The organism is Rhizobium sp. NLR16a (genome assembly GCF_017948245.1).
Classification (GTDB): Bacteria; Pseudomonadota; Alphaproteobacteria; order Rhizobiales; family Rhizobiaceae; genus Rhizobium.
On sequence record NZ_CP072865.1, the window covers coordinates 2,931,961 to 2,988,557 of the forward strand.

The following is a 56,597-nucleotide window of genomic DNA, read 5'->3' on the forward strand; positions in this document are numbered from 1 at the left end:
CCGTACCGATGATCAGAACGTCGGTGGTGATGTCAGCCATTTGGCCCTCCCTTTTCATCATGTAGCGTTGATCCGCCTCTCAGCAGGCGACGGACCGGAAAGAGTTCCCAACCGGTACGGCTGGATATGACACCCCACAGACCGCGTGGGGCGCACAGCATCGTGACGATAGCAAGCGCCCCGAGCGCCAGGAGATACCAGGAGCCGTAGCTCGAAAAGGCATTCTGCAGCAGGAAGAAGACGAGCACGCCGACGAGCGGCCCTTCGATGGTGCCGATGCCGCCTATGACGACAATGAACACGACATAGGCGGTCCAGTCGGTGAGCGAGAAGGCGGCATCCGGCGATATGCGCGCCTTCTGCAGGTAGATGAGCGCACCGACCATGCCGGTCACGGAAGCGGTTGCCAGATAGACAAGGATCTTCAGCCGCCGCGCATCGACGCCGAGCGCACGGGCCGCTGTCTCATTGTCGCGCACGGCGGCAAGGCCAAGGCCCTGCTTGCTGCGCAGCAGTCGATAGATGAAGCCGATCGTCAGCGCGACGAGAGCCAGCGCCAGCCAATAGGTGAGCGCATCGGCCGCTGCCGCGGAGCGCATGCCGAACCAGTTCTGCAGCACCGAGATACCGAGCATATCCTTGGTGGCTTCGCGCGGCAGCGAAGTTCCCGTTCCGCCGCCGAGCATCTTCCACTGGGCGAATAGCAACCGCCCGACTTCGGCGATGACCCAGGTGCCGATCGCAAAATAGGGGCCGTAGAGCCGGAAGGAAAAGAATGCGGCCGGCGCTGCGATCAGCATTGCGAAGAGGCCGGCGAGCGGAATGGCAAGGATCGGATCGACACCGGCAAGAATGACGAAGCCGAACAGCGCATAGGCGCCGGAGCCGACAAAGAGCTGCTGCCCGACCGAGATCAGTCCGGCATAGCCGGCAAGCAGGTTCCAACTCTGCGCCAGCGCCAGCATCGTCAGGATGAAGAACAGATCCTGCACGACCCCGCGCGACACCATGAAGGGTGCAGCGGCGAGCGCGGCCGCCGCGACAAGCGAGAGGATGATGAAGATGCTCGAAAGCCGCGTCCGCGTTTCCACCCGCCAGCCCGGCGGTGCAGCAATTTCGGTCGGCATTGTTTCGAAACCCGGAGTCATGGCGCCCTCAATCCACGGCGCGGGGGAAAAGACCGCGCGGCCGGAAGACCAGCACGAGCAGGAAGGCGATATGCCCGGCAAGAATCTGCCATTCGGGATCGACCGCAGCGCCGACCGTCTGGGCAACTCCCAGGATGACGCCGCCTGCAAGCGTGCCCCAGAGCGAGCCGAGACCACCGATGATGACGGCTTCGAAGGCGTAGATCAGCCGCGCCGGCCCAGCCGTCGGATCGAAGTTCGCCCGCATACCGAGATAAAGGGCAGCAACCGTCACGATCATCATCGCAAGGCCGGTCGCGACGGCGAAGATCGTATTCGGCCGAATGCCCATCAGGCTCGCCGTCACCACATCGTCCGAGGTGGCCCGGAAGGCGCAGCCGAGCTCGGTGCGGTAGATGAGCTGGTTGAGACCGACGATGACGAGGACTGCCGAGGCAAAGGTGATGAGCGGCATCAGGCCGGCGCCGACACCCCCGAATTGCAGTGAAGCCGTTTCGAGGGCGCCCGCGGAGATCCGCCGGCTATCGGCCGTGAAGCTCTCCAACAGACCGTTCTGAATGACGATCGACAGGCCGAAGGTGACGAGCAACGGTGGCAGGATGTCGTTGCCAAGGGTTCGGTTCAGCAGGTGATATTGCAACAGCCAACCGACGGCGAACATCAAGGGGGCGGCGATCAGCGCAGCCAGGAAGGGATTGAGCCCCAACAAAGAGACAAGTACCAGGATCAGGAAAGCCGCCAGGACGATGAGATCGCCATGGGCGAGATTGACCAGGCGCATGATGCCGAAGACGAGGCTGAGACCTGCCGCGAACAGCGCATAGAGCCCCCCGAGCAGAACACCTTGCAGAAGCGTATCAAGCCAGTTCATGGGTGTCCGTTCCAAAATAGGCCGCATGGATATCGGCGCGATCGAGTTCTGCGGGGCGGCCTGTCAGGGTGATGCGGCCCTCCATCATGCAGTAGATGCGATCGGCCACCTTCAGCGCCTGGGCGATATCCTGCTCGACGATGACGGTGGCCGCACCCGCAGCGCGGATATGGGAAAAGGCGGCATAAATGTCCTTGATGACCACGGGGGCGAGGCCGAGGCTCAGCTCGTCGCACAGAAGAACCTCCGGATTGGACATCAGCGCCCGGCCGATGGCGACCATCTGCTGTTGCCCGCCCGAGAGCGCCGTCGCCGGATTGCGGCGTCTCTCCTTCAGGACGGGAAATAGCGAATAGATGCTGTCGAGCGCCCAGGGTCCGGCGACGCGGCGGCCATAGCGGCCGATCTTCAGATTTTCCTCCACCGTCAGCGACGGGAACAGCTTCCGCCCCTCCGGCACGAGCGCGATGCCGCGCCGCACGACATCGGATGCAAGCATCGCCCCAATCGGCTCGCCATGGTGCAGGACCATATCGGGCTTGTTGGCGATGACACCGGCGATCGAGCGCATCAATGTCGATTTCCCCGCACCATTGGCGCCGATAATGGCGATGGTCTCGCCGGCCTCGAGCCTGAGATCAACGCCGAGCACGGCCTGGAAATCGCCGTAGGAGGCCGTGAGGCCGCGAGTTTCGATGAGGCTCATCGTCAGACCTCCATCCCGAGATAGATTTCGCGCACCTCGCTCGACGCCATGATCGCGTCGGACTTGCCGATGCCGATCACCCGGCCGAAATTGAGAACGAGGATGCGCTCGGCCACAGCTGTAAGAGCGTGCAGCACATGTTCGATCCAGATGATTGCGATGCCGCGCTGGTGAACCCGCTTGATCGTCGCGACGAGCTGGCGGCATTCGCCTTCCGTCAGACCGCCGGCGATCTCGTCGAGAAGCAACAGCTTCGGCTGGGTGGCGAGCGCACGCGCCAATTCCAGCCGCTTGCGTTCAAGCAGGGTCAACGATCCGGCAGGCACATTGGCTTTGGCGATCAAGCCGGTCTCGACAAGGATGTCCGCGCACGAAGCCGAGACGTCGCTTTCCCTCGCCTTGGCACCGAAAGCACCGGCAACCAGCAGGTTTTCATAGGCCGTCAGACGCGCGAAAGGCTGCGGGATCTGGAAGGTGCGGCCCATGCCGGCAAGGCAACGTTGCATCGGCGGCACATGGGTGACATCGCGGCCGTCGAACCGGATCGATCCTCCGGCAACGGAGAGATTGCCGTTGATAAGGTTGAACAGCGTCGATTTACCGGCGCCGTTCGGCCCGATGACTCCGAGCGCCTCGCCAGGCTCGACAGAGAAGCCGATATCCTCGGCGACGACGAGCGCGCCGAACGCCTTCGAGACTCCCTTCAATTCCAGTAGGGGCATTGTCGTTCTCCGTTGGAGGCCGCCCGACCGAGTGCCGGGCAACCCTGCTTTCACGCAAGGGCTTCGAGCTTGCCGCCAAGCGGTACGTTCGGCGCCAGGCCGTTTTCGACGACGACGAGATCATAGCCGCCGCCGGATTTCAGCCGCCATTGGCCGCCGACCAGCGGCGTCTTGGCGACATTCTTTTGCGCGAACGGCGGCAGCTTCTCATTGCCCCAGGCAACCGGCCCGACGAGCGTGTCGAGCTTGGTTTCGCCGATCGCCTTGGCGACGGCATCGGCATCGCCCGCATCCTCGCTCCGCGTCATGATATCGACGGCGAGCTCGAACAGTGCATGGGCAAAGCCGATCGGCTGGGTCCATGGGCGTCCGGTTGTCTTGGTGAAGGCAGCCGCCACGGCGGCAGCGGTCTCGCCCGTCAGCGACGATTTGAACGGATGCGTCGGGGTCCACCAAACCTCGGTCGAGAGATTGTGCCCGGCATTTCCCAACGCTTCGACGGTCTGCGGGAAGAGAAGCGCCTTGCCGATCGAGGCGACCTTCGGCTTCAGGCCTTGCTGCTTGGCCTGGTTCCAGAAAGTGGTGAGGTCGGGGGGGATCATCACCCCGGTCAGGATATCGGTGCCTGCCTGCTTGAAGGCATTGATCTGCGCCGAGAAATCATCCGTCAGATTCTGGTAGCGGCCGGTATCCGTCAGCCCGTAGCCGAGCTTTTCCAGGACCGGCGGGAAGCCGACGACCTTGTCGCCCCAGGCATTGCCGTCACCATCATTCGGGAACAGGCCACCGACCTTTTTATTCGTCTCGATTTGGCTCCACATGCCGGTAAAGACGGCGATGATATCCTCAAGGCCCCAGAAGAAATGATAGGCGTAATTGAAGGGCTTCCAGGAGGCCGGATCGCCGGGATTGCCCTGCTGGCCGATGAACCAGGGCTGCCACGGCGCGACCGTGGAAATGCAGGGCATCTCCTCGCCCTCGCAGGTCGTGGAAACCGGATTGGTCGTCTCCGGTGTCGAGGATACGAGCATCAGGTTGATCTGGCTGTCGACGATCAGCTCCTTAGCGACTTCGGCGGCGCGGTTCGGGTTCGACTGGCTGTCCTTGACCACGACCTCGTAGTTCAGGCCCTTTGCCTTCGTTGTCGCCAGGAAGGCATCGATGACGAACTTGTCGGCTTCGCCGAAAGCGGCGAGCGGCCCCGTCTGCGGGCTGACATAGCCGAGCTTGATTGCCGCATTCTTGGCAATCGCCGGCATGGGCAGGCCCGAGGTTGCAATCAATGCGCCGCCGGCCGCCGTCGTCTTCAGAAAATCGCGTCTTGTGAACATGTTTCCTCCTCCCATTGTCTCTCCTCCCAAAGAGTGCGCCCGCAGGCGCCTGTGTCTCATTCCATAGGCCGTCGGCCCTCCCAAGCGTCCTGCAGAAGCTGGCGGATCGCACTCCGTTCGATCGGCCGCGGATTCCAGTAGGGATTCTCGACAGCGATCGCAGCCGCGCGATCGAGATCGATTTCTGTCAGCCCGAATTCCTTGAGCGATAGGGGCGATCCGATCGCCCTGGCGAAATCCCAGAGCCCGCCACCGATGGCGCCGCCGAAAATCTCGGCCGCTCCTGCCAGCTCCGATGCCGCGGCTGCGGCATTGAAAGCGGCCGTATGCGGCAGCATCACCGCATGGGTTTCGGCATGCGGCGTATCGAAGGAACCGCCGAGCGTGTGACAAATCTTGTGATGCAACGCCATGCCGACCGTGCCGAGCACCGAGCCGCAGAGCCAGGCGCCGTAAAGGGCATCGCTGCGCGCCTCAGCGTTCTTCGGATCGTTGACGATAACCGGCAGGCTTCGGGCAAAGGCGCGCAGGCCTTCCAGCGCCATCAGGCTCGAAATCGGATTGCGGTCTTGCGCGTAAAGCCCTTCGACGGCATGGGCCATGGCGTTCAGCCCACTCGTCACGCTCATGGCGACCGGCAGGCCGAGCGTCAGCGCGGAATCGTAAATCACGATCTCCGGCAATATCCTGGCATCGCGCACCGTCGTCTTGCGGCCGCCTTCGGTCTGCCCGAGGATCGGCGTCACCTCCGACCCGGCATAGGTCGTGGGAATGACGATCTGGAGAAGATCGGTGCGATAGGCAATCGCCTTGCCGAGCCCCGTTGTCGATCCGCCGCCGAGGGAGACGACGCAGTCCGCCGCGGTTTCCTCGACCACCCGCATCGCCGCCTCCGTCACCTCGACGGGCGTGTGCATGGTCGCGCCTGAGAAGACGCCGCAGGCAAGCGGCTCGATCTCTTCGGCCAGCGCCTGTGCATCAGCCTTCTGCTGCGGCGTCGAGAGGATCAGGGCCCGCTTGCAGCCGGCTTTGGCGACCCATTGCGCGACCCGGTTGCGGCTGCCGGCACCGAAGACGATTTGGGCGGGACTGCCCGCATAGGAAAAATCCTGGGTCATGCCGCCCTCCCCGGCTTTGCTCGCACCATCACGAAGGTGAGGCTCAACGCCTTGGCGCGCTGTCCATCGATCTCGGACGGCTCGAAGCAGGCAATGAGCTCGGGCCGCACGCCGAAGAGGGCGTCTTCGCCAAGGTGTGGATCGCTCGCATCGTAAATCTGGGTGGTGATCGTCTCGAAGCCCTTGGCACGAACGACGAAATGCAGGTTCGCCGGGCGGCGCAGCGGACAGCCCGCCTCGGCGAGCAGCCGCCCGACCGGGCCATCGTCCGGCACGCCATAACCCGACGGCATGACGGAGCGGTAATGGAACCGTCCGTTGATATCGGTATGGAAGAGGCCGCGCAGATTATGTTCCGGCTGCAAATCCGGCTGCTGGTTCTCGTAAAAGCCCTCGGCATTCGCCTGCCAGGTTACGACCTCGGCGCCTGCGATCGGCAGGCCATCGAGATCCTGCACCCGCACGGACACCGCCAGCGGCTCGCCGATCCCGTCGAGCGAGATCGAAGAACCCGATACCCTTTCTGGGGCATCATTGCGGAAAAACGGTCCGCGAATGGTATTCGGCGTCGCCGCTTTCGGCCGCCGCGAATTGATTTCCTCGACCAGGGCCGACGCGCCGATGAGATCCGACAGAAGCACCCATTCCTGTCGCCGCTCGTCCGAGGCATGGCCGACATCGGTCAGGAAGGCAATGACCTTGCGCCACTCGTCCTGGGTCGGGCGAAACTGCTTGATGAGATCATGAACATGGATGACGGCGGCAGCGATCAGCCGTGACAGATTGCCGTCACTGCCAGCGGAGAAGCGTTCCGAGAAAACCTCCGCCGACGTCGCCTCGCTGAATGTGAGCGCCTTTGCCCGCTCCGCCATGCTCATCCTCCACGATCTCACGTGTACCCGAGATTGATACTAGCAGTCGGAATTGCATGGATTGATGATTTTGTTGCAAAACAATATAACGGATCGTTATGAAGTTCGATGAACGTCACCTGATCCAGCTTGCCGCCGTTGTCAAAACAGGCGGCGTAACCGAAGGCGCGGCCTTGCTGGGCCTCGCTCAGCCTGCCGTTTCGCGCACCTTGTCCATGCTGGAGAAGCGCGTGGCCGAGCCGCTCTTCGTCAAGGGTCGCCGGCCATTGCAGCCGACGCCGTTTGGTCTTTCGCTCGCCGAACACGGCCTCGTCATGCTCGCAGCCTCACGCAAGGCCTCCGATCTCGTCGAAAGCTTCCGCGTCGGCAAGAGCGGCGTCGTACGGATCGGCGGCACGCCCTTCTTCATGGATGCGCTGATTGCCGGGCTGTGCGCGGAGTTTCAGACAAGCCGTCCGGACGTGCGGATCGATCAAAGCTACGGTTATTTCCCGGATCTGCGCGCAGCGCTGAAGGCAGATCAGATCGACCTCGCCATATGCCCGATCGACATACTCGACGAGGGTTCCGGGCTCGAATTCCAGCAGATTCTCCCAGGCCGCAATGTCGTGGCCTGTCGGGTAACCCATCCGCTGCTTCTGAAACGGCGGCCGCAGCCGAGCCAACTGCTCGACTATCCGTGGATTGCGCCGCCACCGGGAAGCCCGCTGCTGGCGGACCTGCGCGCGCTGCTGCTCTCCTTCGGCGCCACCGAGATCAAGATCCGCTATACCGGCGGCTCGCTGATGAGTGTAATCAACTACCTGAAATCGGCGGATGCGCTGACCGTCATGCCGCACAGCGTCGTCTTCGCGCAGCGCAAGGAAAAGACGATCACCGCACTGCCAATCACCATCCCTCATCCAGAGCGCGCCCTTGCGATCCTCAAGCGCGTCGATGCTCCACGAGCTCCCGCAGTCGATCAATTTGCCGAATTCGTCCGCCTGGGTTTCCAAGATCTTCGGCATCTGATCAAACGTCATGAGGAGTCGGTGATTTGGGGCGTTTGAGAGCCCCCATGGGATACGAACCGGGACCGCGTCCTTGGCTAGAAGTCCCATATCTCCGATGTTCCAGCAGCAGGCTCGGCTGAGGCCGAGAAGGAATGACCGATTTGGGGCCGGTGGCCGACCGTCCGCTACGAGACACCCAACACCAAAAGCGGACATCAGAATTCTTGCCGCCGAGGCCTGAGATTGACCCCTTTTGCTGCCGCTCGAGATCGATCCGAGGACGTGCGGTATGTGCTAGTATGCGGCCGGCGGAATGCGACAGACGCACTGCGACGGGCTTGTGATCGATCCGAAATACGCGCGACGGAGAGCCGACGTTGTACTTTTGGAGGGGAGACGAGGACGATGGCGACACCACAGCAACCCAGTCTAATAGTTCGACAGAAATCCCCACCGAACATCGAGTTTCCGTTTGCGTCGCTCTCCGATTGGCTGATCCCAGCCGAGTTGTTCTTCGTGCGAAACCATTTCCCGTCGCCGGAGCTCGATGCGCGAGACTGGAGACTGCGCGTTGGCGGGGCGGTAGAGCGGCCGATCGAACTTGACCTCGACAGCATCAAGGCGATGCGGAGCACGACTTTCACTGCCGTCGTGGAGTGCGCAGGGAACGGGCGCGTCTACTATGTGCCGCCGAAGGAGGGGTTACAGTGGCAGAACGGAGCCGTCGGCAACGCCGCCTGGACAGGTGTTCTTCTGCGCGAGGTTTTGGAAATGGCCGGCGTTAAGCGAACCGCACGTGAGGTTCTGCTGACAGGCGCCGACAGCGGCGTCGTCGACACGAACAAGAAAACGGCTTCTCCTGGCCCCATCGCTTTTGCGCGCAGTTTACCGCTTGAGAAGGCCATCGCTGACAGCACGATCCTTGCCTATTCGATGAACGAGGAGCCGTTGACGCGCGATCACGGCTACCCACTACGAGCGGTGGTGGGTGGCTGGTTCGGCATGGCTTGGATCAAGTGGATTACGGATATCACGGTTGTGGAACAACCGTTCCTCGGCTACTGGCAGGCGCGCGACTATTTCCGTTGGGAACGCAGCCTCGGGGAACCCACGCTGGTTCCCCTTGCGGAGATGGAGGTCAAAGCGCAGATCGCGCGTCCCGTAGAGGGGGCGCACCTCATTGCCGGCCAACCCTACCGGATTTTCGGAGCCGCTTGGAGCGGGGAGGCTGCTATCCGGCAGGTGCAGGTCTGCACGGGAGATGGCAGGGGCTGGCGCGAGGGAAGGCTCCTCGAAACAGAACGTCCCTTTGCATGGCGCTTGTGGGAGTACATATGGACCCCTGAAGAAGTGGGGCGATATACACTGCGATGTCGCGCGATCGATGGGGCGGGGTGCGTGCAGCCCGACCTTCCGCGTTCCGACTGCGAGAGCTACGCGGCCAATTGGATCGTTCCGGTGGAGGTTACCGTCGTTCCCGAGCAACGAAAATACGAGGAGGAATTCGTGATCTAATCACCCGCATGGTGCGGAATGGGGCTCTTGGCGCAAGTGTGACCCGCGTTGTCACTGCGTCATGTCGCTTTGCAGCAATAGCGCCCCTTTGGCTGAATGACCATGAGAAAGGCGCAAAGCTGATCGAATCTCGTTAGAGCCTCTCAGAGCAAAGAGGAACGGCCCCACGACGTGCAGGGCGGTCTCTATTCAGATCTCAGTCCGCTCGGCCAGTTCCAGTGCATCCTCAATGTCGACGCCAAGATACCTGACCGTGTTCTCGATCTTGGTATGGCCAAGCAGGATCTGGATCGCCGGTTGCCGGGCCTTAGAGTTCGTGGCGGCCTTCGTTCGCCGCAGGGAATGCGGCCCGTAATCCTCCCGACGGAGGCCGATCGCCGTCACCCACTCATCTACCAGTCAGGCGTACTGCCGAGTACTGAGATGATTACCGTGGTCGATCCGACTGGGAAAGGCATAGTCATCGACTGTTCCTCCCCTTCGTTGAAGCCAGGCAAGCAGACTAGCTCTAACCTCGGTCGTGATTTCGAACTGCACGGGCCGTCCAGTCTTCTGCTGGACGACCATTGCGCGAGTTCGAATTTCGTGCCCCGTGACGAGAGTCCCGATTTTCAGTTTTACCAGATCGCGGCCGCGGAGCTTGCTGTCGATGGCGAGATCGAAAAGCGCGCGATCTCTCATCCTTCCTCCTCGGTCGAGGAAGAAACGGACTGCCCAGATCTGGCGCTGCTTGAGGGGCTTCTTGACGCCAACTTCCTTGCCTGCGTTCCAAGCCGGTCGACCCAGTGCGGCAGGATCATATTGCGAGACACCCATTCCAGTTCTCCTATGGCCACCGTTGGCCAGAGGGAGAACGCGCACCTTCTGGTTATATGACGGGGCCGGTGGCCGACCGTCCGCTCCTTGGACACTCAACACGCGGACATAAAGTACTTGCCGCGAAAGTCTGGGATTGACCCGAAGCTGCCGTTTGGATTGCAATACCGGAACGGCACAAAGGAGGGATTCATGACCTTCGATGAAGTTTGTGGATCTCGGTGAAGACCTCGGTTGAGCCGGTCCAGTCAGCCTTCGGGCAAGCCGGCGTCACGCAGACCCGATAAGATCCGCGCCATAAAAGCAGAGGGCCACCATGTATCCCTGACTTTGGCAAGCGTAAGGTCGGGATGGCTCTCTCGCAGTCGAAGGCAGGCACGTCGTGCCTCATCCAATCTGCCGGCGTGCACATAGGCGCTGACGAGCCACCGCAGAGCCCAACTCGCGTCAGGCTGCTGGCTAAGGCCTCTTTGGATCCAGGTAATCGCATCGTCGTATCGCCCGTCGACGAAATGGGCGGCGCCGACGCCGACGTCCGCCCACGCACGCGCTCAGCATGGGTTCGAATCAGAGCGTCACCGCCTCGAACAGGCCTCTAAGTTTAGAAGCGCTTCGTTGAAGCGCAGCGCGCTCATGTGTGTCAAGGTCAGGAAGCAATTCAGTGGAAATGCCTTCGCGGCCCACAACGCGGGGAACCGATAAAGCTACATCGCGCACACCTTCGATCAGCGCGGTGACGCTCGAGACTGAAAGCACCGCCTGTTCATCCTGCCTTACCGCGCCGACGATCCGGGCAAGACCTGCTCCAATCCCGTAGTAGGTAGAGCCTTTGCCCTTGATGATGGTATAGGCGGCGTTGCGAGTCTTGCTGTCGATATCTGTCCGGACAGCTTCGGTAATGGGAGCGCCAATCTGTGCACCGAAGAGAGCAATCGGAACTGTACCTGCCCTGGCGCCGGACCACGCCAAGACTTGGCTGTCGCCGTGTTCGCCCAGCACATAGGCATGAATGGATCGCGGCGACACACGAAGGTGAGCCCCCAGCAGGCTACGAAACCGCGCGGTATCGAGAATTGTCCCCGATCCGATCACGCGATGGTTTGGCAGTCCGGAGTACGCTTCGGCGATCTGTGTCATGATGTCGACCGGGTTGGATGCAACCAGCAAAATCGCGTCGGGACAGACACGCATGATCTCGCCTACAACTATTCGGAAGACCGCGGCGTTGCGGCTCAGCAGATCGGTTCGCGTCTCCCCGGATCGTTGCGCGACCCCTGCGGCTATTACGACAACACCAGCATTCCGAAGATGATCGTAGTCTCCATGAGAAATCGAGGTTCCTGAGGCAAACGGCATCGCATGTGCGATATCAAGGGCTTGTGCTTCGGCCAGAGCTGGATCGAGATCGACCAGCACAACCTCGCTCGCGACACCACGTAAGCCAAGGGCGTACGCAGTCGCGCTGCCAACCATGCCGGCTCCAACAATGCCGACCTTCATCCCGTTTGCCTCCCTGTCGGAGTTAAGTAAGACTTAGCGCGGAAGCTCGCCATTAACAGGCCGTCAGCGGAGTTCCCGCAATTCACCGCGTGACGACGCCCTCCTTGGTCATGGGAGTCGTCTTGCCCACTATTCCGCCAGGATCAAGGATGGACGAAGCATTTCTTTCTTCCCACGCCGACCACTCTTTTATACCGACGGCGTCGACTGCATCCTGCTCGGCTTTGGACAGGTTTCGAAAGGACGCCAAGTCCTCGGGCTTCTGGTGTAAACGGCAAGAAAGCGGAGCATCGGTACATCCTCCATTCATCTTGAAGGTTGCCAATTTATGCGCCTCGCTTCGGAAATCACCTGCCGACAAATAGCGCGGGACGTGGAACGGCGGCTTTGGGGCGCAAAGCTGCCATAACTGTCACAGCGCTATTATTCGAAACGGCAACACGCGCTTAGTCAAGGTGCGAAGCAAACAGCGCTAGCGATGATTGCGCCAAAGCCGATCATTGTGGCGATTTGCGAGACGCCGCGCCGCTGGCGAGTTGGATGGAAGCGCACCTCCGGCCTCCGTCATTCCGGGCCTTGAGCCTGGATATCCGAGTATGCGCGCTGAAGAAGCGCGCACTTTTCACTCCCATCTCAGCGGAAACCGCCGCTCGCCACCAGCCGCCTGGGCGCCCATCACCGGACGTTCAAGAACCGTCCGCTTTCCGTGGATACTCATTACTTCGACGTCCTCGGTCACAAAGAGGGATGACGGCCTGATGGAGGTGGAGGTCGCCCGGGCATTACCTCTTACCATTTGTTGACTCACCCGCGCCTGAACAATACGTTAAGAACCCGGTCGTTGGGCTTGTCCTCAAATGACGAACCATTCTCTTCAGCGTCGCCTTGCCGCCATCGTCGTTGCCGATGTGGTGGGATATTCACGCCTGATGGAGGCTGATGAAGCCGCAACGCTTGAGAACCTCAGGGAACTCCGTTCCGGCGTTATCGAGCCGGCTGTGATGCGTCACAACGGTCGCATCTTCAAGGTCGCGGGCGACGGCTTCCTGATCGAATTCGGCAGCGCGGTGGACGCGGTCGCAGCAGCTTTGGAAATGCAGCGGGCCGCCACTGCTGTTGAGGCTTCCGAAGACCGGCGCCTGCTTTTGCGCGTGGGCGTCAATCTGGGAGATGTCATTGACGACGGTTCGGACGTCCTCGGCGACGGCGTCAATGTCGCGGCGCGCCTCCAGACGCTGGCCGCGCCGGGAGGCATCTGCATTTCAGCCAGCGTTCACGGCGAGATCGTCGGCAAGATCGGCGACCGGTTCTTCGATGCAGGCGAACGCTACCTGAAGAACCTCACTCGCCCGGTCCACCTGTGGCATTGGCCGGATGCGCTGCAGAGCGTTTTGCCGCTGCCCGAATGTCCCTCGATCGCTGTATTGCCGTTCACGAACATGAGTGGGGATGAAGCGGACGCGCCTTTCGTCGACGGCTTGACCGAAGACCTGATCACCGACCTTTCCCGCACAACTGGCCTGTTCGTCATCGCGCGCAATTCCGTGTGGGGCTACAAGGGCAAGCCGGTCGACGTAAAGCTGGTCGCCCAGGAACTCGGCGTCCGTTACGTCCTAGAGGGGAGCGCCAGACGCGCAATGGGCCGTGTCCGCATCAATGCCCAATTGATCGACGCGCTTGGCGGCCAGCACTTGTGGGCGGAACGGTTCGACAGGACGGTGGAAGATGTTTTCGAATTACAGGATGAGGTCAACGCCAAGATTGTTGAAGCCCTCGTCGGCCGGCTGACCATCCCGACGCCGCGCAATCGGCCGAAGAACTTCGAGGCCTACGATCTGTGTGTGCGCGCCCGTCTCCTGACGGAGGAGTCGCCGCAAACCGAGCGTGAGGCCTATATGCTGCTCCAACGCGCGGTCAAGCTCGAGCCATCCTATGCCGAGGCGCTCGGTCTGCTCGCCTATAACCGTTGGCTTGCCTGGACGCATTTCGGCGAGCCCGAAGATCCTAACCGCCGGATGGCGGTGACATCAGCGCAGAAGGCGGTCGACCTGGATCCCAACGATGCCGGCTGCCGCTACGTTCTGGGGACCATTTTGGCTTATGAGCGGCGATGGGAGGAATCGGATGCCGCTTTCGCCATGGCCCTGAAACTCGACCCCAATCACGCCGACACCTGGGCCGCCATGTCTGATATGTCCGTGCTGGACGGCAGGATTGCCGACGGACTGGCGCAGATCGAAAAAGCTCTGCGGCTCAATCCCTATCCGGCGTGCTGGTATCTTTGTCATCTTGGGCAGGCGCAATACGCCGCGGGTGACTACGAGGCGGCAACCGCTACACTCCGCAGGAAAGAAACCTATCGCACCAACTCACGCAAATTCCTGGCTGCTGCGCTTGCGCAGTTGGGCCACCGCGAGGAGGCGCGGCGAGAAGCAGAATTGTTCCTGATCGCCCACCCTCATTTCACGATCGCTCATTGGCTCAGTTCCCAGCCGCTGCGCGATGCATCTGTACGAGACCACTTTGTCGACGGCTTCCGAAAGGCTGGCCTGCCGGAGACGTGACAGCGGGCGGGGACAATCCCGACGGGTTGGTGACAATCGGTTCTTTCGACAGTCCAATTGCCGTGCAACATTGATCGTCGTGAATACGTCTAACGCGCCGAACGATCGAATCCCGGCACGGCGCCCACAGCACCTGCCGACAGCACCCTTCGCACACTTGACCTTAAGTCGTCACAGGAGAACGAAATGTCCAAATCCATCCTCGACATGTCGATGTCCCTCGATGGGTATATCGCCGACGATAACGATTATCTTGGAGGCGAGGATGGAGAGCGGCTGCACCACTGGGCGGACGCCGACGGGGGATCCGCTCAGGCCGGGCCCGTGCGTGAATTTGAAGCCGAATGGAAGGCGGCCGGTTCAGTCCTTGCCGGCCGGCGGACCGCCGAGCTCATGGATCACTGGGGAGGCAGTCATGGCGGCGCCCCGATCTTCGTGCCCAGTCACCGGCCTCCGCCGCCCGCCGCCCGTTGGGGTTATCCGTTGGTGACCTACGTGAATGACGGAATCGAGAGCGCGATGGCGCTGGCGAAGGCTGCGGCCGGCGATCGGGACGTACAACTGCGGGGTGGTTATACGGCGCAAGAAGCACTCCGGGCCGGGGTGCTGGACGAGATCCAGATCCATCTGATCCCGGTGCTGCTCGGTCGCGGCCGCCGGCTGTTCGATGTTTTGCCGTCAGAGATCGAACTGGAGCTTGTCAGGGTAATCGACACGCCGGCGGCGACACACATCCGCTATCGTGTCCGTCGCCAATCCAGTTCCTAGCGTCTGACGAGACCGCGGCGGCCTACTATTGCCTGAAGCTGGGCAGCCACGAACATCTGCTCGATGCAAAGGCGCATTTTCAGCTGGTCCGCCGACGGCCATTCGATCGGCTGCTCACGCCGGTCAGCCTCTGGCCATACATGGCCGTAAAAGGCCAGCACCATCGAAATGGGCCGTGGCGTCCTGGCGGACAATGCGCATCGAGATCAATGCCCGGCGAAAACCAGGGTCTGAACCGGCAGGAACATCGCCTGTATACGCAGGATCATGGCATGCACGAGACCGACCGTGTCGACCACATGCAGGAATAACCAGCGCGGGGTGCTGATGTTGGGATCAGCGAGCGCATCGTGATTGTTGGTATAGGCATTGGCGATGCAACTGCTGCCTGGCGGCACATCATCCAGGCCGCCGTCGAACAGCGGCTGCAGGAACACCGTCAGCGTGCCGGGTTTTGCCAGCTGCTGTACGTCGAGCAGCTGGTCGGTGGGGCGCAGCTGGCCGGCCGCGATCACGTCCTGCACCTCGGTCACCACGAGCGGGATGATGGTGAACGGCTTGCCGACGCAGACGGCCTCCGCGACCATTCCGGGTTTCATCACCTGCGCCTCGATCTGCCCAAAACCGGCGATCAGCGTTCCGCGGCCCGCTTCGCTCGGCACCAGGATGCCGGCAGGACGCAGCATGGTGTTCAGCACATCGCCGGGGCGCAATGTGAATTGCTGGACTGTGCCCGCTACCCCCGCCTTGACGACGGTCTTGTCGAGTTCCACCTGCGCCTCCGCCCGGGCGGCCTCGGCGCTCGCCTTCTGCGCCGGCAGGAGAACGCTGAGTTTGGTTTCCAGCGTCTGTTTCTTGGCAAGCGCAGCGCTGAGGGAGCCTTTGCGGCCTTCGACCGTATTGGTGAGGCGGACCACCTCCCGGCGGGCGACGGCATCGTTTTTCAGGAGCTGGGTCTTCATCTCCAACTCGTCCTCAGCCACTTTCAGGGCGCCGTCGGCCTCCTGAATCTGGCCGTCCATGCTCGCAAGCTCGGTCTGCGCGACCTTCGCTTCGGCTTCGACTTCGGCGATTTGCCGGCTGGCGGTTTCGAATGCCGCCTTCTGCTGTGAATCGTCGAGGCGGAAGAGCGGCGCGCCGGCGGCGACCTTTTCGTTGACGCCGACAAAGACCTCATCCACCCGGCCGGAGGCCTCCGGCAGGATCGTGACCGTGCGGAATATGGCCGTGACCGTTTTTGTCGAGGGATGGAAATAGAAGATCATGGTGATCAGCGAAACGGTCAGGATCAGGCAGGCGGAAATGCCCCAGCGCAGTTCGTACCACATGCTGTAAAGGGTGATCTCCTGGCCGATGCGCTTGCCCTGGACATAGCGTCGATAGAGATAGTCCGGGAAGATGGTCAGCATTGAGCAGAGCATTAATTCGAACATGATCAGATCCCCTCTTCGTGCAGTGTCTTGGCGGGCGTCCGGGCGGGTGGTGCCTCTGCCACTGCTTCTGGCGCTGGCGTCGGCGCGCGGACCGGTTCCGGGTGATCGGCTGCGACCGGCGCCTCATCCTCGAGCTCGTCCGGGTCGCGTCCGGCGAGCCTGGCGAGCGAGCGGGCGATCGAATAGAGCGGGGTCGTAAAATCGGGAAACCGAACGAAGGCCAGGAGCAGACCAAGGATCCAGTAAAGGTGATTGTGGGTGAAGAGCGAGATCAGCGCCAGAACCGCGACAATCTCCATCTGCACCTTGTTGGTGCGGTGGGCGATGCGTTCGGGGATGGCGTGAAGCTGGAAGTAGAGGTTGCCGACCACCAGAATCATCACGATCAGAAAGACGATGACGCCGACAAACAAATAGTCGGTCTGGCCCGGCTCGGTGATGAAGCCGGGCACGTGATCGGTGAGAGCGGAGTGATAGTCTTCCATCGAAATCTCCTTTCCTGAACGCGATAGTCGCCTGCCAGCCGGCAGGCCGCATGGATCATGTCAGCCGGCGCCTGCCGCCAGGGCCTGTTTGTGCGCCGTCAGAGCCTGCTGAGCAGCTGCGGCCGTATCGGCAACCTTGTCGCCGGCGACCTGGACGGTCGGCACGGCAAGGCGGATGCCGTTTTCATGGAAGGCCTCATAGATCATCCGCAGCGCCCGGCGCTTCAGCGTGAACTGCTCTCCGGGAAGCGTCATGAACTTCATGCGTAGCAGCAACCCGGAGTCGCCCAGGCTGTCGATGCCCTGCATTTTCAGCGGCTCAATCGTGATGGGCTTGAACTCGGGGTCGGCGAACAGTTCCTGGCCGATCTTCTTGATGATCTTGCGGGCCTTCTCGACATCGGCATCATAGGCCACGCTGACCGTCATCTTCTCGATCACCCAGTCGCGGCTCATGTTCTGGATCGCGCCCAATTCGCTGAAGGGCACGATGTAGACGGCGCCGCGGTGATGCCTGAGCTTCACCGATCGAAGGCTGAAGGATTCGACGCTTCCCTTGTAATTGCCGCTCTGGATGTATTCGCCGACGCGGAAAGCGTCGTCGAGCAGGTAGAATACGCCGCTGATGATGTCCTTGACGACGGTCTGGGCGCCGAAGCCGATCGCAACGCCGACGACGCCGGCGCCGGCGATCAGCGGCCCGATCTCGACGCCGAGCGAAGACAGCGCCATCATCACTGCAATTGCGGCAAAGAGGATCATCAGAACGTTGCGCAGGATCGGCAGCAGCGTTCGGATCCGCGCCCGGCGGCGGGCCGTGTCGCTGCCGGCCTCTTGGGGCGTATCGGTCTCGCCAAGCTTGCGGTCGATGACGACGCGCACCAGGCTCCAGGCGAGATCGATGACGAGAAGGATGATGCCGGCGCTGAGCATGCCCCTGACGATGCGCAGCATCGGGGTGTCCTGCATCGTCATGCGGGTCAACTCGACGTCGAGGGCACGGGCGAGCAGGAGGATGGCCCCGACGATGACCACTGCCCGCACACCGCGCTCCACCAGCACGGAGGCGATGCTTGCCCGCTCGGCCTTTTCCTCGCCGGCGGGAGAGGACAGAATGTTGGCGATGGAGACACGGGTGAGCGCGAGGACCGCCGGCAAGGCGGCGCACACCGCGACGATCCAGAAGAGCTTCGTCGCACCGACGACCCAGAGAGCCCAGAGACCGATGAAATAGGCGGTCCACAGCCAATTGCGGATCGTCCGGCCGATGCGGGGCGCCTGCCCCTCGACCGGCGCGTCCACCGGCCGGCGCCACAGGCTTTCGATCGCGATCGCCAACAGCACGACACCCAGCGTATAGGCGACGAGCAGCCGCGAGGCGGGGGGAAGGCCGAGCGTTGCAAGCAGCCGCACCGTCACCCAGCCGAAGGCGAACCAGCCGCAGAGATAGGCGAGGCGGCGCGCCCAATGGGCCGCGGCCGGATCGCTGACGGGGACCACGCGAAATCCTGGCTGCGCCGCGGCGGCGGGGGGCGCGAGCCAAACGCGCAGGAGCGCGGCGGCTAGGCGGAAGGCGACGAGGGCGAAGAGGTAGCCGACGACGATTTCGCGCACGAGCGGCGGCCAGTCGAAGATGAGGAAGAAGCCGATGCTGCCGAGCGCGAAAGCGAACACGTGGCATGCTTCCCAGAGAAGTTTGGCGCCGAGAAGGACAAGCCGCTCCCGGACGGTCGAAAAGGACGCCTGCTCCATCCAGGCGCGCCAGCCGCCGCTGATCCGCCGGAAAAACCACTGGGCGGCAAAACCTGCCGCCATGAAGGCGATCAAGAGCACCACCGGCCGGGTGCCGCCGTTCGCCTGGATATCACGCTCGAGCACCGCCGCGGCCGCCATCATCTGCGATGGAAACGAGGTCGCAGCATTCATCAGATCGGAGGAATGCCGGCGGAAGCGTGTGGCGAATTCGGAAAAAGAGGGATCGGTTGGCTTCGCCTCGCCTGGTTCGGCAGCGGCTTTTGCCGCTGCCTGCTGCTTCAGCCAGTCCTGCACCGCCGGATCGGTGGACAAGGCTATGAACTGCTCGATCCGTTCGGCCGGCAGTGCGGCCGGCGGTGTCTGCGACATCGCGGGCATGGCCGTCAGTGCGGCGGCGAGGGATGCGATCACCGCCAGGAGCAGCGTCCGAAGAACGTTCCTTGATGACACTATCGACATGATCACTCCCAATCCCGCGTATCGCGCACTGCGCGCCCTATGGCCGGCATTCCGTCCTGAAAGCATTGCCACAGGCCGGCTTCGACTTGCCGCCGGGCCCGGCAACCGCGCTGACCTCGGCGGCATAGGCGTCGCGTGTGTCCCGATCGACGACGGCGGCAGGCGCCGCCAACACCAGACCCGCAGCATTGCCCGCGGCGGCCGCCGTTTCCGTCGTCGCCGCAAGAATTCTCTCCCCGAGACCGACTCGGCTGTCAGTCAGCGTCTGTCCTTCCGAGATACGGGCGCCGATCAGCTGGACGATCGCGGGCGAAGCCGCGAACTTGGCGTGGTTGAGAGGGTCGCTGGTCTTCACCTTCGTCAAGTCGATGACATTGATGTCGTATTCCTCGAGTTCCTGCTTGTAAGGCGCCTGCTCCGGATCGATCGAGCCGAGACGGGCGACATCGCCCCAGACCCTTCGGGAGACGGCGAGCGCCTTATCGTCACGGGATACGAAGAGGGTGAATTGGGGGTGCTGCTTTCCCATGTCGGCGATCTGCTGGCGGAACACGTCGACATCGACGTCGGGAGCCGCGAGCATGACGTTCTTGAATTTCGCCGGCAGGCGGCCATTGCGGATCGCCATCTGCCGCAGGCCCTCCATAGCAAGCCAATTGCCCATCGAATGGGCGAGGATCGAGACTTCCTTGATCTCCGGATCATGGTAGAGATATTGAAAGAGCTTCTCCAGCGCGTTGCGGGTGTAATTGGTGCTCTCCCGATCATAGCCGTAGGCCAGCAGCCGTCCGCGCGAGGGCCACGTCACCAGCACCGGCGCGCTATGAACGCCGGAATCATGAACGATCTGGGCAAAACGGTAGACGGAGTCCTCGAAGCGGGTGTTGTAGCCGTGGATGAAGACGAAAACGCTCTTGTCGGGGCTCTTGCGCACGCTGGCGCTGAGCCAGGCCTTTGCGGCATCGACATCCAACTCGGTTGCCTTGAGCGTCGCAAAATCGGTCTTGGGATTGGACGGCAACTTCTTCGGCCAGGCGACTTCACCTTCCTTGCGCCCAGGCGGGATCGAGACGGTGATATCGGCGAAGGTGGGCTGGCGGGCGCGCTCGCCGCTGAACATCTCTCCGGGAACAGGCGAGCGGCTGCGCGTCGTGGCGACCAGCATGTCGACGCGATCGGCGCGGGGGGAGGTTTCGGCGACCGGGGTTAGCACGCCTTTCGGATGCCCGCCGCAGCCTGACAGGCACATCACCGTAACGCAGACCAGAAGCCCTCGAAGCGTCTGCCGAAAAGCGGCCTGACTGCCGCGCATGTTGCTTATGTTCACACTGCTCCCCACCCTGACGCATGCTGCCGGGACCGACCCCGGTCCTGCATGGAAGAGATTGGGCCAAAGACGAAGCCGCAGGCATGTATGATCCTGTATGTTACAGGTAACAGCACCCTGCGCGTCGTTCGGCCGAGGGCGAGGACAGCCGGTCGGACACACCGCCGTCAATTCGCCGGCTGGTCGTTTTGAACTGGCAGGCCGGCAGCCTCAAGCCCGGAGAAAAATCGTTCTTGGTCCTCGATTCTTGCCAGCCGCCGGACGACCTCCCGCCGGACATTCGGGATCAAGGCGGGCGATCGGGCCTCGATCCAGTCGATTTGCTCCTTTGCCTCCGCCGATTTTCCGAGGGTGCCGAGAATCGAAAGCAGGACGAGGCGATGCATCGGATTGTAGTTGAGGTCCGACATGCGCGACCATAATTCGGCAGCCTGGATATCGCCCCGCATGAAGGCGCAGAGCGCCATTCCTACCTCATAGTATCCCTGTGGTCCGGCATTCTTGCCGACCGCCTCCGAAATCAGCTCGCAGCCCCTGTCCCATTTTCCCGACATCGCCAGGCGCAGGCCGTATTCGCCCGCCACTTCGGTGTCGTTTGGATTGCTGGCATACGCAGCTTCGCCGGCCCGCAAGGCCTCGGTTGGGTCATTGCCGAAAAAGTTGGCAAGCATCAACGCCTGCAGAGCTCGGGCATTCTTCGGATCGAGACGCACGGCGCGTTCGGCAAGCTCCTTGGCAATCGCCAGCGTGGCGGCGGTTGGTTTCGTGTTCAGCTGATATGGAAAGCGGAATTCGTCGAGATAGGTGAGCGAAAGAAAGGCAGTGACATTGGAATCATCGGGCATCTTTTCCACAGCATGCTGCAGGCAGGATTTTGCCGCTTCCTGCGCCTGCGGGGTCATTTCGCTCCGATAGCTGTAGTAGGACAGAATGCAGGAAAACGCGTCCGCGTTTCCGGCGATGCTGGCGGTGTCCGCCTCGAATATAACGCCGAATGGGCGCGCGACCGCCGTCGCAATGTCCTCGGCAAGACCTGCCTGCGCCTGCAAGACGCCCTGGACCTTCATGTCCGCATCGTAATTGTTTGCCCAGATGACGGTGCCATCGGCTCGCCGCACAAGTCTGGCCGTCGAGCGCAGCGTTTCGCCTTCCAGCCTGATACTCCCCTGCAAGGCATAGATCGGTTGCGACGACCACTGGCCATCCCGATTGCGCGGCAAAGCGGCGGCGACGACGATGTCATTGAAGGGAACGAGCTTTTCGATGATGTCATCGGTGATGCCGCGGGAAATGTCGGATGCAACCCCGCTGCCGGAGGCGCTTTCGAAACGTTCGACGACAATGATGGGGTGGCCGACGGCTCCAGACGGCATGTCGTTTTCGGTTTTGAACGTCCCCCCGTGCTGAAGCATCGCGGCGGCGGCGACGAACACGACCGCCGCGCCTCCTGCGGAAAGCCAATATCGGGACCATGCCACACGCCGGTTCGCCTTGTCTCGGCCGTCCGTATCCGCTGCCCGGGCGCCTTGCTGCCCCTCATCTGCCGGAGGTGTCAGCGGAGCGGCCTGTCCGGTTTGCGGCATATCTGCAGGCTGGGCTCCTTGCCTCACCTCGAAGACAGGCGCATAGCCGCCTCTGGGAATTGTAATGACGACCCGGTCCGCGGCGCCGGCGGTCAGGTAATAATGTTCCAGTTCCCTGCGCAGTCGTCCTGCTTCGATACGGACACAGGGATCCTGCTGAGCATCGAAATTTGCATCTCGGCCGAAAACCGCCTGCGCGATGGTAAATGCCTTCAGGTAGTCGCGACGGCCGGCAAGCGTCTCGGTCACCACGAATTCGAGGAACCTCCCCGCTCGCTCTGGAAGACGAAACTCGGGACTGGACAGAATACGCTCAAGTTGCCGCTGCACCTCTTCGGGTGAAGAAATGTCGCTGCTCGCCCTGTCAACGTCTGCATTTGGCATCGGCTCCCCCAGACTCCGATTGCGAACAACCTGCAGCATGCAGTCATCGACGATAGACCTGCGTCGACACAACGGCAATGCTCTTCAGAAGAATAAGCTAATTAAGGATCGCTTTATTCAACGGTCGCCAGGGGCCAATACAGGCCTGTATAGCTCGTACCGGCGTAGGATACCGTATCCTACCGGGGCGGACATGTATTTTACTGCCTTCGTCTCTCCGTGCACTCTATCATCACCTGAACATTCCGGAGGAGGCGGCGATGACATCACCTGAAACGTCCACATCCCATGCTATGACGAGCGCCGAGGAGCTGCGCAAGCGCGCTTTGGAACTCCAGCTCGTGGAAATGGAGCGCAGCGACAAGATCAAGGCGCGTGAAGCGAAGAAACATGCTGATTTTGTCGAGGATTTCTTCCGCAAGCAGATTGGAGAAGCGGAACGCGCCGTCATCAAACGCCTGGTGATGAAAGCGGCCGCGGATGGCAAATACGAGGCGCTGATCTACAGCTTTCCATCGACCTTCTGCACGGACAGCGGCCGCGCGATCAACAATAACCTTGCCGGATGGCAGAAGACGCTGCAGGGGAAGGCGAAGGAGCTGTATGGACTGTTCGAGGAGGTCGCCAAGCCGCAAGGCTACGGTCTGAAGGCGATGATCATCAATTTCCCCGACGGGATGCCTGGAGACGTCGGCTTCTTCCTCACTTGGGAACCCCCTGTCGACTGACGCCAAAGAGCAGGCACGAGCGAGGGAATATCCTGTTGAAAGCGATAGAGATCGAGCGAAAGTTCCTGGTCCGGGACGACAGTTGGCGCGTTTACGCCGACGCGCCGCGCGTCCTGCAACAGGCCTATCTTGGCGTCGATCAGAACTGCGTGCGCGTCCGCCTGATCGACGGGCGTTCCGCGCGCCTGACAATCAAATTCCGCTCGCCAGGCCTGGCCCGCGAGGAATTTGAGTATGACATTCCGGTCGAGGAGGCACGCGATCTCCTTCTCCACGCAGGTCATGTCCTTGAAAAGACCCGATACCGCGTCCTGCATGACGGCCAAAGCTGGGAGGTGGACGTGTTCGCCGGCGCTTACCAGGGATTAACACTCGCCGAAATCGAAATGGCGAGTGAGGATGACCGGTTCAACCTGCCGCAATGGCTGGGGCGCGAGGTCACGGGCGAGCGGCGATACTCCAACCGCGCCATGGCAGCTGCCCCGCCCCCACAACAGCCGGCGGCGCAGGGCGGCGCCGGCTGAAACCTTAATCCTTTACGACGGTCCAATTTGCGTCCGGATTGAAATCCTTGATCGCCGCAGCCTGCTCTTCCGTCGTCGGGCCGAGATCACGCTGGTAGATGACGCTCATTCCGTTGACCATGAACGTCTGCACGCCGGTCACCCTATATTTGACCGGCCAGGCAATCAGCGCAAAACCGCCGGTCATATAGCCGTTGATGACATAACTTTGCTTGCCGCCAAGGACATTGTCTCCCTGGGATGTCAGGATACGGTAGCGATAGCCGTAGTAACCCTCGCCGCGTTTGGCGGCTCCGAACGCGGCCGTTTCGACCAGCGCGCTTGCCGGGCTTTCCTCGGGGTAGACGCTCGGATCCCAGTAAAGGCCATCGAGCTTGCCAGGGCTGCTGATCAATTTCTTCGCGAACTCATAGATGCCGTCGCCGTCACGATCCTCGGATGCGTACCAGTATTGGGCCGCCACATATTCGTGCATGGTATCGATGGTGGCGAGCTCGTTCTCGCCGACGCGGCGATTGATGATTTCTTCAAGGCCACGCTGCGTGTCGAAGAACCATTTGCCGTCCTTGTCTTCGGCCAGCGGAAACGGCAGCGGCCAAAGCCGATCGCCGATCGCGGCGACCTTCAGATTGCCGAGATCCTTCAGAACCACCTGGCGCTCTGCGCCCTCCCGGATCAATCCGTAGGCGATCATCGCCTCGTTGCTGGAACGGAGCTTGTCGGCGTTGAGGCCGAGCAAGGCGGCAAGATCGTCGATATTGTTGGAAGCCAGCACCGACTTCAGTTTGTCGATCGCAAGCTGCGCGCTGTCGAACTTCGGCGAAGACGTCGCCGCCTTGTACGCGGAGAGATCCGTCTGCGCCAGTAGGAGCGTCGGCGTTGCCGAAAACGTGCACAGCGCTGCTGCGAACATGAGCGAAATTACGGTCGATTGGCGTCTCATGATGTCACTCCCTGAGCTGGAAACAGGTCTTACCGCCGTCCACCGCCGCCACGGCCACCGCCGCCACGACCACCGCCACCGCGGCCACCGCCGCCGCCTGAAGGGCGGCTATACTGAGGTGGACGGGCCGAAGGACGCTGGCCCATGCTCTGCGCCCCCCGGTGCGAGGAGACGGCCTCCCGGCGACCGGATTGCGGGTTGCCGAGAGCGCTTGGCTGGCGTCCGCGATTATCAGGTCTCGAAGCCATTTGCGGCTTGTTGGCCTTCTTGACGGATTTCTGGGCAGGCTTGGCGGGGCGATTGGCGGCCTTCTGAGGACGCGCCTCAGGCCTCGACGCTCCCTGCCGATCGCTTGCTGCCGGTCTATTGGCGGCGGGCTTGGCCTTCAGACCTTGCGCCGTGTTCTTGCGGATATCTTCAGCGCGTGCGGCGTTACCGCGATTCCCAGGCCTCTGACTTGCCTGGATATCATTGGCTCTGTTGCGCAGCTGGTTGCGATTGTCGCTCTGGAGACTGGATTTGATCGACGACCGGTCCAGCTTCGCGAACTGGTCCTTGCCTATACTCAGTTTGCTGCGGTCGACATTGCTCCAGTCGACGTCGTTAAACTTAAGCTTCCCATTGAAATTGCGGTCGTTCAGGCAATTGTTGCAGTCGATATCAATATCGCCGTCCCAGCGGCCGCCCCAGACGCCCCAGTCGTCCCAGTTGACGATGGCTGCCCAGGTCAGACCCGTGACCGCAGCAGCAAAGAACCCCGCCCCTGGGTAATAATAGCTGTCGTAATAATCCGGATAGTAAGAGATGGGCTCCGAGGCATAACCCGGTTCATAAAGCATTTCCGGCGGGTATTGCGGGATGTAGATCTTCTCGGGATCGGTCGGTCGGATGATGATATTTTCGTTTTCGGTAACGACGGTCACCTTGTCATCCGTCTTGATGATGTTCTTTTCCACCGCTTCGTCGCGAAGCTGCTGAATGGCAATCAGAACATCCTTTTGCTGATTGGTGAGCGCATCCGCCAGCGATTGCGTCCAGTCGAGGTCTTCGCTCATCATCTTGACGACGTCGGGATAGTTGAGCAGCGAAATGACGCTCCCGTCCCAATCGCTCTTCGGCTTGAGATCGGAATTCTTCTTTTTTGCCTCGAGGAACCGCTGTGCCTCGACGATCTGCAGCGGGAAGAGCGAGGCAGCCGAAATCGCTGCAACCAATTCGTCCGGATAAAGGGCAATGCGCGCCACGAGCACTTCCAGCTCATCGTCTGACAGAAGCGCCGCAGCAGGCTGTTCGGCAGCCGTCTGGGTCGGCGCGGCCGCTGGTGCAGGCGCCTGGGCGCGCGCGGGCAAGGCCAGCTGCAATGTGATGATCGCAACCACCGACAATCCAGCAATGAGTTGGCCGGCGAAAAATTGAGCCCCAGACACTTTGTGGGGAATTGCTTTCATCGCACCGACCTCCCTTGGATCAAACTTTGACGGACGCCTTCATGAAGACTTCGGACCGATGAGAGGCGGTCGCCCCAGAACGACTACTTTCGATTGGGCGATTGCCTCTCCCATCTCCTGCAGCAGCGCCTCGACCAGACCCGCATATTCCAGCCGCCGCGCCTCTCGAACCGCTTCCGGCAGAGCCTCGACATGCGCCAGAGCCTGGGCGGCATCCGCGAGATCCTCGCACATGCTGTGAAAGGGCTCGTTTACGTAGAAAAGCCGCTGTACCAGCCGCGTCTGGTTGGGAAAATAAGTCTCGGCCGTCTCAAGGGCGGATAGATATGTCGAACTTTTATCTCCCGACGCCATCTCCGCCCCCGCCGCCGACTGCGCTCAGCAGATGTCGAAACTATACAACAGGCGCAGCGGCGGCTGACGTAAAATACGCGAACCTACGGTAGCCGGCCTTCCAAGCGCCGGACGAATTCGAAGCGTTGGCCGCAATGGCATGTATCAAGCCGGTCGCGTCCCTCCGCTCCTGAGCGCAGACGATCTCCTCGAGTATCTGGATGGCCGCGACCCGATAGAGATTACACGATGCTACGAGCCTCGACTCCGAAACGGGCCTAATATCGGCGGTTGATAGCGATCTAGCGGTAGTGCCAGACCGGCCGGAAGGGAGCGGCCGTGTTTCGATTAGCATCATGATCGCGATCGACGTTCCAGATCTGATCGCCAACGCACGAAACCACCCCATCAGCACGCCGCGCCCATCAGCACGCCGCTGAACACTGCCGAACGGGTGGTTGTGGCGATCTGGCCATCCCAGTTGACGCCAATCCCGACCGTGCGGCCAAGCAGCGTGATGACCTGGGAAGGACCAAGGGTGAGAGCATAGGAGCCAGCGGTGATAGGTAGCATTCCAATGTTGCGGGGCCTGAGCGGTTTCAGCCGGGATCGGCTTCGCAGCGATATCCCCGCCGGGCTGTCGATCGCTGCCGTCGGCCTGCCGAGCGCCATCGCCTACCCGGCAATCGCCGGCCTGCCGCCGGAGACCGGCATCTATGCCAGCATCCTCGCGCCGATCGCCTACGCGATTTTCGGTCCCTCGCGGCTCTTGATCGTCGGGCCTGACGCGGCGACGATGACGGTGCTTGCCGCTGCCATGGGCGCCATCATCGCGGTCGCGCCGCCCGGAACCGCTGTCGACCGGGTGGCGATCGCTTCGGCGCTTGCGATCGGCGTCGGCGTCTTCTACATCGCCGCGAAACTATTGAGGCTCGGCGTTCTCGCGAGCTTCCTGTCCCGGCCGATTCTGGTCGGGTTTTTCGCCGGGGTGTCGCTTTCAATTCTCGTCGGACAGATCGGCCGCTTTACGAGAGTGAAGATCGAATCCGACGGGCTCATCGCTCCGCTCCTCGAAATGCTCGCCAAGAGCGGCCTCATCCATTGGCCTTCCCTGATCCTCGGCCTTGCCATGTTTGCGCTGCTTTGGGTCGTCCGGGCTCTGCAGTTGAAGGTTCCAGGCCCGGTGCTGGTAGTGGTGGTCTCGGTCGTCCTGTCAGCCATCTTCGATTTCCGCGGCCGCGGCATCGCCGTGATCGGCGACCTGCCGAGTGGCCTGCCGGCCCTCTCCCTGCCAGCATTTCATCAGATGCCTCTCGACAAGACCGTGCTCGGTTCAGCCGCGATTTTTCTCGTCAGCTTCGGCGCCGGAATAGTGACGGCGCGCAGCTTCGGGTCACGCACCGGCGAGGAAGTCGACGCGAACCAGGAGTTGATCGGACTTGGCGCCGCCAATATCGCACCTGGCCTTTTCGGCTCGTTTCCGATCAGCATGTCCGATTCCCGCACGGCCATAAACCTGTCGACGGGAGGCGTCTCTCAGCTTGCAGGGCTGGTTTCGGCCGCCACCTTGATCGCGGCCCTGGTGTTCCTGAATGATGCGCTGAGCATTCTCCCGATCCCGGCGCTGGCGGCGATCCTGGCAACGGCTGCCATCAGCCTCATCGATATCGATGAGCTCAGGAAGATCTGGCGCATCAGCCGTATCGAATTCATCTTTGCGCTGATCGCCATGTGGGGAGCGATCAGCTTCGGCGTCCTTAACGGCGTGATTGTCGCGATCGCGGCGACCTTCGCCTATCTGCTGCGTCAGACGATGTTTCCGCGCGATGGCCTTCTTGGCCGCATCGAGGGGCGGCACGGCTTCTTCGATCTGCAGCGCTTTCCGGAAGCCCGTCCGATCGAGGGGGCGGCCGTCTTCGCGGTCCAGGGCAGCATCCTGTTTTACAACGCCGATTACGTGCGTTTGCGGATGATTTCGGTGATCAAGGCGCTTCCCGCCGAAACCAAATACCTGGTGCTCGATGCAAGCGCCATTACCTATATCGACAGCACCGGCGCGACCGCGCTCGAGGCCGTCGCTGACATGCTTGCGAAGCGCAACATCACCTTCGCGATCGCCGATCTCAGCGAGGAAAGCCGCGCGATTCTTGATCGTGCCGGCGTGATCAACGCGATCGGCGCCGACAATCTTTTCAATGGCAGGGAAGAAGCCTTGCGGACGCTGATCGGCGACATCGACCAGCCCGACCGCACCGTCCCGGCCGCCAATGTACCCTAGTTGAGAGAAGGAGGGAGAGCCATGGACGAAAACTACGAGCCGAGAGAGGCAGAAGCAGAGGCAACCCGCAACGGCAAAGATAAAAAGAAGAAGAAATCCTGGGATTATGACAAGGAAATCGGCCGGCTGCAGGTGGAGCTGGCTTACCTTCAGGCCTGGGTGAAGAAGTCAGGCGCAAGGATCGTCATCATCTTCGAAGGGCGCGACGCCGCCGGCAAGGGCGGCATGATCAAGCGGATCATGGAACGGCTCAGCCCGCGTGTTTTCCGCGTTGTGGCTCTGCCGGCTCCCACCGACCGGGAAAAGTCGCAGATCTACATGCAGCGTTACATCGCCCACCTGCCGGCAGCCGGCGAAGTCGTGATATTCGACCGCAGCTGGTATAACCGTGCCGGCGTCGATCGTGTCATGGGCTTCTGCAGTGACAAGAAGGCGCAGCGCTTTCTCGAACTCGCGCCCCGCTTCGAAGCCGCCATCGTCGAAAGCGGCGTCATCCTTCTCAAATATTTCCTGACGGTCACCGAGGAGGAACAGGAGCGCCGCTTCAGGCGCCGGATCCATGATCCGGTGCGGCAATGGAAGCTCAGTCCCATGGATGTCGAATCCTACCAGCGCTGGTGGGATTATACGCGCGCCTATGACGAGATGCTGCGGATGACCGACTCCAACCATGCACCGTGGTGGATCGTGCCTTCCGACGACAAGAAACGGGCACGGATCAACTGCATCTCTCACATCCTGCAGTCCATTCCGTATGAACGAGTGAAATTTGACGAGCCCGATCTGGGGAAACGGCAGAAACGACCGGCCGACTTCACTGAGGACCGCAGCATCCGCCATGTCGTGCCTGACACGACGTCATAGGCATGGTGGGTCCGGCCTGTAACCTCACGGATGTGACGATGGAGCAGACAGTTGATACGACAACGCCAGGGACCGGCGCGGGTCAGATTTCGATAGAGGCGAGAGTAAGCGATCTGGTCCGCTTGGGCATCATCGGATTGTTCGCTTACTGGACGATGACGCTGATTGCTCCTTTCGCGCTTATCCTCATCTGGGCCGCCATCCTTGCCGTTGCTCTCTACCCGATGTTTGCGACGCTCTCGCGGTTGATCGGAAACCGGCCGGTGATCGCTGCCATCGTTATAGTCGCCGGTTGCCTCGTGCTGATCATAGCACCGCTCGCCCTCGTCGCAGTCAATTTCGCCGACACCGTAGAGGCGTTGATCGGCAGGTTGCGGACCGGAGAATTTACCCTGCCGGCAGCGCCTGACGCCATCAGGAATTGGCCTGTCGTCGGCGAGCGGCTCCATGATATCTGGAATCGCGTCGCCAGCGATCTGGCTTCGACGATCATCAAGTTTCAGGCGCCGATTCGTGAGGTCATGGGCGCTGTTGTGGCAAAACTAGCCTCGATCGGCGGCGACGTGCTGAGTTTTGTCGTCTCCATCATGCTCTCCGGCCTGTTTCTCACCCAGTCAACGCGTTTGGCCGCGGCGATACAGGTTCTGGCAAGCCGGGTCGCCGGCGACAAGGGCGTCGGTTTCGCCCGGCTGTCGGGAAGCACGGTGCGGAATGTATCACGCGGTGTCATCGGCGTGGCTTTCCTGCAGACCCTGCTCTGCGGACTGTGCTTTGCCGTCTTCGACGTTCCAGCGCGTGGAGCGCTGACCTTCGTCGTCTTCTTACTGTGCGTCATGCAACTCGGGCCAGCGCTGGTCCTCCTGCCCCTCGTCATCTGGGCCTGGTTCTCCTGGCCGTTCGCCGGCGCCTTTGCCTTTACCTGCCTTGCGGTGCCGATCTCGATTGTCGACAACATCCTGAAGCCTATCCTGATGGCGAGAGGCCTCTCCACTCCCATGCCCGTCATCCTGATCGGCGTGATCGGCGGCACTCTGGCCCATGGGCTGCTGGGGCTTTTTCTGGGACCGGTCGTTCTCAGTGTCTTTTACGAGCTGCTGAGAGCCTGGGCCTGGCCTGCGGCAATGGCGGAAGGATCAGAACATGATGACGCACGGGCTCTCAGCGTGGAAACCGAGCGTGCCGGATAGGCCACGGCCGGTCTACCTGTTGGTACAGTAGACGACGACCTCCTGCTCTAGGTCGCGACAGAGCTCCTCATATTCCGCAACGAGCTTGTCTTCCCTCGGGTTCTGGGTCCGGAACCGAGCCAGCGCGTCGACTGCAAGATCGTAGGCCTCGAACAGTTCGCCGAGGGTCTCGTTGGTAACGTCCGCCAGCAGATGGCGGATATCTGGAAGCCGCAACATCAGTTTTCTGCGGCCGCGTTCTTGGCTCATGAACTAGCTCCGCATTGGTACCGCGTCTGCAATTGATAAGAAGACAGTAAGGTGCCGAATTGTTCCCGAGGTCACAATTACTGTATCAGACCGCAAGCCATTCTTGCCAACTTAGTTCGGTAGCGGACAATCGGTGTCGCTCATTCCCGTCAAGAACGGTCCGCGCCCAAATTTGTGGCCTTATGGGCGAACCCTAAAGCAAAGCTTGCAACCAGGGGCTCGCGCGCTATGATGTATTAGAAGTAGCTTAGATAATTGCGTGACTTATCGTGGGGCGATCATGAGGAACGCAAAGGTCAATGTTTTGGGCAGTCTTGAGCCGACGGTGGATGAAATCTGCCGTCAGGTCGAGCGAATTCTCGGAAGCGAGGAATTTCACGCGCCGAAGCGGGGGCGGGATTTCCTCGAGTTCGTCGTCAATGAGACGCTTGCCGGCCGCTCGGAGTTCCTGAAAGCCTTCACCATAGCGAATGTCGTTTTCGGCCGGGAAGCTTCATTTGACCCGCAGAATGACCCGGTCGTCCGGATCGAGGCCGGTCGGATCAGAAAGGCGCTCGAGCGCTATTATCTCGTCGCGGGGCGCACGGACGAGGTCATCATCACCGTGCCCAAAGGCGGATATGTACCGCATTTCGAATATGCTCAGGGATTGCCGCTTCCATCGGCGGGCGGCCTGGAGCAGGCCCAAGCCGCAGAGTTCAATGCGCAAGAAGGCTCTCCTCGGAAGATGCGTGCTCCGATGCTTTCGGCCGCTCACGGCTTCGGGATCGTCATAATCGTCGTGGTTGCTCTGTTTGCCTTAGCCCTTGCATATGCATTGTCTGTTCCGAATGGGCGACCGACTGCGTCAACGCCGCCGGCGACCGCTCATCCGAAGGTGATCGTCGAATTCTTTTCCGAAAGCGGTTCCACCGGCGCTGGTTCGGATATCGCTCGCGGCCTGAGGGACGACGTGATCGGCCAGCTTGCCCGCTTCGACGACATCGTCATTGTCGCCGATCCGCTGCGCGCCGGGCGTGCCGCCGGCGCCGACTATTCGCTCCAGAGCAATGTCCAGCTCGACAAAAGCAGGTTGCGCGCCGCGGTCAGACTGGTGCGTCAATCGGATGGCGCGGTCGTCTGGGCCAGGAACTTCGATGCCGATCTTCAAGCCGAGAGCAAGCTTGTCATCCAAGGCAACATCTCCCGGCAGATCTCCAGTGCGATCGCGCATCCTGATGGGGCGATCCTTCAAACCGGAACGAACCAGATCGTCGGACCGGCTCAAAATGGCGACCAGGATGCCTATGCCTGCACGCGCGCCTATTACAGCTACCGTCAGGCCATGACCGCGCAAAGCCACGGCTCGACGCTGGAATGCCTGCGGCAGGCGACACAGCGCTTCCCCGATAACGCTGAGTCCTGGACATTGCTGTCCATAGTCTATCTTGACGAGCTGCGATATCGCTACCAGCTCGGCACTTCCTCTTCGGTTCAACCGCTCGAACTGGCAACCGCTGCGGTGGAGCGGGCGGCATCTCTCGCGCCCGGCGATCCCCGCGTGCTGCAGGCGCTGATGTTGGTGAGCTTCTTCCGCGGAGACATCGACAAGGCCCTGGAGGCTGGCATGGCGGCCTATGCCGCCGATCCCGGTGACGTCGAACTCGCCGGCGAATATGGTTATCGACTGGCGCTTTCCGGGAAATGGCAATCAGGCTGCGAACTGCTCTCGATCGCCGTCAACAGGGGCGTCGGTCCTAGTGGCTACTACGAAGCCGGCATGGCGCTGTGTGCATTCATGAAGGGCGATCTCGAACAGGCGGAGCGCTGGTCGCGAAAGTCCGATCTCGGCTCGAACCCCGTCCATCGTCTCGTGCTGCTATCCATTCTGGGGGCCGCCGGGAAGACCGAGGAGGCCAAAGCGGAAGAGCATTGGCTTCATAGCCATGCGCCGGCATTGATGGCTAACATCCGCGAGGAAATTTCGCTGCGCTTGCAACGGCTTGACGATCAGGAGCGCGTCCTGAATGGATTGCGTGCCTCGGGACTTGATATCGACGCCACCCCGGCAAGATAAGGCCGCTATCGATTGGTCGGTGCGGCGCTCTGCTTGCGGTTCGAAATCTCCAGAGCGATTTGCATGGCGATCTCGTCCTCGACATCGAGAAAGTTCCGGCCGCGCAGTTGGCGATCATATTGATTTGCCCATATCACCGTGCCGTCGGCGCCATTGATCATTCGGACATGCAGATGAAGGACGGCGCCCTCGATAACCACGCTTCCCTGCAGACTGAACAGCGGAACGATCGGTTGGGTGTCCGATCTGTCGGGCGCGAGCACGACAAGATTTTCCGCTTTCATCAGCTTCGTCAGCAGCTGGTCGGCCAGGCCTTTCGCAAAATTCACGCCTTCGGAGCTGCCGCCGAGGGCCGCGAAGGGCTCGACCACAATGCTGACCTTGCTCGCGACCGTCGACGCGGCGGGCGCCGGCGGCGCTCTCGGCCTTGAAAAATAGGCTTCCAACGGGCGGATGAGAGCCAAAACCGCGATCACGCCGAACAGCGCCGGTACGCCGATCGGCAGCAGAAGATCGCGATAGGCGACAGAGCGCTCCAGGCCGACCCTCTTGTTTCCGCGGTTTTGCAAATCCCTCCCTTCGCCTGGATTCGCGCTGCCATTGCTGCTCGAAAATTGCGGCGAATAGCCTCCCTTGGGGATGGTAATCCCGATCGGGTCACTGCTTCCGCTGACGAGATAATATCGCTCAAGTGCGCGACGGATACGCCCCGCCTCGATGCGGACGACCGGATCATTCTGCGCATCGAAGGAGGCGCCCCGCGCGAAAACCGCCTGCGCAATCGTATAGGCCTTGAGTTGTTCGCTGCGTCCTTCCAGCGTCTCCTCAACGATATACCGCAGGAAACGCCGCCCACGCTCAGGAGCATGAAATTCGGGACTGGCGAGGATGCGCTCAAGCTGCGCGCGAACGGCTGCAGGGTCGTAGGGTTCGCGGCTGGTTTCCTCCTCATCCGATACCATCGAGCCCTCCCGCGACGCCACCTGTTGCCTTATACACCTGTCGATGGTTCAGGACTTCCGTAGCAATACGTAAATGAGAGCCTGGACCTGGCCGCCAGCGACATTGCCGGATCAGATGACGGTTCACAGCCGACTCGGACGCTTCACCGCCTAGAGCCTTTCCGGGTTAGATTGAAGCATTCTGCCGGAGCAGGTTTTCGTCAGGGCAAAGGCGATTGGCGAAGGGCATACCCCAAGGTACGTCCGAGCCAATCGCCTTTGATCCTGGCTAGAGATGCCCGGCCCACCGGCCGCACCGCTTCGCCGTGGCGAAGCGATGTGCGTCCGGCGATTCTGAAGTCTTGCAGATTTGCCAGCCAAATCTGCGGGAGGGTTGGCTGAAACAGGGCGGCTGATCGACCGGCCGGCTTGGCCGTAGGGCTGGGCTACGACGCGCGCCGGCCGGTCGACCATCCGACTCCGTTTGAGCCAACAGAATGCTTCAATCTAACCCGGAAAAGCTCCAGTGCAATAGACGACGACTTCCTGCTCTATTTCGCGGCAGAGCTGCTCATATTCGGTGATCAGCGTATCTTCTCTCGGACGCTCATTTCGGAACCGATCCAATGCATCGACGGCAAGGTCATAGGCTTCAAACATCTCCCCCAGTGTCTCGCTGGTCACGTCAGCGAGACGATGACGAACATCGGGCAGGCGGAGCATCAATTTCCTTCGTCCACGCTCTCGGCTCATAGTGTAACTCCGGATATTTGCACGCACCGGTAAACAATCCGAACTCGATGGAACCCCGTTCGTTCCCCCTCACCTGCTCCGATCATCCGTCCGGCGGTGCGCTCGCAGAACGGATGCGCATTTCCAGGTCAATGTGCAGCAGAACAGGATTCAAGGCTCCCGGTCGTCCGCATCCAGGGCTTTCACGGTGACTGCGGCGACGATGCCGGTCAGCACAATGCCCGCAAAGCCGATCATCAACGCCAATATCCGCGACGAGATATGTTTGGGGGTAAAATCGCCGTAGCCGATCGTCAAGCCGGTGACGAAAGTGAAATACATGGCTTCGTCAATGCGCCAGTTTTCGATACGCCAGATTGCGAGCCCGGATCCGACCATCAGGGAGACGATCGCTGAGACGATTGGCCAGATCACATGAAGCTGCCTTGCGAGCGCGACGAAAAACAGCCGCCGCATCTGTCTAGGGTTCGATATTCGGCCAGTTCTTACCGACACCTTTCGACCTCCCTGCAATTGGTTCAGGACATTCATAAGACTGACGCAGTCCATGGGGCTGGAATCCGCGCGCCCCACATTCATCCCGTGCACCATGCTTGCCAAGGCAACCGCTGCGGTGCCCTACCTCGATGCTCTCCAGACCCGCTTCATAAGCCCCGATCGGGCAGAACATATAAAGTCGTGGCGAAGATCATGTAAACCATCAGCACCAATATGCCGACGAACCACGCCGAACGCCCGCTGTTGGTAACGAACATCGCCGTCATGGTCGCCAGGAAAACCATGACGACAACGCCCGGCGAAAACTGCAGATCCATCGGTGTCGGACCGATGACGTAGCTCAACAGCACAAGCACGGGCGCCACGAACAAAGCTATCTGCGAGGCGCTTCCGAGCGCGATGCCGACGCTCAAGTCGAGGCGGTTCTTGCGCGCACCGGAAAATGCCGAAGCCATTTCGGCTGCGCCGCCGACCAGTGCGACGACGATGAAACCGACAAAGGCAGGCGTCATTCCAAAAACCTTGGCAGCCTCCTGCACGGACTCGACGAAGATCTCGCTGACCAGCGCGACCAGTATCGTGACACCGGCAAGCGTGGACAATGCCAGGCCAATCGGCCACGGGGTTTCGTCCGCCTCGGCGTGCTCGGCGGCGGCAAAGAGCTCGCGGTGCGTCTTCAGCGTGAACAGCAGTCCCAGCGCGTATCCGACAATAAGCAGGATGGCCAAGCCTAAGCTGAGCTTGTTAAGCACTTCCGTAGCCGAGGTCGAATCTGAAGCAACCGCCGACGGTATCAGCAGGGCGATGGTGGCGAGGAACAGCAGGCCGGCCTGAAGACGCGCATTGGCTCGGTTGAATTCCTGAGTGTGATGCTTCAGGCCGCCGAGCAAAAACGAGGCTCCAAGCATGAACAGCGTGTTGGTGACGATTGCACCGGCAACCGATGATTTTACCAGCGTATACTGTCCGGCACGCAGGGCGGCCAAGGCGATGACAAGCTCCGTCAGATTTCCCAGCGTGGCGTTGAGCAGTCCGCCAGCGGCGTCGCCGGTTTTTGCCGCAACGGACTCGGTGGCGTGACTGAGGAGGCCAGCCAGGGGTATCACGGCAAGGACCGACAAGATGAACAGCAACGTGTGAGCCTCGGGGGCAACGCGCGCCGCGACAAAGACCACCGGCACCGCAACGAGCAGCCAAAGCATGGGGTTGGCACGAATTTCTTTCCAAAGGAGGTTCACCCGTCACTCCCCGTTCAGTTGCTTCAGGCGTGCCGCGGGTTACGGGTCAATATGACCTGCTCCGGGCGCGCCAGTTGCTTGACGGTTGATGATCCGTCATGCAGGGCTACTCCGGCAGCGCTGTTTGCCGGAAGAATGTCACCGTCGCCTCATCCGGCGGCCCGAACCAGGTTGTGAAGAATGTCCGGAAATCCGGCCCGGCATAGGTTTGGCTGAGCGCACGATCGACGGCAAGGCGGAAGTCCTCATCGCCGCGCGCCAACTCAAGAGCGAGCGCTTCGTAGGTGAAGTGGCGCTGCAGGACGATCAGATTACCGGAATTGTCACTGCGGGCGGCGGCATCCATGAGGATCGGCATGTCGCCGAAGAGCACCGCCGAACTGCCGTCCATGACGCGCTCGATCCCCTGCTGGTAGCTGTCGACCGGCGCAGCCGTTGCCGCGAGTTGAAAAGTCTTGATCCTGTCGCTCAGCCAGCCTTCGCTCGTCGTGCCCGCGATCGAGGAGAAGGTCTTGTGCTCCAGGATCGTGCGGGCCGGTGAACCACGCCAGAGCGGACGGCTCGAGGGTTCGCCATATTGCAGCACTTCGCGCAAAGCCAGCGGCGAGCTGGTGCTCAAGAGCGCGCCGGTGCCGCTTGGGAAAATCGGGATGGAAAACGACACCTGCTGCCGCCGCGTCAATGTCACCGGCTCCGCAGCGCAGACAAGATCAGCCGTACTGCTTCCTATTGCCTGCATCTTGGCGTCGCCTGAAAGCGAAACCCATTCGACATCGAGCTTCGGCAGGTTCAGCTGTGCCCTAAGACTATCGGCAATCTTGTTGCAGAGGGCGACGGCATAGCCGTCCGGCCGTCCCTGTTCCCCGTTGAAGGAAAAGGGCCTTGCATCCGGATCGTAGCCGAGCTTCAGAGCGCTGCCCGCTTTGATACGGTCGAGCGTCTGAGCCTGCACGGGCATGCCGAAGGCCAACATGGCCGCCGCGGTGAGGACAGAGGCGGCGATACCCGCCCAGCGATCATTTGTTCCTGACATGTCTGATCCTCCTCTCTTACTCGGCCGGAAGCTGGTTCGTGTTGCTGGCGAAACGCGGGGCGATCAGGCCGTAGATGATGAAACCGATGCCTGTGACGATCATGCCGCCGAGAACCGCGTCCTTGCCGGAGGCATAGATGGCGAAGACGCTGTAGGCCATGCCGACCAAGGCGATGGTGGCGTTCAGCCGATATTTCGGCTGTGGCACGCGGGCGGCCTTCATCATGACGAAAAGGGCAGACAGCGCGATGATATAGGGCAGTACGTTGGTGACGACGGCGAGGTTGACGAGCGCCGAAAACTGTTCGCTCAACGTCGGCGAAATGGTCATCAAGGCAAGGCATGTCTGCACGATGCCGAGAATGATCATGCCGGCCACGGGCGCGCCCATCTCGTTCACCCGCGAGAATATGGATGGGAACATCCGCTCGTCGGCGGCGGTTTTCGCCGTCTGCGCGATCGTAAACTGCCATCCGAGCAGCGAGCCGAGGCAGGCCAGTACGGCAAGCGCCATGACGATGGAACCAACCGTGGAATTGAACATGGTGGCATAGGCGAGTGCAAAGGGCCCCGTGGAGCTGGCGAGATCCGGATTCGGCACGATGCCCTGAATGACCGTCGTCGACAGGATGTAGATGACGGCCGCACCCAGCGTGCCGAACATGCAGGCGAGCGGCACGTCACGCTTGGGATTTTCGACGGCATCGGAATTCTGAGCGGCTGATTCCATGCCGAGGAATGCCCAGAGGGTCAGTGAAATGCTCGATCCCATGCCTTGCCCAAGCGTCAGGCCTTGCGGATTCCAGGCGGCGGCGAAAGTGCTGGAGCTGAACCAGAGCCAGCCGATGATCGACAGCAGTCCAACGGGCAGGATGACGCCCCATACCGTGACCGAACCAATGCGGCCGGTGATGCGCGGTCCACCGAAATTGGCGGCCGTGGTCAGCCACAAGAGCACGATCAGCGCCAGGCAGGTCATGATCGGGGTCGAGGTCAGCACCGGAAAGAACCCGGCCAGGTACCCGACGGCCGAGATGCCGATCGCCACATTGCCGACGGCAAGCGACAGGAAATACAGGAAGAACACCATGAAATAGCCGTCCTTCCCATAGGCATCCTCCGCATAGGCGGACATGCCTCCGGGCCGCTGATTGAACAGTCCGGCCTGGGCGAAGCCATAGGCGATCGCCATCGAGCCGATGGCGGTCACAAGCCAGGAAAGCAGCGAGATCGCCCCGACCTGCGCCATATTGGCGGGCAGCATGATGATCCCCGACCCCATCATGTTGACGGCGACGATGAAGGTGAGTTGCACCAGGTTCATCTTTTTCTTGGCCGTGGCCTCGGCCGCAAGATGCATCGTGTTGTCGGTCATGACGAAGTCCTCCCTAAAGCGCGTCGCGTTCCTTCAGAATGGCTTGATCCACGCTTTCATTCTTTGTTTTCACTCATTGTCGCTACCGCAAAGCCGCTGCGCACTTTTCGTGACATGCTCCAGCCCTACTCGCGGACGACATATGTGTGGAACTTGATCCGCCCATCGATCCGCTCCTGGAACACGCCCTGGACCTCGTAATTGAAGCCGGGGAAGCGGTTGAAGGATTCTTCGAAGGCGAGGAAATAGTCCCGCATCGGCCGCGCCCTGTCGTCCCAGCGCTCTCCCGGCACGATCACGCCGATACCGGGCGGATAGATCAGCGCCAGCGTCGCAGAGATGCGGCCGGCGGCTTCCGTCAGCGGCACATAGTCGACATTGTTGGCGACCAGTGCCTCATAGGCCTGCTTGGGTGCCATCGCCGGTTCGGGGAAGCTCTCGGAGCGGAAGCAGAGGCGCTGCAACTCCTTGACCCCCGCCTCGCGGTAGAAGGAATGCATCTCATGGCAGACCTGGCGGACGCTATAGCCGGCATAACGCTCGCGATGGGCGGCGAAGACGGTCGGCAATACCTCCTGCAGCGGCGCATCGCGGTCCCACAGGTTCTTGAACTTGACGAGCTTGGCGACGAGCGTGTTCAGCTTGCTCTCGTCCTCCGCCGGTGTCAGGAGGAAGAGCAGGCTGTTCAGGTCGCATTTTTCAGGCACGACCCGCTGCTCGCGCAGATAGTTGGCGACAACGGTCGCTGGAATGCCGAAGTCGCGATAATCGCCGGTCTTCCGGTCGATGCCGGGCGTCAGCAGCGTAAGCTTGTTGGGATCGACCATGGTATAGCCGGGCGCATAGCCGGCATAACCATGCCAGCTCGCCTCCGGATCGAACCGCCAGCATTGCTGCTCGCGTTTCAGTACCTCCGTCGCGACATCTTCCCACTTGGCGGCGGCGAGATCGCCGGTGTGCTTCGAGCCCGAAACCGTCACCCTGTCCGGCACGAAAGGATCGAAGAACCACTGCTCCTCCGGGGTCGCGGCCTTGGTTTCGTAATGCTCCACGAAACCTCGCAGCTTCTTGCGAATCTCGATCCCGAGCTCGATGCATCGGTCCCAGAGCATCTCGCCGGCCTTGCCCTCATGCACCTTGGCATTGACGTCGAGCGAGGCAAAAAGCGGGTAGAAGGGAGAGGTCGAGACATGCATCAGCAGCGATTCATTGAAGCGCTTGTGTTCGACGAACCTGCGCTGGCCCTTGATATGTTCGTCCCGCTTGTGGATCTGCGATGCCTGGGAAAAGCCGGCGCCCTGCTTGTGGACCGATTGCGTGGAGAACAGCCCGGGCATATCAGCCCTGAGGTCCTTCAGCCGCATCGGGCTATGGCCCTCGAAGAGCGGGTGGAAGGCGTTGTAGCCGATCCAAGCCTCGTCCCAGAGCACGTAGTCGCAGAGATGGCCGAGCTTCTCCATCACCTGGGCGACATTGTAGATCGTGCCGTCATAGGTCGCGAGCTGGATGCAGGCCAGACGGAACGGCCTTTCCGCCTCCGCACGGCTCTTGTCGGCGACGAGTGGGTGCTCCTCTATCTTTTGCCGCAGCCAGCTTTCGTCCCAAGCCGCCCAGTCGACCGCGCCGATCATGCCGAAGGAATTGCGGGCGGTCGGCAGATAGATCGGGATGGCGCCGGCCTGCACGAGAGCACCCTGATGCAGGGATTTGTGATTGTTGCGGTCGAAGAGCACCAGATCGCCGCTGTGCAGTACCGCATTGGCGACGACCTTATTGGAGGTGCTCGTGCCGTTCAGGATGAAATAGGTGCGGTCCGCGCCGAAGATGCGCGCCGCCTGCTTCTGGGCTTCGACGGCAGGGCCTTCATGGATCAGGAGGTCGCCGAGATCGACATCTGCGTTGCAGAGATCGTTGCGAAAGATGCTCTCGCCGAAATATTTGAAGAAGATCTGTCCGGCCGGCGATTTTCGATAGAACTGGCCGCCCTGATGCCCCGGGCAATCAAAGGCGATATTGGCCTCGCCGTCATAGGCCATCAAGCCGCCGAAGAATGGCGGCAGCAGCGATTTGCCGTAATTCACGGCGCTGGACACGATCTGCTTGGCATAGAAGGTCGGCGTCTGCTGGCCGAGATAGACGAAACCATCCACCTCGCCGGCCATCTCGACGACATCCATATCCGCAATCGTCAGCGTATCGGCCATCGCCCAGATCGGCGTGCGGAAACCGATATCCCTGACGGAACGAAGGAAGCTGCGTGCCGAAACCAGCCGCCCGCCCTCGACCGAGCCGATATAGGCGCCGACGTCAGCATCCTCTGACACGTCGGCCGAATAATCGTCGCGCTGTTCCACCTCGAAGCCCTGGGCGGTGATCTGTGACACCAGTTCCTGCGCCTGGGCATTGTCGCGATCGATGATCGCGACGATCTTCAGCATCTTGTGGAACGGTATTGCGACCGTCGGAGATTTCACGTCGCGCGGGATCATTCTTGCCCCTCCCCTGCGATGCAATCGACGAGGTAGCGGCGACCGCCGTCACCGGGCGCGAAGCGAAGGCCGTGGATATCGGTTTCGAAACCGGGGAATTTTCTGTCGAAGTCACGGGCGTAAAGCAGATAGTCCTGAATGGACTTCGTCGACTGGGTGATCCGTTCGCCCGGCATGATCAGCGGAATGCCGGGCGGATAGGGAACGATCATCACGGCAAGGATGCGATTCATGAGGTCGTCGATCTCGACGCTCTCGATCCGGCCCTTGACCAGCCGGTCATAAGCATCGGCCGGACGCAGTGCCATGTCGGGCAGGACCGTATACATTTCGCGCTGCGCCTTCGGCACGTCGTCCTTGCGATAGATCGCGTGGATCTGCTCGCAGAGATCTTTGAGCCCCATTCCGGCATAGGCTTCCGGATGTGCCGCGGCCAGTGCCGGCAGTGCGCGGGTCAATGGCGCATTGGCGTCATAGAGATCCTTGAAATTCAGCAGTTCGGTGACGAGCGTGCTCCACTTGCCGCGGGTGATACCCATCGAGAACAGCACGAGGAAGGAATAGAGGCCGGTCTTCTCGATCTCGATGCGCCGCGAGGACAGGAACTTGGTGACGACCGCCGCCGGAATGCCGTGATCATCCATCACGCCGCTGGCCGAGAGGCCCGGCGACAGGATGGTGACCTTGATCGGGTCGACCATGACATGGTTTTCGGCAAGGCCGGCAAAACCATGCCAGGCATCATCCGGCTTCAAGACCCAGTCGGCACGGGTGTCGGTCGGCGTCTGCCCGGCAATCGTCGGCTCCCAGACGTCGAACCACCAGGTGTCTTCCGTCTGTTTCCTCACCGCGTTCATCGCCCGGCGGAAGCTGATCGCCTCGTCGATCGTCTCCTGGATGAGCGCGCGTCCGGCCGGCTGCTCCATCATGGCGGCCGCGACATCGCAGGAGGCAATGATGCCGTATTGCGGCGAGGTCGAGGTGTGCATCATGAAAGCTTCGTTGAAGCGGGTGATGTCGAGACGTTTGGTCTCGGCATGCTGGATATGGATCATCGACGCCTGCGAAAGGGCGGCCAGCAGCTTGTGCGTCGATTGGGTGGCGAAGGTGATGGCGTTTTGCGACCGCGCAGGCTGATTCGACGAGATCGCGTGGAAGCCATCGTAGAATTCGTGGAAATTGGCGTAGGCGTACCAGGCTTCGTCGAAGTGCAGCACCTCGACCGCGTCGCCGAGCGACGCCTTGATGGCATCGACATTGTAGCAGAGGCCGTCATAGGTCGAGTTGGTGATGACCATCAGCCGGACCTTGCCGCTGGTCTGCCCGGCAAAGGGGCTTGCGGCAATCTTGCCGGCAATCGACTCCGGCGTGAACTGGTCCTTCGAGATCGGACCGATGATACCGAGCCCGTTGCGCGAGGGCGTCAGATAGATGGGCGTCGCGCCCGTCATGATCAGCGAATGCAGGATGGACTTGTGGCAATTGCGGTCGCAGAGCACGAGATCGCCGCGCGCCACCATGCCATGCCAGACGATCTTGTTGGCAGTCGAGGTGCCGCCGACGACAAAAAAGGTCTCATCGGTGCCGAAAATGCGTGCGGCATTGCGCTCCCCCTCGGCGATGGGACCGACATGATCCAGCAGCGAACCGACGCTGCCGACCGATACGGAGATATCGGATCGCAGCGTGTTTTCACCGAAGAACGTGTAGAAGAGCTGGCCCACTGGGCTCTTGCGAAACGCGACGCCGCCGCCATGGCCGGGCGTATGCCACGAATAAGCGCCTTCCAGCGTATAATCCATCAGCGCCTTGAACATCGGCGGCGGCAGCCGCTCGAGATAATTGCGGGCTGCCTGCGCGATGGCGCGCGCCATGAATTCCGCCGAATCCTCGAACAGGCGGAAAAAGGCGTTGGCATGACGCAGAACCGCTGTCGGCACGTCTTCTGCGGTGGTGTCATCGCCGAACAGGAAAATCGGCAGCCGGTCATTTCTCTGCCGCTTTGCGGCGAGCACCTCTCCCAGCACCTGCCAGCGCGTCGTCTTGTCTTCGGTGCCGTCGACGGATACCAGCCAGCAGGACTCTGTATTGAAGACATGCACGAGACGGCGGGCGTCCTCATAGGAAACGCCGGAGACGATCCGGAACCCTTCCCTTTCAATGGCGGCGGCGAGATCGCGCATACCGCGTCCGGCTGCGCTCTTGCCGTCAAAATCCTCGTCGATAACGGCTATCGGAAATGCCGTCTGGAATTCCATGCGTTCCTCCAGAACCTGACGTCAAGGCTACGGCCGCCGTGCAGACCGCGTGGATCTCAGGTTGAAGGATCGTACATGACGGGTCGTGCAGCGTCCTTGATTGCAATCAAGGTGACGCGAAGCATTTCGATGTCGCCGAAGGACTTGGATTTTGATCAGGCTATTCGGCCCACTCCGCATCGGCGGTGAAGGCGATCGTCAGCCAGCGATTGGCGCTTTCGTCGCCGATCGCGTTCCCGATCTCATCGCGGAGCGCGTCCCATTCCTCCACGGTCTTTGCCGGAAGCCCTTCAGGGACGATGAAATAGAGTTCGATCTGCATCGCGCGGCCGACCCGGGCAACATAGGCTCGGTGCGAGAGGAAGCCGAGCCGGCGAACCGTTTCCGAGGCGACACGATCGACATGCTCCTGGAGGTCGACAGGGGCGATCAGCAGGATCTCGGTGAACGCCCTCCAAACGGTGCCGATCGGAAGCGGGACCATGATGAGGCAGACCAGCGCCAGAACCGCCGGGTCCATATAGCTGGCAAGCCAGGCAGCCGGCGTCGCCTGCGCGGCCATGCCGATCAGGAATGCAATGAGCAGGGCAAGCGCAATGCCGCCCGACATGATCCAGGCCTTGATGTCCAGCGAGATGAAATCGGATTTGATGCGGGCGTTCAGCCTGACGCCGAGAAAGGCCATGGCGGCGCAAACAAGCAGGGTCGCCGCAGAATAGGCGATCGCCATGCCGAAGCGCAGTTCGTGACCGCCGTTCAAGATGCTGATGATCGCGCTGATCAGCGCATAGATGCCAACTGTCATCAACAGGCAGCCGTTGAGCATCAGCACGATGGGCTCGAGATGCCAGAAACCCATGGTGAAGCGGTTCCGGATTCTGCCGGACCGAGCGTCGCTCTGCGTCGATTTCAGGATCAGGCTCGAAACCCAGAGCGCAAGTCCGGTCATCGCCGCATCGGCCAGCGAATAGACGCCGTCGAAGGCGATCGAGAAAGAGCCGGAAAGAATGCCGAAGACGACCCCGAGCGTTGCCACCACGACGGTCGCCGCGATCGATATCCGGAGAAACCCCTGCTCGCTCAGCATCGTCGACCCCGCCTCCGCTTCGGCCCGTCATGCGACATGCTTTAGCAGCTTTATCCCGATGACGAAGGTAGTCTAGGCCAGCCCGGCGGACTACGCATTGATCCGGATTGCGGCAGCCGGTTTTTGCAACGACAATTGCGGTGTGATGGCGGTCCGCAGAGACATTGGCTCCGGGCAGCCGTCTCTCGGGGGAAGCTCATGACGACGTCGCCAAATGGCAAGAGCCTCGGACTTGCTGCCTGCACCGCCATCGTGGTCGGCAATATGGTGGGATCGGGCTTTTATCTTTCACCGGCCGCGGTCGCGCCCTATGGCAACCTTGCGATTGTCGTCTGGATCGTCATGGGCGCCGGCGCGATTTGCCTGGGTCTGACCTTCGCGCGCCTGGCGAGCCTCGTGCCCGCTGTCGGCGGCCCCTATGCCTATACCAGGCTCGCCTATGGCGATTTCGCCGGCTTTCTGATCGCCTGGGGCTACTGGATATCAATATGGACATCGCTGCCCGTCATCGCGATTGCCTTTGCCGGCGTGATGGTCGATCTCTTCCCTGCCCTCGCCAATCGCTTCGCCGCGACCGTGCTGACGCTCGGCGTGATCTGGGCGGTCGTGCTCGTCAATCTTCGCGGTGTTCACGCGGCGGGTGTCTTCGCGCAGGTGACGACCTACGCCAAGTTGCTGCCTTTCGGCGCCGTTGCCATTATCGGCCTTCTCTACATCGATCCGTCGCATTTCGCCGAATTCAATCCAAGCGGTCAGCCGCTGCTGCAGTCCTTTGCGACACTGGCGCCTCTCACCATGTTTGCCTATCTGGGGCTGGAATCGGCTACGGTTCCGGCCGGCGACGTGGAGAATGCGGAGCGGACAATCCCACGATCGACCGTGCTCGGTATCTCCATCGCCGCTGCCCTTTATGTGTTCGGCACGATCGTGGTGATGGGCCTCGTGCCGCGTGAACAGCTCGTTAAGTCGGTTGCGCCATTTTCCCAGGCGGCAGGGATCATGTGGGGACGCCCCGGCGAGTTGGCGATCTCGCTTGCAGTCCTCGTGTCCTCCATTGGCGCGCTCAACGGCTGGACCTTGCTGATGGGGCAGGTTCCGATGGCTGCCGCCCGCGACGGGCTATTTCCGCCGCTTTTTGCCCGGCTTTCCCCGCGGGGCGTGCCGGCATGGGGCATGACCATCTCGGCCTTGTTCGCAACGCTCCTCGTGCTCGTCCAGGCGCTCGGCTCCGAAGGCTTTGCCGCCGTCTATCGGCTGATGGTCGGGCTCAGTACCATGGCCGCCGTCGTTCCCTATGCTTTCTGCGCGCTTGCCAGAAGCCTCATTGCGGGCGTGTCTGATGGGCGGATGCCGCGGGTCAGCGCGATCGAGCTTATCGCGTTCGTCTTTGCGATCTTCACCCTTTACGGCTCCGGCGCCGAACCGGTGCTCTACGGCCTCGTGCTGCTGATGCTCGGCATCCCGGTCTATGTCTGGCAAAGACGCAATGCGGCCGGCGCGACGGACAAGGAGACGGCCGCGAGCGCCGTAACGCAACCGCTCCCGTCTCAGGACAAGTTTGCCTGACGGACCACGCCGTCAGGCGTGCCAGCTCAAGGTGTCAAAACGCTCGTTGATGATCGTCCCACGGTCGCCGCGAACCATCCCGGCAATATCGGCAAGGGTGCCAATTGCGGCCGTCTTGCCGTTTGCCCGTGCAAAATGGCAGGCAGCATCGACCTTCGGTCCCATCGAGCCGGCCGGGAAGGAGAACTGGTCGAGATCGCCGGGACGAGCGCAATGGATCGCCTTTTGGGACGGCTTGCCCCAATCGACACAGACAGCCTCGGCATCCGTTGCCATGATCAAGAGATCGGCATCAAGTTCGCGCGCCAGCAGTTCCGAGCACAGATCCTTGTCGATCACGGCTTCGATGCCGATCAGCTTCCGATCGGCGCCCTTCTCGTACATCGTTGGAATACCGCCGCCGCCAGCGCAGATGACGATGGTGCGCTGCTCCAGAAGCCAGCGGACGGGCCGGATCTCGAAGATGCGCTTCGGCGCCGGCGAGGCGACAACGCGTCGCCATTTTTCGCCGTCCTGCTTGAAGATCCAGCCTTTTTCCCCACGAATCCGATCCGCCTCGCCCTTGTCGTAGACCGGCCCGACGAACTTGGTGGGGTTCTGGAAACCGGGATCTTCGGCGTCGACTTCCACCATGGTGAGAAGTGTCGCTAAGGGCTGCTCGAACGGCAGGAGGTTGCCGAGTTCCTGTTCCAGCATATAGCCGATCATGCCTTCGGTCTCGGCGCCGAGAACATCGAGCGGATAGGCCTCTTCTGGTTTGTAGGCCGCTCCCTGGAGCGCGAGCAGCCCGACCTGCGGACCGTTGCCGTGGGTGACGACGATCTCATGTTCGGCCGCCAGTGGCGCGATCGCCTCAGCGGCGGTGCGCGCATTTCGCCTCTGGGTATCGGCGGTCATCGCTTCCCCGCGCCGGAGAAGCGCATTGCCGCCAAGCGCAATGACCACACGCATGCTAATCTCCCAACGTGGCGACAAGCAGTGCCTTGATCGTATGCAGACGGTTCTCCGCCTGCTCGAAGGCGACATTGGCCTCGGACTCGAACACGTCGTTGGTGACTTCGAGGCCGTTGTCCATGCCGTAATCTTCGGCGATCTGCTTGCCGAGTGTGGTTTCGGTGTCGTGGAACGCCGGCAGGCAATGCATGAATTTGGTCTGCGGATTGCCTGTCGCCTTCATCAAGTCCTGGTTGACCTGGTAGGGCGTGAGCAGCTTGATGCGTTCGCGCCAGACGTCTTTCGGCTCGCCCATCGAAACCCAGACGTCGGTGTGGATGAAATCGACGCCCTTGACGGCCTCGTTGGGATCTTCGGTGACCAGCAGCCGCGCGCCCGAGGCCTGCTGCAAATCCCTGGCGATCTTCATATATTCTTCTGAAGGCCACAGCGACCGCGGGCCGCAGATGCGCACATCCATGCCGAGCAGGCAACCGACGATCAGCAGGGAATGCCCCATATTCGAGCGGGTGTCGCCGACATAGGCATATTTGATCTCAGCGATCGGCTTGTCACTGTGTTCGCGCATGGTCATGACGTCGGCGATCATCTGCGTCGGATGATATTCGTCGGTCAGGCCGTTGTAGACAGGCACCCCGGCGTATTTTGCCAGCGTCTCTACGCCTTTCTGTGCCGAGCCGCGATATTCGATCGCATCATACATGCGCCCCAGCACCCGCGCCGTGTCCTTGAAGGATTCCTTGTGGCCGATCTGTGAGCCGGATGGATCGAGATAGGTCACGTTGGCGCCCTGGTCCGAGCAGGCCACTTCGAAGGCGCATCGCGTTCTCGTCGAGGTTTTCTCGAAGATCAGGCAGATTTCCTTGCCCTTCAGATGCTCCTGCTCGGTGCGGGCATATTTGGCCCGCTTCAGGTCGCGGGCGAGATCGAGGAGATAGCGGAATTCCCGCGGCGTATAGTCCTGCACGGTCAGAAGCGATCGATTGCGCAGATTGAAACTCATGGTCTTGCTCCGTCGTCTGGTTCGTGGATGGAAAGGTCAGTAAGCGGGGTCGCGCCAGATTGGGCATGTCATGCAGTGCCCGCCACCACGCCCACGTCCGAGTTCGGAGCCGCGAATGGTGATGACCTCGATACCTGCCTTGCGCAGCAGCGTATTCGTGTAGGTGTTGCGGTCGTAGGCGACGACGACACCGGGTTCGAGTGCAACGACATTGTTGCCGTCGTCCCATTGTTCGCGTTCGGCCTGATAGGAATTGCCGCCGGTCTCGACGGTTCGCAGCTTCGGCAGATCGAGCGCTTCGGCGACGACATCGAGCATCGGCTTGCTTTCGGGATGGATCTCGAATGTGCCGTCGTCGTCCTTGGGATGCATGCTGTAGCAGCGGATCTGGTCGACCACCTCGGCAAACAGCGTGACGACGTCACGGTCGCAGAAGCTGAAAACAGTATCGAGATGCATGGCCGCGCGGCTCTTTGGCATCAGGCAGCCGATCACCCGTTTCGCCGCCTTGCTTCTGAAAAGGGCCTGAGCCACCTGGCCGACGGCCTGATAGGTGGTGCGCTCGCCCATGCCGATCAGCACCGTGCCGTTGCCGATCGGCATGACGTCGCCGCCTTCCATCGAGGCGTTGGCGAATTGATGGTCGGCATCACCCCACCAGATCTGGAAATCGCCGCCCTGGAAGATCGGATGAAACTTGTAGATGGCACGCTGGACCAATGTCTCGGCGCGTCTCGCCGGCCAGAACATCGGATTGCAGGTCACGCCGTTATAAATCCAGCACGAAGGGTCGCGTTGAAACAGCGTGTTGGGGATCGGTGGGATGACGAAATCGCTTTCCGGCAAGGCGCTGAGCATCAATGCCTTGGCTTTGACATCGGGCAGGTCGGCAATCGCGATGCCGCCGATCATGAATGCGGCAAGCTGTGTGGACGGCATTTCGTCGAGCCATGGCCGCATCGCCTCGGCAACCTGCGAGCCAAGCACGTTCGGGGTTATGCGCCGGTCGAGGATGAAATCGCGCGCCTGCTTGTTTGAGAGCGTCTGACCGAGCAGATCGTGGAGCTCGAGAACCTCGACTCCCCTTTCCTGCATCTTCAGGACGAAGTCATAGTGGTCCTTCTGCGCCTCATGGACCCAGATAACATCGTCAAAAAGAAGATCATGGCAGTTTGCAGGCGTCAGGCGCTGATGAGCCAAGGATGGTCGGCAGACCATGACGGTTCTCAGCTTTCCGACCTCAGAATGAACACCGAAACCACGCATGTGGTCCTCCTTCCAGCCATCGCCGGCTCTTTGAACAGCATCAGATTATTTTGGCCGGTCCACTCATGTCATTGATTGCAGACAAGGTGCGGTGCAGCATTTGACTCCGGTGCCGCCCAGCACGTTGAAATGCCGTCGCTCAGTGAAGATCCGACCTATCGTCTTGCCGTATCTGCCATGCGCGCCAATGGGTGGGATGAACGTCCAGCATCTCGCCTGTCAGGGCATTGGCCCATCCCCTTGCCAGGCGCTGGCAGGGAAAAACCAGCGCGTGGATACCATCGCCGTCGATGACGGCGAGTTCGATATCCTCTTCGAATGGAGCTTCGACGACCAACCGCCACTTCACCGAACCCTCCCCGATCGTGCACGAGCGTCGACTGGATACGGGGCTGTTCTTAGGCAGGCCGGTCGCTCGCCCGGCATTGGTTCCCCAGCCGGCGCTTGGTGGGCGGCGGCGCAACGACATCATTGTTCCGCCCTTCCGTTAGAAGATGAGGTCCTGGGCTCCAGCAACACTCATTCAATATAGAAGGTCAGGTTGCCGTTGCGGGCGCGCGTCACCCATTCTATTTGGTTGGGCGTCAGCTTCTTGGCCTTCAGTTGCTGGACGAGCCACGTGTTGGAACGGATAGCCGCCCGGATTTCCTTCACATGTTCTTCGCTACCAGGCGAAGGCATGGAGCCAACTTCAACCGCAGTTCGAAAGCTGACGATTGAAAACCGCTTGTTGTGATAGGTTTTGATGTGCCCCGGCAGGCTTTCGGCCCAGTTCATGCGCCGGTATTCCTTGCGGGTCTGCTGGGCGTCGACAGGCGCCGCAACCAACGCCGCGGTCGCAATGGCGATAGCAAGGGCAATCTTCTTCATCTTCCTGCTCCTCAAGTGGCCGTGTGCCCATTGCCTGCCAGAGTAGCGGAAGAGTGAGCTCGCGGCATTGAGCCGGATCAATGGAGGGAGCCGAACCAAAAACTTAAGGCAGGTCAGGCTTTTCGGCTGTCACTGGCACGGAGATACCCATAGAGGCTACGCGATACTACACCGACCCCTTTCCCAAAGGTGGTAATCTCAAGTCCTTGTGAGGGGCAAAGAGCCCGTCAAGGGGCTGACCGGCTCAAAGGGCGGAGGAAACCATCGTGTCCATCAAGATGGAGGCGCCGCATGTTGACGAATGCGATCGCATTGACCCGGACGTCGCCGGACGAACCTCGTTCACGGGCGGGATAACAGGGCGCGACCGGCCAGGCGCTTTGCGTGCGGAAGATGGCGAGCCGTCGATAGACTGGATCCGGCAATTCTATCAACACCTGCCGGACGCGGTGTTCTTCATCACCGACTGCCACCGAATTTCGGCCTGCAACGGGGCCGCTGTGGCGTTGTTCGGTTATGAGGAAGACGAATTGCTTGGTCAGAGGATCGACCTTGTCTGGTATCCGACGCCGGATGTTCCGTTGAAGGGACGCTGGGCGGACAGGGGAGTGGTGCGGGCCGGTGTGGCGATGACCAGGAGCGGCGTCCAATTTCCGACCGCCATGACGATCATCAGACAGCAAGACGGCAAAGGACACTTCTCCGCGGTGATCTTCGAGGACTTCCGCACCGAGCGCGAGACTTTGCAGCGTGTTCAGGAGCTTCAGCGTGAGCTTGCCCGTATCGCCCGAATAGTTGGGCTCGGGGAAATGACATCGACGCTGGCCCACGAACTTGCCCAGCCGCTGACGTCGATCGCCGCATACGCGCAAGGTTGCGCGCGGCTTGTGACGAAGGATCGTCATGGCCACGGCGAAGAACTCCGTGAAGCCTTGTCCGAGATTACGCAGCACGCCCTGTGGGCGGGAAAGATTGTGCAGAACATCAGGGAATTCGCCAAGCGCGGCGCCGACGAGAGAAAGATTGAAGCGATGCACGCGCTCATCCATGAGGCGACGGCGTTCGCGCTTGCCGGATCCCAGCGAAACGGCCTTCGCGCCGATTTTCAGCTCGTAGCGGAACGGGACGTCGTGCTTGCCGACCGGGTCCAGATCGTGCAGGTGCTGACGAACCTTGTTCGCAACGCCGTGGAGGCTACCGACGGTATTGCGCAGCCGCATATCACCATCCGAACCAGAACCGACGATTTATCCCGTCTCATTGTCGACGTGTCCGACAATGGCTGCGGAATTGCGGTCGACATCGAAGAGGCGCTGTTTCGTCCCTTCGTGACCAGCAAACCGCGCGGCCTCGGCATGGGCTTGGCGCTGTCCAAGCGCATCATCGAGGCGCATGGGGGCCGCATAAGCGCGCGCAATCGAATGGATGGCGGTTCTATCCTTTCGTTTTCCCTTCCGCTGGTGGAGACAACAACCAATGGCAAACGACCTTACGATCCATCTCGTCGATGATGAGGAGTCGCTCAGGCGATCTTTGACGTTTCTGTTGGTGTCGGCAGGTTTCGCGGTTCGGACCCATAGCTCTGCCAAAGCCTTTCTGGAACTGTTGCCGCTTTCGGGACGAAGCTGCCTCGTGACGGACCTGCGCATGCCCGAAATTGATGGCATCGAGCTGCTCCAGCGCCTGCGCCGTTTGAGACTGAACGTTCCGGTCATTGTCATTACCGGTCAGGGCGATATCGCCGCCGCCGTCCGGGCAATGAAGGCCGGCGCGTCGGATTTCCTTGAAAAGCCCGTCAGAGAAGAGGCGCTGATAGCCGCGATCAACGCGGCGGTGGGACAGAAGCGCCCCGGCGGGGCCGTCGCTGATTCTGAGAGCGTTGCAGCACGGCTTCGCCAGCTCACGGAGCGCGAACACCAGGTTCTGGCCGGCGTTCTTGATGGCTTGCAGAACAAGATGATCGCCTATCAGCTTGGTATCAGCGCACGCACGGTCGAAGTCCACCGCGCCAATGTGATGGCGAAAATGGGCGCCCGCAATCTGGCGGAACTCATGCGGATGGCCATCACCCTCGATACGGCAGCGCAGCCTGTCGAAACCGCCAGGGCCCTGTCCGACCACGGTGCTTGGACGCCTGCCCGATAGGCCCGGCACCGCGCCAAAGAGCTGCCGGTGATCGGGCTTCCGTAGCGATACTTAAGGGGTTTCTCGAATATCAGAGCAGACGGCGATTGGTTATGTTGCCAGACGATTGGGGGGCGACGCATATGCTTCAACACCACGCGACCATAAGGCAAACGGCAATTCCGGGCCGCCGACATGGAACAGCTGTCGGAACAACCAGAGATCAGTCGATCAAGCTCAAGGCCAACGAGACAATCTACAGCGAAGGCGAACATGCACTTGCGATCTATCAGGTCGAAACCGGTGCGGTGCGGATTTATCGCCTGATGGCCAGCGGACAGCGATATATCCTAACATTCTGCGGCGAGGGCGAATGGTTCGGCCTTGAAACCGGGGATGTTCGAACCGACTTTGCGGAAGCCGTCTGCGAGGCCTCCATCAAGCCCTTTCGGACCAACCAGAACGCAGTCGTTCCTGTCGACCTTCTTCACATCGCGCTGACGAACCTGGCAAAGGCGCAGCACAAGCAGCTCGTCATCACCGAGCAAAGCGCGCTGAAGCGGGTCGCGGCCTTCGTTTGCGAAATGGCCGACCGTCATCCGAAGGATCTGGAATTCGACATGATGATGTCGCGCAGCGATGTGGCCGACTATCTCGGTCTGACCGTCGAAACCGTTGCCCGCTGCTTCACGAAACTCCGCGAAAAAGGCGTCCTTTGCCTGAAAGGCAAGCTGCAGCGCGTCGTTCGCCTTCTGGACCGCGACGCGCTCATCGCGCTGACCATCTGATGCATGACGCCCGGAAGCGTGGACGATTCCGGGATAACGTCCTGGCCACAGCAAAGAAGCCAAAGCGCACCGCTGAATCAAGTTTCATACGGTGCGCTCAGCGGTCATGGATTGAAATCGATCGTGCAAAGGGGGATTGAACAATGAGATGCCTATTCTGCCGGAGATCGAATGCAGCGGTCACAACATGCATTGCGGTCCTGCTGTCGCTGGCGACCTTTCCACTCGCGATCGTTCAGGCGCAGGACGATCCGTTTGAGCAATTTCCCTTGGTCATCCAGTGCAAGTCCAACGAAACCTACCACACTTTCTACCTGTCGCGCATTTCACAGGATGGCATCGCAACCTATCGGGCATCCGAACGGATCGCCGGCACGATCACCCTCGACGGCAAGGCCAAGGCAACCGGCAGTGAAGGTGGAGGCACATGCGTCGGCAAGACCTTGACCGAGCTTCGCGCCTCCCATCAAGCCTACGATCTGAAACGCTAGGCTATATGGCCCCTTGAGGCTCGACCCGCAGAGGTCGATGCCTGATTGTTGGAACCGGCCGAGACCGCAATCTTGCTGTAAATCATGCAAAGTGAAGCCCGATATCTCACATGTTCCAGCAGCAGGCTCGGCTGCGGCCGAGAAGGAATGACCGATTTGGAGCCGTTAGCGGCCTGGCGGCTTTTGGCTGCCGAGGAACGATAGCTGATGCTCTCCAGTGTTACGCTGGGACCAAGCCACGCACCATACGGAACATCATAGGAAATGACCGGGGTCCATCGGGCAAGCCAACCAGATACCCAGCACAAACATGCTGTTCGATCGAACCGCGGGCGTCGTCGGAAAGTGCCATCAATGTGCTTGTGGTGCTGCCTGGGCCGTCGGTGAACGTAGCCCAATAATCCGCGAAGGACGCATACTCGCAATCCACGACAATGGGAATCTCGGTCACGTCAACGAGGCCGATCTTCCGCCACAGCGTCGCCTGACCATCAGGCCAGAAGAGCTGACGTCCCGCCCGCATGGATCTCAGCGTTGCAAAGTCGGCCTCAAGCACGGCGCCGGTGTTAATGACGAGGTCAAATGCGGGCATGCCACCAAAGAACTGAGTAACGGCGGACGCGACCACGCCGCCTGGACGGGTCACGCGCTTCATCTCGGCAACGACCTGTTCAATTTCCGGGATGACGTCCAGGGCCAGGGTGGAAACTGCCGCATCGAAAGAGTTGGCGTCGAACCGCAGTTGCCGGACATCGCCGTGTTCATATGCGATATTGGGGTGGGATCGTCGACGGCGGGCTCCTTCCAGGTATCCCTCCGATGCGCCAACACCGATCACATGCGCTCCCGCCTCGGCCAGGGCTTTCGACAACACACCCGTCCCACATGCCACATCGAGCACGCGACTGCCCGGAGCAACATTGGCACGGGTGAGAAATGGGCTCGCCAGATGTTCGCTCCAGCGCCCTATGAATGACTCGTAGACGTCGGGATCGGCCCAATTGTATCGCAGTTCTGCGGTTTCCATGGCGCCATCCTCCCTTGATCAAGAATGGACATTACCACGGCCAACCAGGTCGCGCGTATCGCCGTCACGCCGGGCAGTCCAGCGGAAGCTTATTAGCACTTCTCAAGAAAACATGACATAGCGGAAGCCCCTGGAATCACACCGGCCCTCCGTCGGACGGTGTTCCGAGGTATCGCGTGTTTGACTGCCATCACACCCGAAGATCGTGTACTGTGACCAGAAGTCGTAGTCGAGGGATCACCGGACATGGATGAGGAGGGCCTGGCTGAGATCTCAGCCCGGTATGTTCACTTCGCCGATACGGAAGCCCACGGCCGTTCGCCGCTCTACGAGGCGTTGGCTCGTGCGGTTGCTGGAGACCGGGAGACACTCGGCTTCCTATCGACCCTCCCGGACACCAAAAGGCAACCGAACCTTCTGCTTGCGGCGGTGCGTCACCTGTTCGGCACGCCGAAGGGCTGGACCGAGTTTCGTCAGGTGCTCCTGGCCCACCCCGATGCAGTCCGTTCGCTGATGCTCGAGCGTTCGACACAAACCAACGAACCAGGAAGGTGCGCCTCGCTGCTCCCCGTCCTGGCGCGATTGCCGCAGCCGCTGGCGCTCCTCGAGGTCGGAACCTCCGCCGGGCTCTGCCTCATGCCCGACCTCTATGGCTACGACTACGGCCGCAAGGCGATCCGCCCACCCTCGATGGCCTCGGAGCCGCCTGTCTTGCGTTGCTCCGTCAGCGAGACGACCCCGTTGCCGACGGCCGCGCCACACGTCGTCTGGCGAGCGGGGCTGGACCTCAGCCCAATCGATGCTTCGGATGCTGCGCAAGTCGCATGGCTTGAGACACTGGTCTGGCCGGAGCAGACGGAACGGCTTGCCAACCTGCAGGCGGCCGTCAAGATCGCCGCTTCGGTCAAGCCACGGATCGTGAAGGGCGACTTGCGCGGGAGCGAATTCGCCCGGCTCTGCAGCGAAGCCCCAAAGGACGCCACCCTTGTCGTCTTTCACACGGCGGTGCTCGACTATATCTCCGACCCCGCAGATAGGGAGGCTTTCGACCAACAGGCGATGCGGCTCGCTCCGTATTGGGTATCGAACGAGTTCCCCCGCGCATTCCCGTTCATCGCCACGCGCGCAGGAACAAGCTGGCCACCCGGGCGCTTCCTTCTGTCTGTGAACCGCACTCCTGTCGCCTGGACCGACCCACATGGAGCTTCGCTCGCATGGATCGCGGATGAGGCCTAGGGGACCTCCGGCCTCGTCATTCCAGGCCTTGAGCCTGGAATCCATGGCCAAGGCCGATGATGCCGGCGTGGTCCTCGGGTCAAGCCCGAGGACGACGGAGGGCGGGTGGACCGGTATCCGCGTATGCGCGCGCTCAAGAAGCGCGCGCTTTTTTCTCCCATCTCAGCGGAAACCGCCGCTCGCGAACAGCCGTTCGCCGGTCAGCCAGCGGGCGTCGTCGGAGGCGAGGAAGACGGCGATGTCGGCGATGTCGTCCGGCTGGCCGATGCGGCCGAGCGGCGTCTGGGCGGCGATGGTCTGTTCGAGCTCAGAGCCGATGACGCCGGCCGAGTGCGTTCCCTCGGTCTCGACCATGCCGGGCAGAATGGCGTTGACGCGGATCTTGCGCGGGGCGAGCTCCTTGGCGAGCACGCTGTTGATGCCCTCGACGGCGCCCTTGGTGCCGGTGTAGACGGCCGAGTTCGGGAGACCCAGGCTGGTGACCACCGAGGAGATGTTGATGACGCTGCCGCCCTCGCCGAGATGCCTGGCCGCCGCCTGGGTGGTCAGGAGAACGCCGAGAACATTGACGTCGAACATGCGGCGGTAGTGTTCCTCGGTCACCTCGCCGATCGGGGCGAATTCATAGACGCCGGAATTGT

51 protein-coding genes and 2 pseudogenes (2 of these 53 only partly in view) are annotated in these 56,597 nt (G+C 61.2%); 16 read left to right on the forward strand and 37 right to left on the reverse strand.

The features are described 5' to 3' along the window. The 8 genes in view from J7U39_RS14365 to J7U39_RS14400 are tightly spaced (at most 56 nt apart) and all read right to left on the reverse strand, a layout consistent with a single transcriptional unit that may run on beyond the window. Window positions 1-40: the 5' end (the start) of an FAD-dependent monooxygenase gene (locus J7U39_RS14365; protein ID WP_210628791.1), read on the reverse strand. 1,715 nt of this gene lie to the left of the window's left edge; 40 of the gene's 1,755 nt are visible here — the first part of the coding sequence; the start codon lies at window positions 38-40; the stop codon falls past the left edge of the window. Beyond that, the gene (locus J7U39_RS14370) at window positions 33-1,148 is read right to left on the reverse strand and encodes a branched-chain amino acid ABC transporter permease (RefSeq protein ID WP_210628792.1); all 1,116 of its coding nucleotides are present in this window, start codon (window positions 1,146-1,148) and stop codon (window positions 33-35) included. Before J7U39_RS14370 ends, J7U39_RS14365 begins: the two co-directional genes overlap by 8 nt. A gap of 7 nt (window positions 1,149-1,155) precedes the next feature. Continuing rightward, window positions 1,156-2,019 (reverse strand): branched-chain amino acid ABC transporter permease, encoded by an 864-nt coding sequence (locus J7U39_RS14375; RefSeq protein ID WP_210628793.1) that lies wholly within the window; start codon window positions 2,017-2,019, stop codon window positions 1,156-1,158. After that, entirely contained in the window at window positions 2,006-2,725 is a 720-nt protein-coding gene (locus tag J7U39_RS14380) for an ABC transporter ATP-binding protein (protein WP_210628794.1), read from the reverse strand. The genes J7U39_RS14375 and J7U39_RS14380 overlap by 14 nt, the downstream gene beginning before the upstream one ends. Window positions 2,726-2,727: 2 nt before the next feature. Then, window positions 2,728-3,447, reverse strand: coding sequence for an ABC transporter ATP-binding protein (locus J7U39_RS14385; protein WP_210628795.1), 720 nt, complete (start codon window positions 3,445-3,447; stop codon window positions 2,728-2,730). Window positions 3,448-3,497: 50 nt separating this feature from the next. Beyond that, window positions 3,498-4,778: an ABC transporter substrate-binding protein gene (locus J7U39_RS14390; protein ID WP_210628796.1), complete on the reverse strand. Its 1,281-nt coding sequence runs from the start codon at window positions 4,776-4,778 to the stop codon at window positions 3,498-3,500. A gap of 56 nt (window positions 4,779-4,834) precedes the next feature. Continuing rightward, a complete protein-coding gene (locus J7U39_RS14395; protein WP_210628797.1) occupies window positions 4,835-5,896 on the reverse strand; it encodes a maleylacetate reductase in 1,062 nt (353 codons plus the stop codon). Continuing rightward, window positions 5,893-6,768 (reverse strand): dioxygenase, encoded by an 876-nt coding sequence (locus tag J7U39_RS14400; protein ID WP_210628798.1) that lies wholly within the window; start codon window positions 6,766-6,768, stop codon window positions 5,893-5,895. Before J7U39_RS14400 ends, J7U39_RS14395 begins: the two co-directional genes overlap by 4 nt. 98 nt (window positions 6,769-6,866) lie before the next feature. Here J7U39_RS14400 and J7U39_RS14405 point away from each other — a divergent pair, with 98 nt between their 5' ends. Continuing rightward, the gene (locus J7U39_RS14405) at window positions 6,867-7,817 is read left to right on the forward strand and encodes a LysR family transcriptional regulator (protein WP_210628799.1); all 951 of its coding nucleotides are present in this window, start codon (window positions 6,867-6,869) and stop codon (window positions 7,815-7,817) included. A gap of 348 nt (window positions 7,818-8,165) precedes the next feature. Further along, window positions 8,166-9,275, forward strand: a complete 1,110-nt coding sequence (locus tag J7U39_RS14410) for a sulfite oxidase (protein ID WP_210628800.1) — start codon at window positions 8,166-8,168, stop codon at window positions 9,273-9,275. Between the two features lie 189 nt (window positions 9,276-9,464). Here the strand turns inward: J7U39_RS14410 and J7U39_RS31810 are convergent. From J7U39_RS31810 to J7U39_RS14430, 3 genes and pseudogenes are all read right to left on the reverse strand, one after another. Further along, window positions 9,465-10,091 (reverse strand): annotated as a pseudogene (locus tag J7U39_RS31810) (tyrosine-type recombinase/integrase). 567 nt (window positions 10,092-10,658) lie between these two features. After that, window positions 10,659-11,591 carry an L-lactate dehydrogenase gene (locus tag J7U39_RS14425; RefSeq protein WP_210628802.1) on the reverse strand — a complete coding sequence of 311 codons (933 nt, stop codon included), beginning with the start codon at window positions 11,589-11,591 and terminating at the stop codon, window positions 10,659-10,661. A 94-nt stretch (window positions 11,592-11,685) separates the two neighbouring features. After that, a pseudogene (locus tag J7U39_RS14430) lies at window positions 11,686-11,882 on the reverse strand (hypothetical protein); the annotation flags it as partial. Window positions 11,883-12,448: 566 nt separating this feature from the next. Here J7U39_RS14430 and J7U39_RS14435 point away from each other — a divergent pair. Next, window positions 12,449-14,155, forward strand: coding sequence for an adenylate/guanylate cyclase domain-containing protein (locus J7U39_RS14435; RefSeq protein ID WP_210628803.1), 1,707 nt, complete (start codon window positions 12,449-12,451; stop codon window positions 14,153-14,155). 186 nt (window positions 14,156-14,341) lie between these two features. Beyond that, window positions 14,342-14,923: a dihydrofolate reductase family protein gene (locus tag J7U39_RS14440; RefSeq protein WP_210628804.1), complete on the forward strand. Its 582-nt coding sequence runs from the start codon at window positions 14,342-14,344 to the stop codon at window positions 14,921-14,923. 206 nt (window positions 14,924-15,129) lie between these two features. Here the strand turns inward: J7U39_RS14440 and J7U39_RS14445 are convergent, their stop codons facing one another. The 5 genes from J7U39_RS14445 to J7U39_RS14465 form a co-directional block, all read right to left on the reverse strand. Continuing rightward, window positions 15,130-16,356, reverse strand: a complete 1,227-nt coding sequence (locus J7U39_RS14445) for a biotin/lipoyl-binding protein (RefSeq protein ID WP_210628805.1) — start codon at window positions 16,354-16,356, stop codon at window positions 15,130-15,132. 2 nt (window positions 16,357-16,358) lie between these two features. Further along, window positions 16,359-16,841 carry a hypothetical protein gene (locus J7U39_RS14450; protein WP_210628806.1) on the reverse strand — a complete coding sequence of 161 codons (483 nt, stop codon included), beginning with the start codon at window positions 16,839-16,841 and terminating at the stop codon, window positions 16,359-16,361. 60 nt (window positions 16,842-16,901) lie between these two features. Next, a complete protein-coding gene (locus J7U39_RS14455; protein WP_210628807.1) occupies window positions 16,902-19,055 on the reverse strand; it encodes a mechanosensitive ion channel family protein in 2,154 nt (717 codons plus the stop codon). A 37-nt stretch (window positions 19,056-19,092) separates the two neighbouring features. Then, the gene (locus J7U39_RS14460; RefSeq protein ID WP_210631679.1) at window positions 19,093-20,304 is read right to left on the reverse strand and encodes an alpha/beta hydrolase; all 1,212 of its coding nucleotides are present in this window, start codon (window positions 20,302-20,304) and stop codon (window positions 19,093-19,095) included. Window positions 20,305-20,549: 245 nt separating this feature from the next. Then, window positions 20,550-22,349 (reverse strand): hypothetical protein, encoded by a 1,800-nt coding sequence (locus J7U39_RS14465; protein ID WP_210628808.1) that lies wholly within the window; start codon window positions 22,347-22,349, stop codon window positions 20,550-20,552. 260 nt (window positions 22,350-22,609) lie between these two features. Between J7U39_RS14465 and J7U39_RS14470 the strand changes: the two genes are divergently transcribed. Continuing rightward, window positions 22,610-23,077, forward strand: a complete 468-nt coding sequence (locus J7U39_RS14470) for a hypothetical protein (protein ID WP_210628809.1) — start codon at window positions 22,610-22,612, stop codon at window positions 23,075-23,077. Window positions 23,078-23,112: 35 nt separating this feature from the next. Continuing rightward, on the forward strand, window positions 23,113-23,601 hold the full coding sequence (locus J7U39_RS14475; protein ID WP_210628810.1) for a CYTH domain-containing protein: 489 nt from the start codon (window positions 23,113-23,115) through the stop codon (window positions 23,599-23,601). A gap of 4 nt (window positions 23,602-23,605) precedes the next feature. On the opposite strand, the gene J7U39_RS14480 is transcribed toward J7U39_RS14475, so the two are convergent. The 4 genes from J7U39_RS14480 to J7U39_RS14495 all read right to left on the reverse strand — a co-directional run bounded on the left by J7U39_RS14480 (window position 23,606) and on the right by J7U39_RS14495 (window position 26,898). Then, entirely contained in the window at window positions 23,606-24,544 is a 939-nt protein-coding gene (locus J7U39_RS14480; protein ID WP_210628811.1) for a DUF2950 family protein, read from the reverse strand. Between the two features lie 29 nt (window positions 24,545-24,573). Further along, window positions 24,574-25,992: a DUF3300 domain-containing protein gene (locus tag J7U39_RS14485; RefSeq protein WP_210628812.1), complete on the reverse strand. Its 1,419-nt coding sequence runs from the start codon at window positions 25,990-25,992 to the stop codon at window positions 24,574-24,576. Window positions 25,993-26,031: 39 nt separating this feature from the next. Then, window positions 26,032-26,346, reverse strand: coding sequence for a hypothetical protein (locus tag J7U39_RS14490; RefSeq protein ID WP_210628813.1), 315 nt, complete (start codon window positions 26,344-26,346; stop codon window positions 26,032-26,034). A gap of 387 nt (window positions 26,347-26,733) precedes the next feature. After that, entirely contained in the window at window positions 26,734-26,898 is a 165-nt protein-coding gene (locus J7U39_RS14495; RefSeq protein WP_210628814.1) for a hypothetical protein, read from the reverse strand. 4 nt (window positions 26,899-26,902) lie between these two features. On the opposite strand from J7U39_RS14495, the gene J7U39_RS14500 reads away from it, so the two are divergent. The 3 genes from J7U39_RS14500 to J7U39_RS14510 are packed head-to-tail and all read left to right on the forward strand — an operon-like array spanning window position 26,903 to window position 30,654. Next, the gene (locus J7U39_RS14500) at window positions 26,903-28,603 is read left to right on the forward strand and encodes a SulP family inorganic anion transporter (RefSeq protein ID WP_210628815.1); all 1,701 of its coding nucleotides are present in this window, start codon (window positions 26,903-26,905) and stop codon (window positions 28,601-28,603) included. A gap of 21 nt (window positions 28,604-28,624) precedes the next feature. After that, window positions 28,625-29,467: a polyphosphate kinase 2 gene (ppk2, locus tag J7U39_RS14505; RefSeq protein WP_210628816.1), complete on the forward strand. Its 843-nt coding sequence runs from the start codon at window positions 28,625-28,627 to the stop codon at window positions 29,465-29,467. A 38-nt stretch (window positions 29,468-29,505) separates the two neighbouring features. Then, window positions 29,506-30,654 carry an AI-2E family transporter gene (locus tag J7U39_RS14510; RefSeq protein ID WP_210628817.1) on the forward strand — a complete coding sequence of 383 codons (1,149 nt, stop codon included), beginning with the start codon at window positions 29,506-29,508 and terminating at the stop codon, window positions 30,652-30,654. 12 nt (window positions 30,655-30,666) lie between these two features. Here J7U39_RS14510 and J7U39_RS14515 read toward each other — a convergent pair whose 3' ends face one another. After that, entirely contained in the window at window positions 30,667-30,903 is a 237-nt protein-coding gene (locus tag J7U39_RS14515; RefSeq protein WP_210628818.1) for a hypothetical protein, read from the reverse strand. 280 nt (window positions 30,904-31,183) lie between these two features. On the opposite strand from J7U39_RS14515, the gene J7U39_RS14520 reads away from it, so the two are divergent. After that, on the forward strand, window positions 31,184-32,959 hold the full coding sequence (locus tag J7U39_RS14520; RefSeq protein WP_210628819.1) for a hypothetical protein: 1,776 nt from the start codon (window positions 31,184-31,186) through the stop codon (window positions 32,957-32,959). A gap of 5 nt (window positions 32,960-32,964) precedes the next feature. On the opposite strand, the gene J7U39_RS14525 is transcribed toward J7U39_RS14520, so the two are convergent. The 9 genes from J7U39_RS14525 to J7U39_RS14565 form a co-directional block, all read right to left on the reverse strand. Further along, entirely contained in the window at window positions 32,965-33,921 is a 957-nt protein-coding gene (locus J7U39_RS14525; RefSeq protein ID WP_210628820.1) for a hypothetical protein, read from the reverse strand. Between the two features lie 486 nt (window positions 33,922-34,407). Beyond that, on the reverse strand, window positions 34,408-34,653 hold the full coding sequence (locus J7U39_RS14530; RefSeq protein WP_210628821.1) for a hypothetical protein: 246 nt from the start codon (window positions 34,651-34,653) through the stop codon (window positions 34,408-34,410). Between the two features lie 150 nt (window positions 34,654-34,803). Beyond that, the gene (locus J7U39_RS14535; RefSeq protein ID WP_210631680.1) at window positions 34,804-35,109 is read right to left on the reverse strand and encodes a potassium channel family protein; all 306 of its coding nucleotides are present in this window, start codon (window positions 35,107-35,109) and stop codon (window positions 34,804-34,806) included. 188 nt (window positions 35,110-35,297) lie between these two features. Next, on the reverse strand, window positions 35,298-36,389 hold the full coding sequence (cax, locus tag J7U39_RS14540) for a calcium/proton exchanger (RefSeq protein WP_210628822.1): 1,092 nt from the start codon (window positions 36,387-36,389) through the stop codon (window positions 35,298-35,300). A gap of 106 nt (window positions 36,390-36,495) precedes the next feature. Beyond that, the gene (locus J7U39_RS14545) at window positions 36,496-37,362 is read right to left on the reverse strand and encodes an amino acid ABC transporter substrate-binding protein (RefSeq protein WP_247241761.1); all 867 of its coding nucleotides are present in this window, start codon (window positions 37,360-37,362) and stop codon (window positions 36,496-36,498) included. 76 nt (window positions 37,363-37,438) lie between these two features. Further along, window positions 37,439-38,797 carry a putrescine-ornithine antiporter gene (potE, locus tag J7U39_RS14550; RefSeq protein WP_210628824.1) on the reverse strand — a complete coding sequence of 453 codons (1,359 nt, stop codon included), beginning with the start codon at window positions 38,795-38,797 and terminating at the stop codon, window positions 37,439-37,441. Window positions 38,798-38,922: 125 nt separating this feature from the next. Further along, complete coding sequence (gene speC / locus J7U39_RS14555; RefSeq protein ID WP_210628825.1) at window positions 38,923-41,286, reverse strand: ornithine decarboxylase; 2,364 nt, start codon at window positions 41,284-41,286, stop codon at window positions 38,923-38,925. Beyond that, window positions 41,283-43,544: an arginine/lysine/ornithine decarboxylase gene (locus J7U39_RS14560; RefSeq protein WP_210628826.1), complete on the reverse strand. Its 2,262-nt coding sequence runs from the start codon at window positions 43,542-43,544 to the stop codon at window positions 41,283-41,285. The genes speC and J7U39_RS14560 overlap by 4 nt, the downstream gene beginning before the upstream one ends. A gap of 160 nt (window positions 43,545-43,704) precedes the next feature. Next, the gene (locus J7U39_RS14565) at window positions 43,705-44,631 is read right to left on the reverse strand and encodes a cation transporter (RefSeq protein ID WP_210628827.1); all 927 of its coding nucleotides are present in this window, start codon (window positions 44,629-44,631) and stop codon (window positions 43,705-43,707) included. A gap of 198 nt (window positions 44,632-44,829) precedes the next feature. On the opposite strand from J7U39_RS14565, the gene J7U39_RS14570 reads away from it, so the two are divergent. Then, window positions 44,830-46,197 carry an amino acid permease gene (locus J7U39_RS14570; protein ID WP_210628828.1) on the forward strand — a complete coding sequence of 456 codons (1,368 nt, stop codon included), beginning with the start codon at window positions 44,830-44,832 and terminating at the stop codon, window positions 46,195-46,197. A 12-nt stretch (window positions 46,198-46,209) separates the two neighbouring features. Here J7U39_RS14570 and arcC read toward each other — a convergent pair whose 3' ends face one another. From arcC to J7U39_RS14595, 5 genes are all read right to left on the reverse strand, one after another. Next, a complete protein-coding gene (gene arcC / locus J7U39_RS14575) occupies window positions 46,210-47,148 on the reverse strand; it encodes a carbamate kinase (RefSeq protein ID WP_210628829.1) in 939 nt (312 codons plus the stop codon). A 1-nt stretch (window position 47,149) separates the two neighbouring features. Continuing rightward, entirely contained in the window at window positions 47,150-48,154 is a 1,005-nt protein-coding gene (locus tag J7U39_RS14580) for an ornithine carbamoyltransferase (protein ID WP_210628830.1), read from the reverse strand. A gap of 36 nt (window positions 48,155-48,190) precedes the next feature. Then, window positions 48,191-49,420: an arginine deiminase gene (gene arcA, locus J7U39_RS14585; RefSeq protein WP_210628831.1), complete on the reverse strand. Its 1,230-nt coding sequence runs from the start codon at window positions 49,418-49,420 to the stop codon at window positions 48,191-48,193. A gap of 139 nt (window positions 49,421-49,559) precedes the next feature. After that, complete coding sequence (locus tag J7U39_RS14590) at window positions 49,560-49,769, reverse strand: hypothetical protein (RefSeq protein ID WP_210628832.1); 210 nt, start codon at window positions 49,767-49,769, stop codon at window positions 49,560-49,562. Between the two features lie 170 nt (window positions 49,770-49,939). Next, the gene (locus tag J7U39_RS14595; RefSeq protein WP_210628833.1) at window positions 49,940-50,290 is read right to left on the reverse strand and encodes a hypothetical protein; all 351 of its coding nucleotides are present in this window, start codon (window positions 50,288-50,290) and stop codon (window positions 49,940-49,942) included. A gap of 278 nt (window positions 50,291-50,568) precedes the next feature. Here J7U39_RS14595 and J7U39_RS14600 point away from each other — a divergent pair, with 278 nt between their 5' ends. The 4 genes from J7U39_RS14600 to J7U39_RS14615 all read left to right on the forward strand — a co-directional run bounded on the left by J7U39_RS14600 (window position 50,569) and on the right by J7U39_RS14615 (window position 53,693). Continuing rightward, on the forward strand, window positions 50,569-51,801 hold the full coding sequence (locus J7U39_RS14600; RefSeq protein WP_210628834.1) for an ATP-binding protein: 1,233 nt from the start codon (window positions 50,569-50,571) through the stop codon (window positions 51,799-51,801). After that, a complete protein-coding gene (gene fixJ, locus J7U39_RS14605; protein WP_210628835.1) occupies window positions 51,767-52,435 on the forward strand; it encodes a response regulator FixJ in 669 nt (222 codons plus the stop codon). The genes J7U39_RS14600 and fixJ overlap by 35 nt, the downstream gene beginning before the upstream one ends. 122 nt (window positions 52,436-52,557) lie before the next feature. After that, window positions 52,558-53,202: a helix-turn-helix domain-containing protein gene (locus J7U39_RS14610; protein WP_210628836.1), complete on the forward strand. Its 645-nt coding sequence runs from the start codon at window positions 52,558-52,560 to the stop codon at window positions 53,200-53,202. A gap of 143 nt (window positions 53,203-53,345) precedes the next feature. Then, window positions 53,346-53,693 carry a hypothetical protein gene (locus tag J7U39_RS14615; protein WP_210628837.1) on the forward strand — a complete coding sequence of 116 codons (348 nt, stop codon included), beginning with the start codon at window positions 53,346-53,348 and terminating at the stop codon, window positions 53,691-53,693. A 220-nt stretch (window positions 53,694-53,913) separates the two neighbouring features. On the opposite strand, the gene J7U39_RS14620 is transcribed toward J7U39_RS14615, so the two are convergent. Beyond that, on the reverse strand, window positions 53,914-54,720 hold the full coding sequence (locus J7U39_RS14620; protein ID WP_210628838.1) for a class I SAM-dependent methyltransferase: 807 nt from the start codon (window positions 54,718-54,720) through the stop codon (window positions 53,914-53,916). Between the two features lie 246 nt (window positions 54,721-54,966). Here J7U39_RS14620 and J7U39_RS14625 point away from each other — a divergent pair, with 246 nt between their 5' ends. Continuing rightward, window positions 54,967-55,956 (forward strand): DUF2332 domain-containing protein, encoded by a 990-nt coding sequence (locus tag J7U39_RS14625; RefSeq protein ID WP_210628839.1) that lies wholly within the window; start codon window positions 54,967-54,969, stop codon window positions 55,954-55,956. 162 nt (window positions 55,957-56,118) lie between these two features. On the opposite strand, the gene J7U39_RS14630 is transcribed toward J7U39_RS14625, so the two are convergent. Continuing rightward, window positions 56,119-56,597, reverse strand: partial view of a glucose 1-dehydrogenase gene (locus J7U39_RS14630; RefSeq protein ID WP_210628840.1) — the 3' portion only. Its footprint extends 268 nt past the window's final position; the window shows 479 of its 747 coding nt (coding positions 269-747); its start codon lies off the right edge, out of view; its stop codon occupies window positions 56,119-56,121.

What these genes read in the sequence shown, in the direction of transcription:
- J7U39_RS14565 (WP_210628827.1), bottom strand. Translation starts at nt 44,631, where the DNA reads ATGCTGAGCGAGCAGGGGTTTCTCCGGATATCGATCGCGGCGACCGTC.
- J7U39_RS14510 (WP_210628817.1), top strand. Translation starts at nt 29,506, where the DNA reads ATGGAGCAGACAGTTGATACGACAACGCCAGGGACCGGCGCGGGTCAG.
- speC (WP_210628825.1), bottom strand. Translation starts at nt 41,286, where the DNA reads ATGATCCCGCGCGACGTGAAATCTCCGACGGTCGCAATACCGTTCCAC.
- J7U39_RS14375 (WP_210628793.1), bottom strand. Translation starts at nt 2,019, where the DNA reads ATGAACTGGCTTGATACGCTTCTGCAAGGTGTTCTGCTCGGGGGGCTC.
- ppk2 (WP_210628816.1), top strand. Translation starts at nt 28,625, where the DNA reads ATGGACGAAAACTACGAGCCGAGAGAGGCAGAAGCAGAGGCAACCCGC.
- J7U39_RS14620 (WP_210628838.1), bottom strand. Translation starts at nt 54,720, where the DNA reads ATGGAAACCGCAGAACTGCGATACAATTGGGCCGATCCCGACGTCTAC.
- arcC (WP_210628829.1), bottom strand. Translation starts at nt 47,148, where the DNA reads ATGCGTGTGGTCATTGCGCTTGGCGGCAATGCGCTTCTCCGGCGCGGG.
- J7U39_RS14385 (WP_210628795.1), bottom strand. Translation starts at nt 3,447, where the DNA reads ATGCCCCTACTGGAATTGAAGGGAGTCTCGAAGGCGTTCGGCGCGCTC.
- J7U39_RS14450 (WP_210628806.1), bottom strand. Translation starts at nt 16,841, where the DNA reads ATGGAAGACTATCACTCCGCTCTCACCGATCACGTGCCCGGCTTCATC.
- J7U39_RS14535 (WP_210631680.1), bottom strand. Translation starts at nt 35,109, where the DNA reads ATGCGGCGGCTGTTTTTCGTCGCGCTCGCAAGGCAGCTTCATGTGATC.
- J7U39_RS14370 (WP_210628792.1), bottom strand. Translation starts at nt 1,148, where the DNA reads ATGACTCCGGGTTTCGAAACAATGCCGACCGAAATTGCTGCACCGCCG.
- J7U39_RS14470 (WP_210628809.1), top strand. Translation starts at nt 22,610, where the DNA reads ATGACATCACCTGAAACGTCCACATCCCATGCTATGACGAGCGCCGAG.
- J7U39_RS14515 (WP_210628818.1), bottom strand. Translation starts at nt 30,903, where the DNA reads ATGAGCCAAGAACGCGGCCGCAGAAAACTGATGTTGCGGCTTCCAGAT.
- J7U39_RS14390 (WP_210628796.1), bottom strand. Translation starts at nt 4,778, where the DNA reads ATGTTCACAAGACGCGATTTTCTGAAGACGACGGCGGCCGGCGGCGCA.
- J7U39_RS14445 (WP_210628805.1), bottom strand. Translation starts at nt 16,356, where the DNA reads ATGTTCGAATTAATGCTCTGCTCAATGCTGACCATCTTCCCGGACTAT.
- J7U39_RS14520 (WP_210628819.1), top strand. Translation starts at nt 31,184, where the DNA reads ATGAGGAACGCAAAGGTCAATGTTTTGGGCAGTCTTGAGCCGACGGTG.
- J7U39_RS14530 (WP_210628821.1), bottom strand. Translation starts at nt 34,653, where the DNA reads ATGAGCCGAGAGCGTGGACGAAGGAAATTGATGCTCCGCCTGCCCGAT.
- J7U39_RS14480 (WP_210628811.1), bottom strand. Translation starts at nt 24,544, where the DNA reads ATGAGACGCCAATCGACCGTAATTTCGCTCATGTTCGCAGCAGCGCTG.
- J7U39_RS14485 (WP_210628812.1), bottom strand. Translation starts at nt 25,992, where the DNA reads ATGAAAGCAATTCCCCACAAAGTGTCTGGGGCTCAATTTTTCGCCGGC.
- arcA (WP_210628831.1), bottom strand. Translation starts at nt 49,420, where the DNA reads ATGCGTGGTTTCGGTGTTCATTCTGAGGTCGGAAAGCTGAGAACCGTC.
- J7U39_RS14495 (WP_210628814.1), bottom strand. Translation starts at nt 26,898, where the DNA reads ATGCTACCTATCACCGCTGGCTCCTATGCTCTCACCCTTGGTCCTTCC.
- J7U39_RS14525 (WP_210628820.1), bottom strand. Translation starts at nt 33,921, where the DNA reads ATGGTATCGGATGAGGAGGAAACCAGCCGCGAACCCTACGACCCTGCA.
- J7U39_RS14490 (WP_210628813.1), bottom strand. Translation starts at nt 26,346, where the DNA reads ATGGCGTCGGGAGATAAAAGTTCGACATATCTATCCGCCCTTGAGACG.
- potE (WP_210628824.1), bottom strand. Translation starts at nt 38,797, where the DNA reads ATGACCGACAACACGATGCATCTTGCGGCCGAGGCCACGGCCAAGAAA.
- J7U39_RS14455 (WP_210628807.1), bottom strand. Translation starts at nt 19,055, where the DNA reads ATGTCGATAGTGTCATCAAGGAACGTTCTTCGGACGCTGCTCCTGGCG.
- J7U39_RS14425 (WP_210628802.1), bottom strand. Translation starts at nt 11,591, where the DNA reads ATGAAGGTCGGCATTGTTGGAGCCGGCATGGTTGGCAGCGCGACTGCG.
- J7U39_RS14545 (WP_247241761.1), bottom strand. Translation starts at nt 37,362, where the DNA reads ATGTTGGCCTTCGGCATGCCCGTGCAGGCTCAGACGCTCGACCGTATC.
- J7U39_RS14380 (WP_210628794.1), bottom strand. Translation starts at nt 2,725, where the DNA reads ATGAGCCTCATCGAAACTCGCGGCCTCACGGCCTCCTACGGCGATTTC.
- J7U39_RS14600 (WP_210628834.1), top strand. Translation starts at nt 50,569, where the DNA reads ATGGAGGCGCCGCATGTTGACGAATGCGATCGCATTGACCCGGACGTC.
- J7U39_RS14580 (WP_210628830.1), bottom strand. Translation starts at nt 48,154, where the DNA reads ATGAGTTTCAATCTGCGCAATCGATCGCTTCTGACCGTGCAGGACTAT.
- J7U39_RS14410 (WP_210628800.1), top strand. Translation starts at nt 8,166, where the DNA reads ATGGCGACACCACAGCAACCCAGTCTAATAGTTCGACAGAAATCCCCA.
- J7U39_RS14460 (WP_210631679.1), bottom strand. Translation starts at nt 20,304, where the DNA reads ATGTGCCTGTCAGGCTGCGGCGGGCATCCGAAAGGCGTGCTAACCCCG.
- J7U39_RS14405 (WP_210628799.1), top strand. Translation starts at nt 6,867, where the DNA reads ATGAAGTTCGATGAACGTCACCTGATCCAGCTTGCCGCCGTTGTCAAA.
- J7U39_RS14400 (WP_210628798.1), bottom strand. Translation starts at nt 6,768, where the DNA reads ATGGCGGAGCGGGCAAAGGCGCTCACATTCAGCGAGGCGACGTCGGCG.
- J7U39_RS14560 (WP_210628826.1), bottom strand. Translation starts at nt 43,544, where the DNA reads ATGGAATTCCAGACGGCATTTCCGATAGCCGTTATCGACGAGGATTTT.
- J7U39_RS14465 (WP_210628808.1), bottom strand. Translation starts at nt 22,349, where the DNA reads ATGCCAAATGCAGACGTTGACAGGGCGAGCAGCGACATTTCTTCACCC.
- J7U39_RS14610 (WP_210628836.1), top strand. Translation starts at nt 52,558, where the DNA reads ATGCTTCAACACCACGCGACCATAAGGCAAACGGCAATTCCGGGCCGC.
- J7U39_RS14615 (WP_210628837.1), top strand. Translation starts at nt 53,346, where the DNA reads ATGAGATGCCTATTCTGCCGGAGATCGAATGCAGCGGTCACAACATGC.
- J7U39_RS14440 (WP_210628804.1), top strand. Translation starts at nt 14,342, where the DNA reads ATGTCCAAATCCATCCTCGACATGTCGATGTCCCTCGATGGGTATATC.
- J7U39_RS14625 (WP_210628839.1), top strand. Translation starts at nt 54,967, where the DNA reads ATGGATGAGGAGGGCCTGGCTGAGATCTCAGCCCGGTATGTTCACTTC.
- fixJ (WP_210628835.1), top strand. Translation starts at nt 51,767, where the DNA reads ATGGCAAACGACCTTACGATCCATCTCGTCGATGATGAGGAGTCGCTC.
- J7U39_RS14435 (WP_210628803.1), top strand. Translation starts at nt 12,449, where the DNA reads ATGACGAACCATTCTCTTCAGCGTCGCCTTGCCGCCATCGTCGTTGCC.
- J7U39_RS14570 (WP_210628828.1), top strand. Translation starts at nt 44,830, where the DNA reads ATGACGACGTCGCCAAATGGCAAGAGCCTCGGACTTGCTGCCTGCACC.
- J7U39_RS14500 (WP_210628815.1), top strand. Translation starts at nt 26,903, where the DNA reads ATGTTGCGGGGCCTGAGCGGTTTCAGCCGGGATCGGCTTCGCAGCGAT.
- J7U39_RS14595 (WP_210628833.1), bottom strand. Translation starts at nt 50,290, where the DNA reads ATGAAGAAGATTGCCCTTGCTATCGCCATTGCGACCGCGGCGTTGGTT.
- J7U39_RS14395 (WP_210628797.1), bottom strand. Translation starts at nt 5,896, where the DNA reads ATGACCCAGGATTTTTCCTATGCGGGCAGTCCCGCCCAAATCGTCTTC.